This is a genomic window from Sphingomonas hankookensis (assembly GCF_022664465.1).
Lineage (GTDB): Bacteria > Pseudomonadota > Alphaproteobacteria > Sphingomonadales > Sphingomonadaceae > Sphingomonas > Sphingomonas hankookensis.
Window position 1 is genome coordinate 605,532 of record NZ_JAKREV010000002.1, and the last position, 55,077, is coordinate 660,608.

The following is a 55,077-nucleotide window of genomic DNA, read 5'->3' on the forward strand; positions in this document are numbered from 1 at the left end:
CCCAAGGCGCGCCAGACCAAGTCCAAGGCCCGCATCCGTGGGTTCGAGCGCGAACGGCCCGATCCGCTTGCGCCTGGCAAAGGCCAGCGCCGCCGCCTCCGCCCCGTCGTCCAGCGTATCGGCGACCGCCTCGGCATCCTCCTCCCCCACCCCCGCATGGCGCAGCGCGTCGCGTATCCGGCGCGCCCCCAGCCCCCGGCGGGTCATCGACGCCGCGCGCATCTCGGCAAAGGCGCGATCGTCGACATAGCGCAGCTCGGCCATCCGGTCGGCGAGCCCTTCGATATCGACCGGCCCCTCGCTGCCACGTTCGCGCAGCTTGCGGGTCAGATACGCAGCCAGCTTTCCGCGGGTCGTCGCATAGCGTTCAACATAGCGTAAGGCGGCCCGTTCCAGGGCGGGCTGATCGAGCGGCGGGAGCGGACGACGGGGGGCGCGGGACATGCGCCATGTTTGTGCCACACTGCGTCGCGATTTTGAAATGAACTGTGCCGCGCGGCCCTTTGCCGCTATGGCGACACGCTTCGAACGCCGCGTATCGCGCGAACGGGCCTGAGAGTTGGACAAGAATGACGACGAATCTTGAAGGAAGTATTGCAGTTGCCCCGGAAGCGACCCCGACGGTCGACGCGTTGCCGCGTCGGTTCGCCGACTTCGCGACGCTGGGCGAGGCAATGGATTATGCCGCGCAGGGGACGCGTGGCCTGAACTTCCACGATGCGCGCGGTACGCTGAAACGGCCCTACCCCTTTCGCGAGATGCGCGAGGATGCGCTGCAGCAGGCGTATCGCCTGATCGCCAAAGGCGTCCGCCCCAACGACCGGATCGCGCTGATCGCCGAGACTGGGGCCGAGTTCGCCGCGCTGTTCTTCGGCGTGGTCTATGCCGGGGCCTGGCCGGTGCCGCTGCCGCTGCCCACCTCGTTCGGCGGGCGCGAGGCCTATGTCGAACAACTGCGCGTGCAGCTGGCGAGCTGCGACCCGAAGACGCTGTTCTACCCGGCCGAGCTGGAAGCGATGGCGGGGGAGGCCGCGCGGATTTCCGGCGTCGAAGGCATTGACTGGGAAAGCTTTTCCGCCGCCGACGCCCCCGTCGTCGACCTGCCGCAGGCCGCGACCGACGACATCTGCTATCTGCAATATTCCAGCGGCTCGACCCGGTTCCCGCACGGGACCGAGATCACCCATGCCGCGCTGCTCAACAACCTCGCCGCGCACAGCCATGGCATGGAAGTGGGTCCGGACGACCGCTGCATCTCGTGGTTGCCGTGGTATCACGACATGGGGCTGGTCGGCTGCTTCCTGTCGGTCGTCGCCAACCAGGTATCGACCGACTATCTGAAAACAGAGGATTTTGCCCGCCGTCCGCTGGCGTGGCTCGACCTGATCACCCGCAATAGCGGCAATTCGATTTCCTACTCGCCGACGTTCGGATACGATATCTGCGCGCGGCGGATGTCGAGCCAGACCAAGGCGGCGGACCGGTTCGACCTGTCGCGCTGGCGGCTGGCGGGCAATGGTGCCGACATGATCCGGCCCGACGTGATGCAGTCGTTCGTCGACGCGTTCGCCGATGCCGGCTTCAAGGCGTCGGCGTTCCTACCGTCCTATGGCCTTGCCGAGGCGACGTTGGCGGTGGCGATCATGCCACCGGGTGAGGGGATCGTCGTCGAACTGGTTGAAGAAACGGAGCTTTCCGGCCACGCCGGTCGCGCCGACCGGCCGCAACGCTACCGCGCCATCGTGAATTGCGGGAAGCCGGTGCGCGACATGGCGGTCGAGATTCGCGAGGAGGACGGCACCCCCCTGCCCGAGCGCGCGATCGGCAAGCTGTGGTGCAAGGGGCCGTCGCTGATGAGCGGGTATTTCCGCGATCCAGAAGCGACCGAGGCGTGCATGGCCGATGGCTGGCTGGACACCGGGGACATGGGCTATCTGTCTGACGGATATGTCTATATCGTCGGCCGGGCCAAGGACATGATCATCGTCAACGGCAAGAATCACTGGCCGCAGGACATCGAATGGGCGGTGGAACAGCTGCCCGGATTCAAGGCGGGCGATATTGCCGCGTTCGCGATCACGACGCCGGGCGGCGAGGAAACGCCTGCGGTGCTGGTACAATGCCGCGCGTCGGACGAGGCCGAACGGCAGCGGCTGCGCGAGGAAATTCGCGAGCGAGTCCGGTCGGTTACCGGCATGAACTGCGTCATCGAACTGGTCCCGCCGCGGACCTTGCCGCGGACGTCTTCGGGAAAATTGAGCCGGGCGAAGGCGCGGAAATTGTATCTCGACGGGGAGATCAAGCCTTACGCCATTGCGGCGTAGGGGCTTGGGGCGATGCCCCTCCACTGCCGCTTCGCGGCGGTCCCCCTCCCCATGGACGGGGCGGATTTAGGGCTTTCCTACAAGGCCTCGGACGGCTAGGCCAGAAATCGGCCTTGCCCTTCCGGTTCGACCGGGATAGAGGCCGCGTCCGCACACGAGTGTAGCTCAGCTGGTAGAGCATCGGTCTCCAAAACCGAGGGCCGGGGGTTCGAATCCCTCCACTCGTGCCAGCGCGCCGCCGCGCCGATCCCCGAAATAGCAGAACTGGATTCGACGACGATGTTCCGCGCGCTGTACGACTGGACGCTCCGCCTCGCCAATCATCGCCATGCGGTGCGCAGCCTTGCCGTCGTGTCGTTCTGCGAAAGCTCGTTCTTTCCGATCCCGCCCGATGTCGTGCTGGTGCCGGTCATTTTGCAGCACCGCAGCCGCGCGTATCAGATCGCGGCGATCTGCACGATCGCATCGGTGCTGGGCGGCATGGTCGGCTATGCCATCGGATACTTCCTGTGGGACACGGTCGGGGCGTGGGTCATCAACCTGTACGGGTTGCAGGACAAGGCAGCGAAGTTCCAGGCCGGGTTCGCCGAATATGGCGCGGCGATCATCCTGCTCAAAGGGCTGACGCCGATCCCGTTCAAGCTGGTGACGATCGCGTCGGGCCTCGCCAAGTTCAACTTCGGCCTGTTCGTCCTCACCGCGGCGATCACCCGCGCCTTCCGCTTCTTCCTGATCGCGTTCCTGCTCAAGAAATACGGCGCGCCGGTGCAGGAGTTCATCGAGAAGCGACTGACGCTGATCGGCGTCCTGCTGGTCGTGGCGCTGATCGGCGGGTTCGCCGCGGTCAGCCTGCTGTAACCGTTTCGGATACGATCGTCGTGGTTGTAACTACCCCGAAACGATAGTCCCGGCATTGTCCCGGCCAGCGCGATCGTCGCGCACAGGGGGGGCAAGAAGGAAACTGACGGTGGGGGCCGCGGTAGCGGCGATGCGACGTCGGCGCTGGCGCTGGCACAGGGCGCACCGGCGGACAAGCCGTTCGATCCTTATGGCGCGGTCGGTGAAGCGGTCACCTATCGCGATCCGATGACCGGGTTCCGGGTCGAGGTCGCGGGCGGATACGACCGGCTGGAAGTCAATCACGTCGACGACGATCCCAAATATTACGATGGCGCGGACGGCGTCCGCTATGGCGGCGAGATCGGGTACGACTTCGCGATCGGCGGCAAGGTGCTGCTGGGGGCCTATGCCGGCTATGCCGGGGCGCCGACCAGGCGGTGCGACGATGTCGGGATGGTCACCGCATTGTGCCAGCGGGCGAAGGGCGAGCTGTCGGGCGGCGTCCGGCTGCGCGTGCGGGTGGCGGAGCGGGCGCAGCTGTACGGCAAGGTCGGCTATGCATCGATGCCGCTGGAGTTCGCCCTTGGCAACGATCGCACGACCGAAACCTATGCCGGGATGCAGTTCGGGCTGGGCGGCGAAATCGGGCTGGGCAGCCGTACGTTCGTGAAGGCCGAGCTGGTCGCGACGAATTTCCGCACGAAGGACAAGGTCTATGAGGGGCTGAACTTCGACCGGCGCCATGCGGTGGCGGGGTTCGGGTATCGGTTCTGATCTTTTCGTCATCCCGGACCTGGAGCCAGGGTCCCGCTGTTGCGCGGTCGTTGGCGGGAGAAGGAGAGGTGGGACCCCGGCTCAGGGCCGGGGAGACGGTTGGGGTAGGGTTTCGGGCATCACGGCGGGTAGCCGGGCGGGTTCGAGGGCAGCGGTGGGACGGTGCGACGCCCCCTGCCCCCGCCCGCTTGCTTCCGGCTTCCGAGATTGCTAGATACCATGCCCAATCCGACAGCGTGGATGGGCCGCGCCGGTTCGAGCAGAACCGGACGGGGCCTTGTGTCCGCAAGTCGGTCAAACCGTTAACGAAGGTCAGGCACACGTGGCGAAGGTTACCCCAGTCGAATTCATGCGGCAGGTCCGGGCCGAAACCGCCAAGGTGACATGGCCGACGCGCAAGGAAACGGTGATGACCGCGGTGATGGTCGTCATCATGACGACGCTGCTGGCGGTCTTCTTCCTCGGCGTGGATTCGGCGTTCGACGCGATCGTCAAGGCGCTGCTGAAGCTCGCCCAGTAACGCCCGCCGCACCCCCAATAGCTTTAAGGACACCCATGTCGCGCTGGTACATCATTCACGCCTATTCCGGCTTCGAGGGCAAGGTCCGCGATTCGATCCTGACCGAGGCGACGCGCCTGGGCCTCGACCATGCGGTCGAGGCGATCGAGGTGCCGACCGAGAATGTGACCGAAGTCCGTCGCGGCAAGAAGGTGCAGTCCGAGCGCAAGTTCATGCCCGGTTACGTGCTGGCGAAGCTGGACCTGAGCGACCAGGTCTATCACCTTGTCAAGAACACGCCGAAGGTGACGGGCTTCCTGGGCTCGTCGGGCAAGCCACAGGCGATCAGCGAGGCGGAAGCCACGCGGATGCTGAACAGCAAGGAAGAGGCCGCCGCCTCGCCCACCAAGCAGAAGATCAAGGTCGATTTCGAGATCGGCGATTCGGTCAAGGTGCTGGACGGCCCGTTCGCGAGCTTCAACGGCGTGGTCGAGGAACTGGACTTCGACAAGTCGAAGGTGAAGGTCAGCGTGTCGATCTTTGGGCGCGCGACCCCGGTGGAACTGGATTTCGAGCAAGTGGAACGAAGCAAGTAAGGCAAAGCCGAAACTTGCTGTCCGCACACGAATAGCGAACGCTATTCGTGAGACGGCGGACACCGGCCGGCGGGTGCAACCCGACCGACGTTAGCGGCGTAGGGCGAAGGCCCTGCGCCGTTTTTGTAGCTTACAATCGTGCAATTCATTGAGCAGCCAAGAGAATATCTAGCCATGTTGCTTCAATTTAAAAGCGAGTTGAACTCCATCTGCCCCTTCAGGAATGGGAAAACCGCGCTCCCATTTATGAAGATCCCGAGGCGCTATTACACCTTTCTTATGACATTCAAGAAAGCGCAACCCAGATCCGCAGGGGCACTTGCTCGCTGGATTCGTCTCCTGATATCCAATTATCACTACTTCTTCCGGCAAAACATCCTGCGCCATGTAAGGAATCATATAGATCGATTGATTTCTACGATCGCTATTCAACCTTCTATAGCTTGGACGCATAGATTTTAGCATCTCGTGCGCTATTTGACGAATAACATATCGATCTATATTATCCGTTATCGATTTAGCGCTTGTAAAGTTAAAAGCATCCCGTCGCATGGATTCGAAAGCTGCGTCAATTTCGGGGTCGACATGAGCGCCCCCATCCTGATCTGCAACATAGCCGACAATATCGCTGCGTGAGAATTTCTCACCGTTCGACCGGACTATAATTGACGATCGCCACCAATCTTCAAATGGCTCAAAAACCATCGCGCCGGCGTCTAACACGGCTCGCCATGTAGCCGGCTTCTCCGGCACTTTCGGCTGCAAAACCAATTCGACTAGGTTGCATGTACTAAACATGTTCCCCGGATAAATCACTAGATTACTACTTAGAAAATTCCGGTCCTTCATATTAGCCTGAGATAGCAATGAATGCGAAGTTCGCGTATCCCTACATAAACTTCTGATCAGGACAGCGATGTGTCGATACTCTCTAGTATCTTTATTATCAAATCGGTCACAAGCCGCCACCAGACTATCTAGTGTATCATTAAGAAAATTTCCTATCTCGCTGGCGGTACGCGGAATGGTAGGGCGTTTATTTTTGGTCATTGGTTCACGATATGCCAGCTTTATCGTATGTCTAGCGCCAATTACATTAGATTAGATATGCTGTCCCCTCACCTCCCCCGAAGCGCAATCTCCAACGCCACCTCCCAGCCCCCCGGCTCCCACTGCGTCCTGCGCCCACCCCGCCGCCACTCCAGCTGCGCGAACTCGAGCATCCGCATCTCCTCCTCGCTCAGCAGCAACTGCGCCCGATAATCCTCTGCCTTTCGCGCGATAAACGCCGCGTTGCTCTCGCCGCGCCTGGGCGCGAGGGCGGGGCTGGTCAGGCCGCGGGCGCGCTTGTCGTTCCATGCGATCATCTGCATCGCCTGTGCCGCGGTCATTGGCGGGATCGGCGGGGGATCGTTGTGGCGCCAATGGTCGTGGACGTTCGCCTCCGGCAGCGAACTTTCCAGCAGCGCCGCTTCCAGCCGTTCGGAGCCGACCGCCAGCGCGACGCGCATTTCGCGGGCGAAGCCGGGATTGTTGCGCGCGCGGGCATAGAAGCTGGAATGGGCGAAGCCGGCGGCTTGCGCGGAAAGGCGGACGTTCGCGGTGGCGCTCAAGGCGGCGAGGAAGCGTTGTTCGGCGTCGCGGTCGATGGTGCGGGTCTTGCCGACGCGCAGTTGCAGGCGCCCTTTCGAGCGGACGACGCGCGCGGGGCCTTGCGTCCGCTCGGGGTCGGACAGACGGGCGGCGGCGAGGGTCAGGGCAGCTTCCCAACGCTGGGCGAAGTCGGGGTCGGCGTTCCGCCGCTTGGTCAGCATCGAACGGTTGAGGTTGGTCGCGCGGGCGGCGTCTCTGGCATTGCCGGTGCGTTCGAGTTCGGCGAGGAAGGCGGCGTTCTGCAGCGCCTGCTTGCGCGAATAGGGGCGTGGGGCTGAGCTTGGCATGGGCGCTACCCGATCAGGCGGAATCCTACATTGCAAGCGCCGTACGTTTGCGCTAAGCGCGCCGCTTCCCAAACGACAGTTTTGGAAACCATGGCGGGAGGCCGGTCCGACAGGGCCGCGCCGCACGGACCGCTAAACTTGAAAGAGAGTGAACATGGCCAAGAAGATTACCGGCTATATCAAGCTGCAGGTGCCGGCGGGCGAAGCCAAGCCGTCGCCGCCGATCGGCCCAGCGCTGGGTCAGCGCGGCGTGAACATCATGGAATTCTGCAAGGCGTTCAACGCGCAGACCTCCAGCGGTGAGACCGCCAAGGGCACCCCGCTGCCTACGATCATCACCGTCTATGCCGACCGTTCGTTCAGCTTCGAGACGAAGACGCCGCCGGCGACGTACCTCATCAAGCAGGCGATCAACCTGAAGTCGGGTTCGAAGGAACCGGGCAAGGTGAAGGCCGGCAGCATCAAGCGCTCGCAGCTCTCTGAGATCGCCACGATGAAGATGAAGGATCTGAACGCCAACGACATCGACGCGGCGACGAAGATCATCGAAGGTTCGGCCCGCGCGATGGGCCTCGAAGTGGTGGAGGGTTAAGACTGTGGCCAAGCTGACCAAGAAGGCGAAGACCCTCGCCACCGCCGTCGATGCGATGAAGCTGTACGGCGTCGACGAGGCGATCGCACTGGCGAAGACCCATGCGACCGCCAAGTTCGACGAGACGATCGAAGTCGCGCTGAACCTGGGCGTCGATCCGCGTCACGCCGACCAGATGGTCCGCGGCGTGGTGACGCTGCCCAAGGGTACCGGCAAGACCGTGCGCGTCGGCGTGTTCGCGCGCGGCGCGAAGGCCGAGGAAGCCACCGCGGCGGGTGCCGATGTGGTGGGCGCCGAGGACCTGATGGACGCGATCCAGGGCGGCAAGATCGACTTCGATCGCTGCATCGCGACCCCGGACATGATGGGCCTCGTCGGTCGTCTCGGCAAGATCCTGGGTCCGAAGGGCCTGATGCCGAACCCGAAGCTCGGCACCGTCACCATGAACGTTGCGGCTGCGGTCGAAGCGGCCAAGGGCGGCCAGGTGGAATACCGCGTCGAAAAGGCCGGCATCATCCATTCGGGCATCGGCAAGGCGTCGTTCTCGGCCGCCGACCTGCGCGAAAACTTCGACGCACTGGTGGACGCGGTGGTGAAGGCCAAGCCGTCGGGCGCCAAGGGCAAGTATGTCCGCAAGGTTGCGGTCAGCTCGTCGATGGGCCCGGGGATTAAAGTTGATACCACGGAAGTGGCCGGAGCTTAAGCTCCGGGCCGCACCGCTTTAGCGTAAGCTAAAACGGAGACGGCTATCGACCGGCCGGCGGGGGCGTAGCTCCCGACCGACGGCGCGGGATTTACTCCCGTGTCGGCCGACACACAGAACAGGGGGTCGGAGGCTATGCGCTTCCGGCCCCTTTTTCGTGGCGTTGGTGGGAGAAGAAGCGGGACCCCGGGTCAGGCCCGGGGTGACGGTGTGGGTAGCGTGCGGTGGTCGCGAACCGCCGTATATCGGTCGCCCTCACCCTTCCCGTCCTGCGGACGGGCCCCTTCCCTCTCCCCTGAAGGGGCGAGGGAATTAGATATTCCCCTGCTCTTCCTCCGGCACATCGTCGTCCGGGCCGTAGTACAGCGCGGCGCATTCGTCGCGCAGGCATCCGCCCTCGATCGCGATATCGTCGCGGTACGCATCGGCGATGAAGCTGAGCGTATCGATGTGGCGGTCCTCGAAATACATCCGGTGCACATCGTCGCGGCCGGCGCCGTAGACGACGCGGCCGACCTTCGACCAGATCGACGCCATGGTGCACATGCCGCAGGGTTGCAGCGTCGAATAGAGCGTGGCGTCGCGCAGTTCCATGTCGCCTTCGCTTTCGCAGGCGCGGCGGATCGCCATCATCTCGGCATTCGCAGTCGCGTCGGGCAATTCCTGCGTCTGGTTGGGCTCGGCGGACAGCACGCGGTCGCCGCGGACGATGATCGCGCCCAGCGGCGAGCAGGACGGGTCGTCGCCCTTGGTCCGGGCGATGGCGATCGCCTCGCGCATCCAGTGGTCGTCTTGGGCAGTGAGCATCGGCGAAATCCCTTCGCGCTGCCCAACGTGCGAGGGGGGCGAAGGATCAGGCGGCGGCGAGGATATCGTCGCTGGATGCAGCGCGGACGCCCAGCCGGTCGAGCAGGCCCAGCACCGCGTCCCACCAGCGCCAGAAGGCGGCAAGGTCGGCGGCGTCGCGGACATAGGGGGTGTGGCCGGGCACGAGGCTGGGCGAGTGATAGGCGAAGTTGAGGACGCGCACCCCCTCCCCCACGGCCACGCGTACCGCCTCCAGCACGTCGGGCAGCGGCATGTCCTCAGGCGTCAGCGCGACGCGGTGGAGCATACCCGACCGGGCGAGCAGGCCGCGACCGCGGGGCACGCGACCGGCAGCGCGGTAGAGCGGCTGGCCGGCGCGGCGCAGGCGGCCGGTGAAGACGGTGGTCAGCGGCAGTTCGACGATCGCGCCGTCGGGGCCGGTATGGAACGCATCGTTGCCGATGCCGCGGTAATCCGGTCCGCCCTGCGCGCCATAATCGTAGCGGGCACGCATCGAGCTATCGAGGGCATAGCCGCGTGCCGCCAGCAGCCCCAGAGTGTTGGGACCGAGGCCGTAGCGGCCGGCGCGGTAGACGGTGGGCGCGGTGCCGGTGATCGCGGTCAGCGCGGCGGTGAGGCGGTCGAGCTTGGCGGCTTCGAGTGCGGGCGGCAGGTTGCCGGCGAAGCTGCTATAGGATGACAGCGCTTCGTCGAACGGCGGATTGACCCATGGATGGAGCTGCGCGCCGATGGTGGCGTGGCCGTGCGCGGCGACCGCGCGCAGTGCATCGATCGCGGCCGGATCGGTCGCGATCGGATAGTCGACGAGGTAGCAGCTCTCCACCCCCATCGCAGCCATCCGGGCGTGGGCGGCGGGCAGCGCGGCGACGGCACTGACGCCCCAGCCGTCGTGGCGGAAGGGCGCGCGCCAGTCGAACTCTTCTTCGGTGTCGACGAACACGGTGAAGCGGGTGCCGAAACCGTCGCGCCAGACGACCGGCCGGCCATCGGCGGGCCGGAACGGGATCACCGGCGGAGCGCCTGCCCGACTTCCGCCTCGGCCGCAGGCAGGCGCAGCGTCAGCGTGGCGGAGCCGAAGGCGAGCGTGCCGCCCAGTTCGGTGGCGAGGTTGCGTGCAAGGCGCAGCGCGAAGCCGGTGCCGAGCAGCGACTGGTCCTGTTCGTCGTCGTCGACGTCGAACACGCTGTCGCCGGGCCATGCGTCGAGTGCCTGCGGCCGGTCGAGCACGATCGCGACATGGCCATCGCCCTCCAGCCCCATGCGGACATAGATCGATTCCTCGGCCTCCCCCGCCGACACCAACGTCGCGAGCAGGCGGGCGAGCAGTCGTTCGACCGCGCGGCGATCGCCGGTAACCGACAGGTCGGTCGGCTCGATCTCCAGCAGGGTACCACGCAGGGCACAGAGCGAGGTGAGGTCGCCCGCGATGACGTCGAACACCGGGCGCAGCGCCACGCTGTCGGCGCGCAGGTCGAGCGCGTCGCCGTCGATCCGCGCGGCGAGGTCGAGATCGTCGATCACCGCCACCAGATCGCGCGAATGGTTGAGGATCGCGCCGGCACGGTCGCGATAGACCGGCGGTACGGGGCCGAGGAGCTGCGCCTCGATCATCTCGGCGAACCCGGCGATCGCGCCGGCGGGAGTGCGCAGTTCATGGACCAGCTGGCGCAGCTGGGCGACGCCGGCGTCGCGATTGGGCACGGGTTCGGCGCGTTCGTCGCGGCGCGGGCGGCGGGCGGTGCCGCGATAGCCGGTGAAGCGGCCGGTGGCATGATCGAAGGCGGGAACGCCCGACACGCACCATTCGCCCGCCGCATCGCTGTCGCCGCCGATGACCAGCCGGGCGTCGCGGAACGGGCTGCGCTGGCGCAGCGCCCCGGCAGCGACGCCGTCGAAGCGGGCATGGCCGGGCGCGGCGCCGAAATCGAGCGACAGTCCGATCAGCGGCGCACGGCTGACCCCGTCGACCCAGCGCAGGATGCCGGTCGCGTCGGTTTCGAAGCGGAAGCTGTCGTGGGTGGCGAGCGGCGGCGGTGGCGGGGCGACGTCCTGCGTGCGTTCGAACGCCTCGATCCGGGCCATGACGTCGACGATGCTGAACGGGCCGGCGGGGTCGGTGGGTTCGGGCTGGTCGTCCGTCACCGGCGCGGCCGGCGCAGGAGCATCGGCCACTTGCGTCACCCCAGCGAAGGCTGGGGTCTTTGTGGGGCTGGCGTCGTCCGATTGCTGCGGGAGACCCCAGCCTTCGCTGGGGTGACGATCCCGGTTAAGGTCGGTCGGCGTGGGCGTTGCGGCGGGATCGAACAGCGACGCATCGTCCGGCGCGCTCTCCACCGGCGTCACCCCAGCGAAGGCTGGGGTCTCTATAGGGCTGGCGTCGTCCGTCTGCCGCGGGAGACCCCAGCCTTCGCTGGGGTGACGCGGTTGGTCGGAGGGGGCGACGACGTCCTGTTCGACCGGCGCGGGTGCTTCCCGATCGTCGCCCAAGACCAGGTCGGTGCTGCCGAAGCTGTCAAGCGCGCGCTGGACGGCGGGGTCGATGTCGCGGCGGTTGCGCACGATGCCGCGGGCGGCGGGGCCGAGGCGTGGGAGCAGCGCCAGCCATTCGCCGACCGACAGCGTGGCGCTGCGCAGCACCGGCAGTGCCGCCTCGATCACGTCGGTCGCGATCAGGTCGACGAGGACGGCGGGCGGACAGGCATATTCGAGATCACGGGCGCTGGCGACGCGCACCGTGCGCGGTACGCCGTCGCGCATATCGTGAAGCAGCGCGATCACCCGCGGATCGGGGGCGGCGCGCCCGCGACCGATCAGGTCGACCAGCTGACGCCACGCCGATGCGCGTGCCCCCTCCCCCGTCAGATCGGAGGCGAGAACCGTTTCGAGAGTATCATCGAAGCGCACCGCTTACTCACCCAGACGTCACACCATATCGCGACGCGACCGACCCTTAACGCCGCAATCCTTAATACGGAACTGCCCATTTTCGGCACGTCGCAATGTGGGACAATTGCGCTTCCGCGTAATTTTATAATGCTGTAGGCAGTGCTTTCATTCGAACCCAATCACGGACTCCGACACATGGCTTTCGATCGTATCGACCGGCAAATCCTTGCGCTGTTGCAGGAGGACGGGCGGATGACGAACGTCGAACTGGCCGAACGCGTCGGGCTGACCGCGCCGCCCTGTTTGCGCCGGGTTCGGGCGCTGGAAGAGGCCGGGGCGATCCGCGGCTATCACGCGACGCTCGATCCACGACTGCTGGGGTTCACGATCACCGTGTTCGCGCTGGTCAGCCTGAAGAGCCAGGCTGGCAGCGACCTTGCGGCGTTCGAGGCGCATGTCGCGACGATCCCCGAGGTTCGCGAATGCCATATGCTGAACGGCGAGATCGACTTTATTTTGAAGATCGTGGCGGCGGACCTGGAGACGTTCCAGTCGATGTTGACGACGCAGCTGATCACCGCGCCGAACGTGGCGAGCGTGAAGACGTCGCCGACGGTGCGGACGTCGAAGGCGTTGCCGGGGATTCCGGTGGCGACGGGGGAGTAAACGCCTCCGTTTGGTTCGAGTATCGATCGGGCTTGTCGAGAGTGCGTATCGAGAACGGGTTCCGCTGGGGTGACTCATCGAGGTCCGTTTGGGGCAAAGCGTTCTCGACGGACGCTTCTCGACTTCGCTCGAAGCTGCTCGAACCGAACGGTTTGGGTGGGGGTTAGGTTACGCCCTCCCCGCTTGTCCTGAGTAGCTGCTGAGCTTGTCGAAGCGGCGTATCGAAGGACATTGGCCGCGGGTGCTTCGATACGCCGCTTCGATTTCGCTCAGCCCCTACTCAGCATGAACGGGAGGTGTGCTCTCACTCCCCTCCGTTCGGTTCGAGCAGCTTCGAGCCTGTCGAGAAGCGTCCGTCGAGAACGCCCGCCCGGCGGAACCCCGTTCTCGATACGCACTCTCGGACAGGCTCGATCGCTGCCCGAACCAACGGTGTGGGTGGAGGCTAGGTATCACTAAGCATAACCGTTCGTGCTGAGTAGGGGCTGAGCGCAGTCGAAGACCCGTATCGAAGCACTTGGGGCCACGGTCCTTCGATACGCCGCTTCGACAAGCTCAGCGGCTACTCAGGACGAACGGTAAAGTTCCTACCATTCCCGCCCCCTATCTCCTCCCCGTTCGGTTCGAGCAGCTTCGAGCTTGTCGAGAAGCGTCCGTCGAGAACTCCTGCCCGGCGGAACCGCGTTTTCGATACGCGCTCTCGACTTCGCTCGATCGCTACTCGAACCAAACGGCAGGGGTGAGGGCAGCCCCCCACAAACGAAAACGGCCCGGACAGTCGCCTGTCCGGGCCGCTCTTATTCAAAACAACCGCAATCAGTTGTTGCCGACCGCCGGGGTCGACGCGGTGACGCGGGGATTGTCGACGTAGAAGGTCCAGAAGCTGGCGATTTCCGCGCGCGGCCCGGTGGTAACCTTGGCGAAGGCCGCCTTGGCCTCTGCCGACTGGTTGGCACGGGCATGGGCGATGCCGATGCGGGTGTTGGCTTCGTCGGCGTCGATGCCGCCCTTTTGCAGCGCGAGATTGTACAGCTCGATCGCCTTGGCGTTGTTGCCGGTCGCCAGATAGACGTTACCCGCGGCCAGCGCGGCGCGGCCATTGGCGCCCGCCTTGGCGCGGGTTTCGAGCGCGGCGGCCGAACCGTCGTTCTTGATCTGGGTCTGGGCGGTGGTCTTCAACTGGTTGAAGACGGTGGCCGAGGCCGGAATCTTGCCCGCGGCGCGGCCTTCGTCGATCACCGCGACGGTTTCGTACGGCAGGCCGATGTCCTGCGTCGTCTGGACATAGTCGCGATAGTCGTTCTGGTCGGCGAGCGACTTGGTGTCGCGCATCAGGCGCAGCACATCGACGCGGGCCTGGTTGCCGAGCGTCGCGCCGCGATTGTCGGCACGGTCGCGGAACAGCGCCAGCACGGTGCGCCAGTTCGCCTGCGTCGGATATTCGGCCAGCTTGCGGCGCGCCCACTGGCCGGCCTCGACCGGACGGTTCGAACGGTAGAGCTGCGAGATGGCGACGTCGTACCAGTTGGCCGGGACCGGCTGGCCCGATGCCTTGCGCGCGGCCATCACCTTGTCGAGGCTGGCGAGGCCCTGATCGACCTGACCCTTCTGGATCGCGATGCTGGCGAGGCGCAGTTCAAGGTCGGGCTCGTTATAGCCGGCCTGCTTGGCGCGTTCGAAATTCTGCACCGCAACGTCAGTCTGCTTGGTGTCGAGCGCGAGGACGCCGCGGTTGTAATACAGGCCGCCGCGCTCTTCTGGCTTCAGCTTGGGGCTGGCGAGCAGTTCGTCGATCGCGGCGGCGAGCGCCGGGCGGTCGTTCTTCGCCTGCGCGTTCGACACCTTCAGCTGAGCGAGGAAATAGCCTTCATCCTGATTGCCGGCGGTCATCGCCGCCTGCATCGCGGCGATCTGCTGATCTGCGACGGCGAAATTCTTGGCCTTGATCGCGGCGTCGGCGGCCAGCGCTGCGGTGCGGAACGCTTCGCCGACCTGAATCTGCGGCGCGGCGGGGGCGGCCTCTTCCTTCTTCTTGCGCTGGGCATCGGCCGGCGGGGCGACGACCAGGGTTGCACCCAGGCCGAGCATGGCAGCGAGGGCAGCCTTGGAAACGAACGTCATGCCGTGATCTCTCCCGAAAACTGATGCTGGACTTCAACGCCCGGCAGGCGCGGTCCATCTAGGTCCTACCGCGTTGCCGCACAAGACGAGCGCGCGTAACGTTGCGTTGCCGGACGGCGAGTGAACGCGCGTTGAACGTATCGGCTCCCTTTGACGCTGCGATGGCGGGGCGATAGGCGGGCGCGATGATCGCGACCCTCTCCCCCGCCAAGACGCTCGATTACGACAGCGCCCTGCCCGAGCTGACCACCAGTGCGCCGCGCTTCGCCGACGAAACCGGGCAGATCGCACGCGGGGCGGCGCGGCTGGGCGCGCCGAAGCTGGCCAGCCTGATGCGGATCTCGCCGAAACTGGCGCAGTTGAATGCCGGGCGGTATCGCGATTTCGCCGATGCGCCCGAGCGGCCGGCGCTGTGGGCGTTTGCGGGCGACGTCTATACCGGGTTCGAGGTAAAGTCGCTGGAGGCGCCGGCGTTCGACTTCGCACAGGCGCATGTGCGAATCCTGTCGGGGCTGTACGGGCTGTTGCGACCGATGGATGCGATCCGGCCCTATCGGCTGGAGATGGGTACGCGCTGGGCGCCGGGGCGGGCGAAGGATCTGTACGCGTTCTGGGGCGACCGGATCGCGGCGCTGCTGGCGCAGGATGTGGCGGACAGCGGGTCGGACGTGGTGCTGAACCTTGCCAGCCAGGAATATTGGCATGCCGTGGCGGGGAAGCTGCCGGACGGCGTGCGGGTGATCGAGGTCGATTTCCGCGAGGACGGGCCGGAGGGGCCGCGCTTCGTCAGTTTTCACGCCAAGCGGGCGCGGGGGATGATGGCACGGTGGATGTGCGAGCATCGGGTGCGCGAGGTCGATGCGATGCGGGGGTTCGATAGCGATGGCTATCGGTTCGTCGGGGCGGACGGGGATCGGTGGACGTTCGTTCGGTAGTTTTTAAAGGCCTTCCCCTCCGTTTGCTTCGAGCGCAGGTTCGAGCCTGTCGAGAACCGAAGTCGAGAAGTCGGCGCCCCAAACGACCAAGTTCTCGACGGACGCTTCTCGACAGGCTCGAAGCTGCTCGAACCAAACGGGTTTAGGAGGGTGGCCTAGGAAAACAGCGCGATCAGCCCCACGATCACCGACGATCCGGCAAGCGGGCCGATGAACATCACCAGCAGGAACAGGCCGATGCTGCCGAGCATCACCCGCTCCTGCGGCCGGGTGAGCCGCGCGGGCGGACGCGGCGGTTCGTAGCCGTCGGGGGGTGGCGGCCAGGCGCCGGAATCAAGAAACATCGTCGCCTACCCGCGGCGTGCGCGCGGCAACGACGATCGCGGCGCTCGACAACAGGATCGCCGATACCAGCGCGCCGATCGACAGCAGCCCGGCGGGCGTCACGTCGACCTCCGCCTTCACGCGCAGCTTGCGGCCGGCGCGCAACGTCATCGCGGCGTGCTGGGTCGGGCGAAGGGCGGGCGGTGGCATGGCGCTGTAACGCCGGGCGGGCGGCGTTGGCTCCGGTAAGAAACGGCGCCCCCGCTTGCATGGCGGGGGCGCTCCTCTCCTACCTCAGGCCAGCTCGCGCGTTTTCGGCGCGGCGGCGCGGACGCCGGCGTCGACCGCTTCGGCGAACTGCGCGAAATTCTGGTTGAACAGGTCGACCAGCTTGGCGGCGGTGCGGTCATAGGCGGCACCATCGGCCCAGGTGCTGCGCGGGTCGAGGATCGCGGCATCGACGCCCGGCACCGCGACCGGCACTTCGAACCCGAAATTGGGATCGGTGCGGAATTCGCCATCGGACAGCGACCCGTCGAGCGCGGCGGCGAGCAGCGCGCGCGTCGCCTTGATCGGCATCCGGCGCCCTTCGCCATACTGCCCGCCGGTCCACCCGGTGTTGACCAGCCAGCAGTCGACATTGCCCCTGGCGATGCGTTCCTTCAGCAGGTTGCCGTAGACCGACGGGTGACGCGGCATGAACGGCGCACCGAAACAGGTCGAGAAGACCGGCTCGGGCTCGGTCACACCGATCTCGGTCCCCGCCACCTTCGACGTATAGCCCGACAGGAAATGGTACATCGCCTGATCGGGGGTCAGCCGGGCGATCGGCGGCAGGATGCCGAACGCGTCGGCGGTCAGCATCACGACGTTGCGCGGCACCGGCCCCATATTGTCGGCCGAGGCATTGGGGATGAAGTCGATCGGGTAGGCCGCGCGCGAATTTTCGGCGATGCTGGGATCGTCGAGGTCGAGCGCGCGGGTGTCGGGGTCCATCACCACGTTTTCGAGCACGGTGCCGAAGCGCTTGGTGGTGGCAAAGATTTCCGGTTCGGCATCGGCCGACAGGCGGATCATCTTGGCATAGCAGCCGCCTTCGAAATTGAAGACCGCCGTGTCGGACCAGCCATGTTCGTCGTCGCCGATCAGCGTGCGGCTGGCATCCGCCGACAGCGTCGTCTTGCCGGTGCCCGACAGGCCGAAGAACACCGCGGTGTCGCCGTTCGGGCCGATATTGGCCGAACAGTGCATCGGCATCGTGCCGGTTTCGGGCAGCAGGAAGTTCAGCAGGCCGAACACCGACTTCTTCATCTCACCCGCATATTGCGTGCCGCCGATCAGGATCAGCTTTTCGGTCAGGCTGACGGCGATCACCGTCTCGCTGCGGCAGCCATGGCGCGCAGGGTCGGCGCGGAAGTTGGGCAGGTCGATGATCGTGAAGTCGGGGACGAAGCCCGCCAGGTCGTCGTTTTCCGGCCGGACCAGCATCGTGCGGATGAACAGATTGTGCCACGCCAGCGTGTTGATGACGCGCACCTTCACCCGGTGTTCGGGCTGCGATCCGCCGAAGAGGTCCTGTACGAACAGCGTCGGTTCGTTGACGAGCTCGGCAAGGAAATCGGCCTTGAGCGTCGCGAAATGCTCCGGGGTCATCGCGCGGTTGGTCTTGCCCCACCACACGGTATCCTCGGTCACGGCATCGCGGACCATGAACTTGTCCTGCGGGCTGCGGCCGGTGTGGCGACCGGTGGTGACGACCAGCGGGCCGTCCTTGGCCAGCCGCCCCTCGCCGCGCGCGACCGCCGCCTCGACCAGCTGCGGCGTGCGCAGGTTCCAGTGCACGTCGGCAGTGGTTTCGATGCCCATTGCCGACAGGCCATGCTGGGGCGTCACGATCGCCATGCTGTTCTTCTCCCTACATCCGACTCGCCGGCGTGGTTGCGCCCGCGTCTTGGCCGTCGATGTACGGGCCGATCGGGGCGTCGTCAAACACGTTAAACATCATTATCGCTGCGGCGTTTTCGGCAAGCGATCAATGGCTTGGGGCGGGAATTATATGATGATTGGCGGGTGGTCGGGCGCCTGCTTAACGATGCGCGTCACCTCGGACTTGAGCCGGGGTGGCGGCGGGGAGATCGTCCCGCTCGAGGACTGCGGTTGCGCGTCGTGACAGCGTGCATGTCGCCCATTGAGCGGCGGCGTCCTTTCCCGTAACCGTCGGGCGTGATGCACACGGATTTCCGCCCATGACCGCCACGATCGCGCTGGTCGATGACGACCGCAACATCCTTACGTCGGTATCGATCGCACTGCAGACCGAAGGGTTCGTGACGCGGGTCTATTCGGACGGCGAAGTCGCGCTGAAGGCCTTTGCCGAGAACCCGCCCGACCTGGCGGTACTCGATATCAAGATGCCGCGGATGGACGGCCTCGAACTGCTGCGGCGGTTGCGGGAAAAGAGCCGGTTGCCGGTGATCTTCCTGACCAGCAAGGACGACGAGCTGGACGAGGCGCTGGGCCTCGCAATGGGTGCCGACGACTATATCGCCAAGCCGTTTTCGCAGCGGCTGCTGATCGCGCGCATCCGCGCCATCCTGCGCCGCGCCGAACCGGCACAGGCGGGCGAAGCCGGCGGCGGCGAGGCGGGGCCACAGGTCGTGCTGGAGCGCGGACGCCTCGCCATGGACCCGGCGCGGCACAAGGTGACGTGGAACGGCGAGAACGTCGTGCTGACCGTCACCGAATTCCTGATCCTCGAAACGCTGGCCAGCCGCCCCGGCATCGTCAAGACGCGCAACCAGTTGATGGACGCCGCCTATCAGGACGACATCTATGTCGACGACCGCACGATCGACAGCCATATCAAGCGGTTGCGGCGCAAATTCCGGCAGGTCGACAAGGAGTTCGACGCGATCGAGACGCTGTATGGCGCAGGGTATCGGTTCGCGGACGATTAGGGCGGGTTGGCCGCTCGGCGACGGGAGCGACGTGCCCTCCCGCGCCGCCGTGCCCCCGCGCAGGCGGGGGCCCAGGGCCGAGCAGAACTACCCTGTGCGTTTGGGGCTCTGGACCCCCGCCTGCGCGGGGGTACGGTTGCGTTTGGGGGGGAGCGGCTGATGCCCACCGCTGACATCCCGGAAGACCTCCCCCCGGACGAAGGCGCGCTCTCCCTTCGCTGGTCCGGCCGCGTGTCGCTGACGCCGCGCATCCTGTTCGTGAACATCTTCGCCCTCGCGCTGCTGGCGGGCGGGTTCTTCTATCTCGACAGCTATCGTGCGCGGATCGTCGACGGGCGGGTGGCGCAGGCGGAGCGCGAGGTGCGGCTGATCGCCGAGGCGCTGTCGCTGATGGAGCCCGACGACCGCACCGACGAAATGGTCAACTTCGCGCGCAAGTCGGGCTTGCGCCTCCGCATCTACGACCGACGCGGGCGGCTGGTCGCCGACAGCCGGGCGCTGGGGGTGCGCAATTTCCAGCTGATCGATCCCGACAAGGACGGCTGGCAACAGGATGCCGCGCGCGCCTTGGATGCCGGGATCGATACGGTGGTCGGCAACGACCGCGACCCGTTGTACCGCGAACGCGCGCCGGGACGCGGCCTGCGCTGGCCCGACGTGGTGACGGTGCGCACCACCGGCGGCACCGCGGCCAGCGTGTGGCGCGCGCCCGACCGCACGCCGGTGGTCACCGCCGCCGCGCCGCTGCCCGAGGACCGGGTGTTGATGGCGACGGTCAACGCCCGCGACATTACCCAGACGGTGCGGACCGAGCGCGCGCGGCTCAGCCTCGTCCTCGCCGTCGCGTTCCTGCTGTCGGTGCTGCTGTCGCTGTTCCTCGCGCGCACCATCGTCCGGCCGATGCGGATGCTGGCGCGCGCCGCGATCCGGGTGCGGCTGGGCCGCGACCGCGAGGTGGTGGTGCCGCGCCTGCCCAGCCGCCGCGACGAGATCGGGATGCTGGCCCGCGCGCTGTCGGACATGACCGGCGCGCTGCGCAGCCGAATCGACGCGACCGAGGCGTTCGCCGCCGACGTGACGCACGAGCTGAAGAACCCCCTCGCCTCGCTGCGATCCGCGGTCGACGGACTGGGCGCGGTGCAGGACCCCGATCTGCGCGCGCAGCTGCTGGCGATCGTGCAGGACGATGTGCATCGGCTCGACCGGCTGATCACCGATATCTCCGACGCGTCGCGGCTCGATGCGCAGCTGGCGCGGGCGAAGTTCGAGGCCGTCGATCTGGTCGCGCTGATCGCGGCGCTGGTCGGCTATCGCACCGATCGCGGGATCGACCGCGGCATCACCCTCACCTTCGACCCCGACGAGCCGCTGGTGGTGCAAGGCGAGGGCGCGCGGCTGGAGCGGGTGTTCGCCAATCTGATCGACAATGCCATCTCCTTCTCGCCGCCCGGCGGCACGGTGCGGATCGCCGGGGGCAATGACGGCGACCTGGTCGAGATCGAGGTGGTCGACGACGGCCCCGGCGTGCCGCCCGAACAGCGCGAGGCGGTGTTCCGCCGCTTCCATTCGGTGCGACCGGGCGACGAGGCGTTCGGACGACATTCCGGCCTTGGCCTTGCCATCGCGCGGACCATCGTCGAAGGGCATGGCGGTATGATCGCCGCCGAATCACGCAGGGACCACCGCGAAGGCGCGCGCTTCGTCGTGCAGTTGCCGGTGGCGGGCGCATGAGCGACGATCCCCCGCAACCCATCCATGCCTGCTGCATCGCGATCGACGGGCGCGGCGTGCTGATCGCCGGGCCGTCGGGGTCGGGCAAGTCCGACCTGACGCTGCGATTGATCGATGCGGGCGCGGCGCTGGTCAGCGACGATTACACGATCGTCTCGGTGCGGGACGGAGGGCTCTTCGCCACCCCGCCCGACACGATCGCCGGACGGATCGAGGTGCGCGGGATCGGCATCGTCGAACGTCCGTTCGTGCAAGACGTGCCGGTGGCGCTGTGGGTCGAGGCGGGCACCCCCGACCGCCTGCCCGAGCCCGCCACCCGGTCGATCGCCGGCATCGCCCTGCCCGCCTTCACGCTGTCGCTGCTCGAGGCATCGGCGCCGGCGCGTATCCGCCTCATGCTCGACGGGATAGTCTAATGCAGCATGCTTCCATCCTGCTGGTCACCGGCATGTCCGGTGCTGGCAAGTCGACGGTGCTCAAGACGCTGGAGGACAGCGGGTGGGATATCGTCGACAACCTGCCGCTACGCCTGCTCGGCAATCTGATCGCCGCCAGTCCTGCCGATGCCGACCGGCCGCTCGCCCTCGGGATCGGGACGCGCACCCGCGGCTTCGATGCCGAACAGATCGTTGCCGCGATCCGCGCCCGGCCCGACTTTGGCGTCAGCGTGCTGTTCCTCGACAGCAGCCAAGCCGAGCTGGAGCGGCGCTATAACGAGACGCGGCGGCGCCACCCGCTGGCGCTCGATCGCACCGCCGCCGACGGGATCGAGAGCGAGCGCGAGGTGCTGGAGCCACTGCGCGCCTTTGCCAACCGGCTGCTCGACACCACCAATTTCAGCCGCGCCGACCTGGCGCAATGGACGCGCGAGACCTTTGCCGAGCCGGACAGCAGTGCGCCCGTCCTGTCGGTGCTGTCGTTCGGGTTTTCGCGGGGTGTGCCGCGCAACGCCGATATCGTGCTCGACATGCGCTTCCTGCGCAATCCGCATTGGGACCCGGTGCTGCGGCCGGGCACGGGGCTGGACGCCGACGTCGCCGATTATGTGAAGGCCGACCCCGCCTATGATGCGGCGATCGCGTCGTTCGAGACGATGCTGCTGACGCTGCTCCCCCGTTATCAGGCGGAGGGCAAATCCTATGTCACGATCGCGTTCGGCTGTACCGGCGGACGGCACCGGTCGGTCCATGTCGCCGAGCGGATGGGGGCATGGTTGCGTACCCGGGGATTTTCGCCCACGATACACCATCGCGACCTCGGCTCCGCGCCGCAGGATTCGCTCGAAGGCGTGAAACGGGCGCCATGACGGATGTGGGAACGACGACGAACATGATCGGCTTGGTTTTGGTGACGCACGGCCGTCTTGCGCAGGAGTTCGTCGTGGCGATGGAGCATGTCGTCGGCCCGCAGGAGCGGATCGAGACGGTGTGCATCGGTCCCGAGGACGACATGGAGGAACGCCGCGCCGACATCGCCAAGGCGATCGCCGCGGTCGATACCGGACAGGGCGTGATCGTGCTGACCGACCTGTTCGGCGGCACGCCCAGCAACCTCGCCATCTCGCTGATGGAAACCGGCCGGGTGGAGGTGATCGCGGGCATCAACCTGCCGATGCTGATCCGGCTGGGCGGCGCGCGCAAGGCGATGAAGGTCGCCGAAGCCGTCGCCGCCGCGCGCGAGGCGGGGCGCAAGTACATCTCGGTCGCGTCCGAAGTGCTGGGCGAGGCCGCGGCATGACCGTCACCCGCACCGTGCAGATCACCAACCGCCGCGGACTGCACGCACGCGCCTCGGCCAAGTTCGTGACGATGGCCGCCGCGCAGCCGATCGAGGTCAACGTCGAAAAGGACGGATCGCGCGTCACCGGCACGTCGATCATGGGGCTGATGATGCTGGGCGCCGCGAAGGGCGACCATATTACGATCAGCGCGAGCGGCGACGGTGCGGAAGCGGTGGTGGGGCAGTTGGCGCAGCTGGTCGAGGATCGGTTCGGCGAGGATTGAGGGGGGCTCGGCTCTCCCTTCGTCACCCCGGCCCCATACGTCATCCCGGCGAAGGCTGGGATCTCCCCTTGATAGCATGCGGCCGGAGCCGCTTGAGGCCCCAGCCTGCGCTGGGGCGACGCTTGTTTCAGGGGGAGAAAAAGGGCGAACCGTCAGCCACAAATTTTTAGGGGTGGCCGCCCCCTCCCCCCGGCCATAGGCCCGGCGCGATGACCATGCCGAGCAAAGCGGCGCTCGACGCCCTGACCGAAAAGGAAAAGCAGACGCTGCGCCTGATCGTGCGCGGGCATGATGCGAAGTCGGTCGCGGTCACGCTGGGGCTGTCGGTGCACACCATCAACGAGCGATTGCGCGATGCCCGGCGCAAGCTGGCCGTGTCGAGCAGCCGCGAGGCGGCGCGGCTGTTGCTGGATGCCGAGACCCCCGAAAATCTGGGGGACACAAGGATCGGGGACGACGGGCACGCCGCGGCGAACGATGTGGAGCAGGCGCCGGTCGACGGCGCGGGAACGGCGCGTCGCCGCTTGCCCCTTTTGATCGGAGTGATGCTCATGACCTTTGCCCTCGGCCTGCTGGCCCTCGCGCTCGTACCCGGCACGACACAGGCGCCGCCCGCGGCGACGACCGCCCCTGCCACCCCGGCGCCCGATGCCGCGCGCGCATTCCTCGAACTGGTCGATGCCGGCCGGTGGGACGCCAGCTACGCCCGGTTCGGCGCCGCGTTTCGCAAGATCAACAGCGAACAGGTGTGGAGCGAGGTATCGCAGCGCGTCCGTCCGCCGCTGGGCGCATTGGTGTCGCGCACCGTCCTCAGCCGCGAAACGATCCCCGTGCCCCCCGCCGGCGTCGAGATGATCAAGTTCCGCACCCGCTTCACGGTCGGCGGGGACAAGGTGGAGACGGTGACGCTGAACCAGGAAGGTGGCGACTGGAAGGTCGTCGGGGTGACGATCGAGTAGGGCGTGTCGGGATGGCAGGAGCAGCGGCGCGGGTTACCCCCGCAGCCGCCGCTCTTCCTCCACCATGTAATCACGTGTCAGCGGCAGGGTCAGGCGGTTGCGGCTGAGCTGGACCTGATAGTTTACCATGCCGCCATGGCGGAACGCCGCCGCGGCGCCCGCGAGGTAGAAGGTCCACATGCGGTAGAAGGCGTCGTCGTACAGCGCGACGATGGCGTCCTTCGCCGCGACGGTGCGGTCGTACCACTGGTCGATGGTCAGCGCGTAATGGACGCGCAGCACCTCGATATCGGTCGCGATCAGCTTCGTGCCCTCGTACCCACGCACGATTTCCGACAACGCCGGGTTGTAGCCGCCGGGGAAGATGTACTTGGTGGTGAAGGTGTCGGTGACGCCCGGTACGCCCATCCGGCCGATGGTGTGGAGCAGCATCACGCCGTCGTCGCTCAGCAGTTCGCGACACTGGCGGAAGAACGCGCCGTAATGCGCCGGGCCGACATGTTCGAACATGCCGACCGACACGATCCGGTCGAACCGGCCGGTGACGTGGCGATAATCGATCAGTTCGAACTTCACCTTGTCGGCGACGCCTGCTTCCTCCGCGCGGCGGCGGGCGACCTTGATCTGCTCTTCGGACAGGGTGACGCCCAGCACCTCCGCCCCGGTCTTTTCGTGCAGGTACAGCGCCATCCCGCCCCAGCCGCAGCCGATGTCGAGCACGCGCATCCCGGGCTTCAGCGCCAGCTTCGCGGCGATATGCGCCTTCTTGTCCGCCTGCGCTTGTTCGAGGCCGTTGGCGGGATCGGTGAAATAGGCGCAGCTATATTGCAGGTCGGTGTCGAGAAAAAGCGCGTAGAGCCGGTCGGACAGGTCGTAATGGTGCGCGACGTTACGCTTCGACCGGCGCGCCATGTTGACGCGGTCGATGCGGTGGCGGACCGCGTCGAACAGGCGGATCGGCAGCGATGGCTGGAGCGAGCTGCCCCGCCCCCATGGCGTGTTGCCGGTCAGCAGCTCCACCAGATCGCGAATATCGCCGCGGTCGATGACGAGGTCGCCGTCCATAAACGCCTCCGCCGCGCCCAGCGCCGGATGGCGGACGATGCGACCCGCGACGCCGGCTTTGGTGAAGCGGATCGCGACGTCGGGCAAGGCGGGGTCAGGGGTGCCGAAGGTGACGGTGCGTCCATCGGCATGGGTCAGGGAGAGCGTACCGCGGCGGACGGTACGTGCGAGAAACGTGTCGATCAGAGCCATGGCTCGGTCCGATACGGACGGATTGTGGCAAGCGATGGGCGGTTTTCGGTCGAGATCCTCCCCGGCACGGGGAGGATTGCGCCGCTGCGGCGTTTCGCTACACCCCCGGCCCATGCTTTCCCGCCTGCGCGATCGCCCGTGGACCACCGCCCTGCTGATCGCGGGGTTCGCGCAGTTGCTGTTCATGTGGGGTCTGGGGCGGCCGGGGAAGCTGTCGTTCGACGAGGTGCATTACGTGCCCGCCGCGCGGACGCTGCTGGCGCTCGCCTATCCGGTGAATACCGAACATCCGCTGGTCGCGAAGGCATTCATCGCCGCCGGGATTGCGCTGTTTGGCGACAATCCGTGGGGCTGGCGGATCATGGGGACGCTGGCCGGGACTGCGACCGTTCTGGGCGTGTTCGCGTGCCTGCAGCTGCTGTTCCGACGAACGCATGTGTCGGCGTTCGGCGCCGCCATGGTGGTCCTGAACCAGACGCTGCTGATCGAAGCGCGCACCGCGATGCTCGAAGTGTATCTGGGCGCGTTCACCACGCTGGCCATCGCGGCGCTGTTGTGGTCGATGCGCGGGCGACCGGTTCCGCGACTGGCGCTGTCGGCGGTGCTGTTCGGGTTGGCGGTGGGGGTCAAATGGGCTGCGGTGCCCTATGTCGCCGGTGCCGGGCTGTTGCTGATATGGGGCAAGAGCGATGGGCGCGATTACTGGCCGGGGCTGCCGCTGTTCCCCGCGCTGGCGCTGTTCGGGGCGGTCAGCATCGCGACCTATTTCGCGACCTTTGCCCCGGCGTTCTTCTACGCCCAGGACCCGCTGACGCTGGCACGGCTGATCCCGTTCCAGCGCGAGATGTACGAGCGGCAGACGCAGATCCTCGCCCCCCACCCCTATCAGTCGAGCTGGTGGAGCTGGCCGCTGCTGATCCGGCCGATCTGGTATTTTTACGAACCCGATAACGGCGTGCAGCGCGGCGTGCTGCTGCTCGGCAATCCGGCGATCATGTGGGGTGGGTTGGTCGCGGTGTGGGCGTGCCTGTGGGCTGGGTTCCGGCGGCGGGCACCGGCACTGGTCGGGGTCGGGCTGCTGTGGGTTGGGTCGCTGGCGGTGTGGGCGGTGATCCCCAAGTCGCTGGGCTTTTATTATTACTACCACTTGCCCAGCATCTGGCTGTGCATGGCGCTGGCCGGGGCGTTCCATGCGTGGGGGCGCGGACGGTTCGCGCGGGGCGACGAATGGTTTGCGCTGTTGGCGATCGTGCTGTTCGTGTATTTCTACCCGATCATCTCGGCAGCGTCGCTGGACGGGCCGCAGGCGTTCAATCGGTGGATGTGGTTCGATAGCTGGCGGTAAGGTAGGTTCGCGGGAAACCCCTCAAGCCCCCCGCTTCCGACCGTACCGCCCCCACGTAAACCGCGACGACAGCGCAAAATTCCACACCGCGCCGACCACGATCCCCGCCAGTGCCGGCAACGCCCATGCTCCCCCGCGCACGTCGTACAGGAACGCCGCGACGCCGACATTGGCGACCGCGCCGACCGAACACACCGCGCAGAACGACACCCAGCCGTCGACCAGCGCCCTTGCCCCCCGCAGGCGGCGGTCGCGATAGGTCAGCAGGTTGTTGAGGAAGAAGTTGAACGTCATCGCCATCACCGTCGCGACGATCGTCGCCGCGATGAACCCGACACCCAGTTCGAGACACAGCGCCAGCGCCGCCAGATGCACGATCGCCCCCGCGGCACCGATCGCGGAGAACATGACGAAGCGCACCGGCACCACCCGCCCGAACATCCGGTCGTACAGCGCGATCAGATATTCGAGCGCGACGACATGGTCGAGCTTGCTTTCCCCCACCGCACGGGTGCGGAAGACATAGGGGAGTTCGGCGAACTTCAGCGGCTGCGGTGCTGCGGTGAGGATGTCGAGCAGGATCTTGAACCCGATTCCCGACAGGCGCGGCACGACGCTGCGCACCACGCTGCCCCGGATCATGAAGAAGCCGCTCATCGGGTCGGACAGATCAGCCTTCAGCACGCGGCGCGACAGGCGGGTGGCGAGCGCCGACTTGGCCACCCGGTCGGCATCCCATGCCCCGGTCCCGCCGCCGGCGACGAACCGCGATCCGATCACGAGGTCGAGGGCCGGGTCGGCGGTCAGCGCCGCCGCCATGCGCGGCAGCAGCGCCTCGTCATGCTGCAGGTCGCCGTCGATCACCGCGACCAGCGGCGCGGCGGTGGCGCACATCCCCTCGATACAGGCGGTCGACAGGCCGCGCCGGCCAATGCGCTGGATCACGCGGATGCGTGGGTCGTGGCGGGCGATCTCCCGTACCGCGTCGGCGGTCCCGTCGGGGCTGTCGTCATCGACGAAGATCGCTTCCCACGCGATGCCCGCCAGCGCCGCGTCGAGCGCGGCGACGAGCAGCGGTACGTTGCCGCATTCGTTGAAGACGGGGACGACGATGGCGAGGTCGAGGGGGGTCATATCGGCCCTACCGTACCCCCGCGCAGGCGGGGGTCCAGAGCCACAGGCGATGTCGTTCGTGGCACTGTATCCCCGCCTGCGCGGGGATACGGTAGCGTCCGCGGCTCACAACCCCGCCAGCACCGCGTTCGTCATATCCTCGGTCGTCGCCGTCCCGCCCAGATCGGGCGTGCGATACCCCGCGACCAGTGCCGCGGTGACCGACGCCTCGATCCGGTCCGCCGCATCCGCCATCCCCAGCGAATGGCGCAGCATCATCGCCGCCGACAGGATCGTCGCCAGCGGGTTCGCCTTGCCCTGCCCGGCAATGTCGGGCGCGGAACCATGGATCGGTTCGTACAGCCCCTTCTTGTCCTGATTGATCGCGGCCGAGGGCAGCATGCCGATCGATCCGGCGCACATGCTCGCCTGATCCGACAGGATGTCGCCGAACAGATTGCCGGTCACGATCACGTCGAACTGGCCCGGATTGCGCACCAGCTGCATCGCGGCATTGTCGACATACATGTGGGTCAGCGCGACATCGGGATAGTCGGCCGCGACCTCGATCACCACGTCGCGCCACAGCTGCGAGGTTTCGAGGACGTTGGCCTTGTCGACCGAACACAGCTTGTGGTTGCGGGTGCGCGCCGTGTCGAACGCGACGCGGGCGATGCGGGCGACCTCCGCCTCGTCATAGCGCATCAGGTCGTGACCCTCGCGCAGGCCGTCGGCGGTCGTGCCGCGGCCCTTGTCGCCGAAATAGACGTCGCCGGTCAGCTCGCGCACGATCACCATGTCGATCGCGGCGGCGACTTCGGGGCGCAGCGCCGAGGCGTCCTCCAGCCCGGCGAACAGCTTGGCCGGACGGAGATTGGCGAACAGGCCCAATGCCTTGCGCAGGCCGAGGATCGCCTGTTCGGGGCGATGCTCGCGCGCGACATTGTCGAATTCGGGATCGCCGACCGCGCCGAACAGCACCGCATCGGCTTGGCTGGCGAGATCGAGCGTGGCAGGCGGCAGCGGATGGCCGTGCGCCCGATACGCCGCACCGCCGACCGGTGCCTCCTCGAACGTCAGACCCAGATCGAGCGCGTCCAGCACCCGGCGCGCCGCCGCCACCACTTCCGGTCCGATCCCGTCGCCGGGCAATATCGCGATCAAAGGCATCATATCATCCATGGTTCGCGCACGAAGATTGCGCGCGGACGCTCCTGCCCCAAGCCGCCACGGTCACGCAACCGTCCTTTTCAATCGCTCGACCAGCCGGCTGCGCGCCGCCAGTACGTCCTGCCCCTTCAGCCCCAGCAGGTCGCGCGACAGGAAATGGCCCGACAGCGCCAGCCCGTCGAACGCCGCGTCCCAACCGGCCGGCCCGCCCGCGATCAGGAAGGCGGGCAGCGGCAGCAGCCGGTGTTCCAGCCCCACCGCCGCCGTGCGCGACACCGCGCCGCCGCTCTTGGGACTGACATGGGTCAGGTCGTCCGCCGTCCCGGTCGCGACGCATTCGTCGAGCGACAGCCCGAAGCCCAGCTCGGACAGGATCAGCAGCTCGGTCCGCACCAGCCCGCCGACCCAGTCGCGCGCGCCCGGCGCCGCCGCGATCGCCGCGAACAGCCCGTCGAGTGCGGCGTGGATGCGGGGATAGGGCTGCGCCTCGGGCAGCGCATAGGCGGTCAGCGCACACATCCAGTCGATCGCGGCGGCGGCCAAGGGCTCGGCGAACAACGGCGCGCGGCTCTCGACCAGTTCGACGGTCAGCGCCGCCAGCTGCGTATCGGTCCGCGCCCGCCAGTCGCCGCGGATCAGGTTGCCGGGTTGCAGGATCGGCCGGATCGCCCGACTGCGCCCACCGCGGACATAGCCGGGCTGGACGCCGGCGTTCTCGGTCAGCGCCCGCACGATCGCGCCATGCTCGCCGTGCGGACGCGCGGAGAGCAGGATCGCGGTGGTGGTCAGGTGCATGCGGTGGGTTTAGCAGGGGATCGCAGGCGGGCGTAACCGCAATCGATCAGCGATCGGCCGAAACACGTTGGCTGGCGCGGAATACCCGTTCCGATCGCCTTGCATTCCGTAGCGCCGTCATCCGCCGGCCTTCGATCGCCATCGTCGCAATCGCACTCAGCACGACACCCATCAAGACCAATCCGATTGCCCCGTCATAGCCGAACGGCTCCAGCAGGAGCGCTGGCAGGCCGAGCAGGATCAGCGGGATACAGGCCAGCAACCGATGCCGCACGGTTTGCGAACCGATCCATCCGGCCCTGATCCATTCCCGATCGGCCATGCGAACCACGCGTCGGAACATCGACGTCCCCACTGACCAATGCCTGCCTGACAGTTGTACCACGGGTGAGCCAACTTCCAAGCGGGCGATAGGCCTGTCGTCATTCCCGCGCAGGCGGGAATCCATACACGCCGACGTTGGCGATCGGCCCCCAGCGTTGCGGGTAGCGCTTTCCTACACGACCATGGCCATGCCATCGTCCGGGCGACTCTTTCTATCGGGGGAGGTATCCAAGCGGCTGTGGGCACGACCGGCCGGGTTTGATCCCGATTACAGCGCACGTCATCCCAGCCTTCGCCGGGTGACGTTTCGATGGAAGGGATACTGCGTACGCAACGCGCACGAGTGTGAACTTAGTGAACTTTGGCTCGCGCTACCCCCGCCGCACTCGCGCCACCAGCGGCCCGACGACCGGCCAGTCGCGCGCCTGCTTCACCCGCGCCACGCCCCCGTCGAACGCCCGAAGCGCCCCGACTGTCGCCCGGTTGCCCAGTGTCCCGCGCAGCAGCAGCAGGTCGGCGCACGGCGTCCCCCCGGTCGCGAACTGCCGCTTGTGCTGGCCTTCGCCCTCGGTGAAATCGAACCGCTGCGCCGCCGGTTCGGCGAAGAGGGTGCGGAACGCCTCCATATGCAGCACGCTGCCCGGCGACCATTCGCTCCACGCCGGGTCGTGGCCGACATAGTCGTAGCGGACGTCGCCGTCGGTCATCGGGCAATAGAGATAGGCGATCGGCGTGCCCCCGACGAACAACAGCCAGCCAAACGCTTCGCCCGCAGCGCCCTTACCCTGCATCGCGGCGCGGAAGGCCATGGTGTCGGGCAGGCCGGCGCCCAGCAGCTTTTCCTGATAGGTCCGCGCCGCGACCCGGCGGGCCATGCCGTGAAACTCGGCCATTTCGGCCGGGCTGCGATAGATGCGGACGTCGAGGGTACCGTCATTCGCTTCGGCCAGCTTCTTCGTCTTGCGCTTGAGGCCGGAGCGGGCATTGCCCGACAGGCCGGCGAACCACGCGTCGAACCCGGTGGTCAGGTCGGTGTGATAGCGGGTGTAGCGCTGCCGGACGAAGGCGATGGGCGTCGTCGACAGCATCGCATCGACCAGCGGTTCGGGCAGCGAGGTTACCGACCAGCCATCGGCCCCCTTCGGCAGCGGCGGCAGCGTGGGTGCTTGGCCCGACAGCACGTCGCGCAGTTCGAGCGGCACGCGGACCAGCCGGCGGCGGACCGAGAACAGCGTGCGCGCGCCGATCTGAAACTTCAGCGGCCAGCGTTCGGCGACGGTCACGCCGCGCGTTCCTCGACCATGTTCGACCAGAGCTGTTCGACCTGCCGCCAGCGCGTGCGCAGCGGGCTGGCAGGGAGCGGGCGGTCGTCCTGCCCCAGCCGCAGCGCGGGACGGTCGCGGAAATGGGTGGTCGGCAGCGTGTCGGCATGCGCCGCCAGTGTCGCGCACAGCGCCTCGAACCGGCGGACATGGATGCGGTTGGCGCGCGTGCCCTGTCGGTTGGCGAGTTCGAAGCCGTGGCTGACGATCGTCACCGCGGCATGATCGTTGGCGGCGGCATGGGCGAGCGCGGCGCGCATCTCGGTGGCCGACAACGCGCAGATCTGGAAATGCCGCCGCCCGCCGCCGGGAATGGCGATGGTGGTGACCGGCAGTTCGACGAGCCCGCGATGTGCGATCGGCGCGATCAGCTCGGGCGGCAGGGTGATCGCGCTGGGCCACGGATGGTGCGCGCCGTTGTGGCTGCTGTCATAGGCGAAGCCAAGTGCCGCCAACGCGTCGAGCGTGGTGTCGTTGGCGCTGTAGCTGCCCGCGCGGAACGCGACCGGGTCGGGCGCCCCCGCCGCACGCAGCAGGTCGCGGGCCTCGCCCAGCAGGTCCTGTTGTTCCTGTCGCGACAGGTCGACCAGTTCGAACGCCCCATGCGCCTGCCCGCGATCGCCAACCGCCGCGCCGACCCAATTGGGGTGCAGGTGCAGTTGCACCTCCTGCCCCGCCGCCAGGATCGCCCCGACCGTCGGCGCGATCGCGTTCATGCCATAGAGGCGCGCGGGCAGCGGATCGACGAAGAAGCACGCCTTCAATCCATGCGCGCGCAGTCGCTCCAGCTGCCACGTCACCCCGACCCCGGCGGGTTCGAGCGAGCGGGCGACGACCGTATCTGCCGACAGATCGGTGGCATGGTGCCGCCACATCAATTCGGTGTCGATGGTGAGGAAAACCGGCGTCGCCATGGGCACGTCCTGCACGATTGCGCGTAAAAATCCCATGAAGGGCGGGGCGCGACCGGAGAATAATTTGTACGTAGCGGACCAAACTAGCGTTAACCACCGCATCCCGCACGCCGCGCATATCGTTATCATATCGAAACTATCCCACCCCGCAAAATGCGGGAAACCGGGGTTTGCGCAGCGGAACAGGAGTGGCAGACACCTCGTTGGCGGGCGTAACATTATTACCGGAGGGCTGGATGATCGACGACATCGACCGAACCGACGCCATTTTCCTCGTCGCACGGCATGGGCGCGAGGCACCGAAGGTCGCGGGATCGCGCAGCGCCTGCGCGGTCAACCGCGGCGACGCGGGCGAGGCACGCCGCTGGCGCGCGATCCGCAGTTTCATCCAGCGGGGGATCGGGTGACGTCCGTCTCTTGATGGTATAGTCGCCCCAGCGGAGGCTGGGGCCTCCTGCGGCGAGGAGAGTGGCCCTTTTACCGGGGGACCGCAGCCTGCGCTGGGGTGACGCTTGTGGCGAACGAGCAGTGACTTAGCCCGGCGTTCCCGCCCAGTCGTTCCACTCCGCGATCGCCGCCGCCGTCTCCGCACGCAGCCCGGCCTGCGCCGCTTCGTCGATCGCCCGGCGTAGCGCAGCATGACACGTTGCGACGACGTCAATCCCCGCCGCCTGCGCCCGCGCGACCAGATCGGTGTCGAGCGCCACCTCAGCGGGCGTGGAAGAAGTCATAGACCCCCTGCGCCATGGCCTTGCTGACCCCCGGCGCCTTCTGCAGATCCTCAAGACTGGCGTTGCGCACCGCGCGGGCGGTGCCGAAGTGCATCAGCAGCGCCTTCTTCCGCGCCGGACCGACGCCGGGCACGTCGTCGAGCGGACTGGCGCCGATCGCTTTCGACCGCTTGTCGCGGTGCGCGCCGATGACGAAGCGGTGGACCTCGTCACGCAGCCTTTGCAGATAGAACAGCACCGGCGAATTGACCGGCAGCGTCAGTTCGCGCCCGTCCATCAGGTGGAATACCTCGCGCCCGTCGCGGCCATGATGCGGCCCCTTCGCGACGCCGACCATGCACACGTCCTCGATGCCGAGGTTTTCGAGCACCGCCTTGGCCGCGCTCAGCTGCCCCTTGCCGCCGTCAATCAGCACGAGGTCGGGCCAGCCATTGCCGTCGCGGTCGATCTCGCGATCGGGATTCTCCTCCTGCGCGCGGGCGAAGCGGCGGGTCAGCACCTCCTTCATCATCGCGAAGTCGTCGTTGGTCTGCGCCTGCTTGATGTTGAACTTGCGATACTGGCCCTTGCGGAACCCTTCGGGCCCGGCGACGACCATCGCCCCCAGCGCGTTCGTCCCCTGAATATGGCTGTTGTCGTAGACCTCGATCCGGTTCGGCGGCCCTTCCAGTTCGAACAGCTCGGCGACCTCGCGCAGCAACTTTGCCTGCGTGGTGGACTCGGCGTTGCGGCGTTCGAGGGCTTCCTCCGCGTTGCGCTTGGCCTGATCGAGCAGGCGGCGGCGCACCCCGCGCTGCGGCACCGACAGCGCGACCTTGAACCCGGCGCGCTCGGCCATCGCCTCGGCCAGCACCTCGCCCTCGACCAGTTCGCGGTCGACGAAGACGTTGCGCGGCGGCGGGACCTCTTCGTAGAATTGCATCAGGAAGGCGGACATGACCTCGTCCTCGGGCACGTCGTTGGTGTGCGCGGGGAAGAAGCTGCGATGGCCCCAATTCTGGCCGCCGCGGATGAAGAACGCCTGGATGCCGATCGTCCCTTCGCGGCACGCCATAGCGAAGATATCGGCATCGCCGACGCCGTCGGCGTTGATCGCCTGGCTGCCCTGAATAAAGGTGAGCGCCTTCAGCCGATCGCGCAGCACGGCGGCCAGCTCGAAATCCATCGCCTCCGCCGCCGCCTGCATCTGCACGCCCAGCTTCGCCTGCACCTTGGTCGACTTGCCGCCGAGGAAGTCCTTCGCGTCCGAAATCAGTTCGGCATAGGCCGGCGCGTCGATGCGGCCGACGCAGGGGGCCGAACAGCGCTTGATCTGGTACAGCAGGCACGGCCGGTCGCGCGTCTTGAAGAAGCCGTCGGTGCAAGAGCGCAGCAGGAACAGCTTCTGCAGCGCGTTCAGCGTCTGCGTCACCGACCCTGCGCTGGCAAAGGGACCGTAATAATTGCCCTTCGCCCGCCGTGCGCCGCGATGTTTCTGGATACGCGGAAAGTCGTGGTCGGCGCGCAACAGGATGAACGGGAACGACTTATCGTCGCGCAGCAGGACGTTATAGGGCGGGCGGTAGCGCTTGATCAGCTGCGCTTCGAGCAGCAGCGCCTCCGCCTCGTTATTGGTCGTGACGATGGTCATCGACCGCGTCTGTGACACCATGCGCTGCAACCGCTTGGTCAGGCGCGATACCTGGGTGTAATTGGCGACGCGGTTCTTGAGCGCGCGCGCCTTGCCGACATACAGCACCTCGCCGCGCGCATCCTGCATGCGGTACACGCCGGGGCGCGTTGGCAGCGTCGCCAGCACGTTGCGGATCGCGGCGACCCCGGCGTCAAGGTCCGGCGCGTCCGACCCGCGCACGGTGAAGCTGGCCTTGTCCTCGTGGAAGCGATTGGGGGCGTTGGGGGTTTCCGACATCGGGTGCGATTTAGGAGATGGCGGGCGGTTGCGCCAGACGGGGCGCGATCACGCCGCGCCGCGCGCGTCATCCCAGCGCAGGCTGGGATCTCTCGCGACCTCTTGCCGCGTGCTTGCAACGGGGAGGCCCCAGCCTGCGCTGGGGCGACGTACGTGGCGGCGGAACGAGGCCTGTCACCCCGCCCGCGCCGCTGCGATGATCCTGAGCCCGCGGACCGCATCGGCCGGGTCGACCGGCACCTCGCCCTCGCCACGGATCGCATCGCGCATCGCGCGGTAATAGCCACGCCAGTCGCCCGCCTCCGACCGCACCGGGCGCGATGCGCCCTCGCCGTCGGTCAGCACGCCCCATTGCGCGTCGGGCTCGATGCCATAGCCGCTGTCGGTCGGCATGCCGCCGGCGCGCAGCACCGCCTCCTGCGGATCGATGCCGTATTTGACGAAGCTGCCCTTCGTCCCGTGGAGCGCGAAGCGGGGGCGCGGGGCGGCGACCAGCGAGGCCGAACCGATCGTCACGCGGCGCTGGCCATAGCGCAGCACGATCTCGAAATAATCGTCGACGCCGGCGGCGGGACGCTGCGTCAGCACGTCGCCCGCGACCGCGCCGGGCATGCCGAACAGGCGGATCGCCTGATCGATCATATGGGGCCCGAGATCATTCAGCAGCCCGCTGCCCGGCCCACCCTCCTCGCGCCAGCCGGGCTTGATCGCGGGGCGGAACCGGTCCCAGCGGAACTCGGCGAGCAGGACTTCGCCCAATGCCTCCTCGCGCAGCAGGCGCTCGACGGTCAGGAAATCGCTGTCCCAGCGGCGATTGTGGAACACGCTGAGCAACCGCCCGCTGCCGCGCGCCAGCTGGACCAAAGCGACCGCATCGGCATCGTTGGTGGCGAGCGGCTTGTCGACGACCACATGCCGCCCGGCGGCCAGTGCCGCCTGTGCCAGCGGGGCGTGGCTGTCATTGGGGGTTGCGACGACGATCAGGTCGAGGCTGTCGTCGGCGATCAGCGCTTCGGGATCGGCATGGCGCACCGCCTGCGGAAAGCGATCGATCGGGCGCGACGTGGCGATCGCCGCCAGTTCCATGCCCTCGACGCTCGCGACCAGCGGCGCGTGGAACGACGCGCCGGCCAGGCCGAACCCGATCAGGCCGACGCGCACCATGTCAGTTCAGCTTCGCCAGTTCGGCCGAAACCTTTGCGACCTGTTCGTCGGTGATCCGGCCATTGGCATAGGGCTGGACCTGCTTCAGGCTCATACCCTTGAACATCGCATAGGATTCATGCGCGAGCATGCCGGGGAAGGTCGCGTCGAGGATCGCCTTGCCCTTCGGATTCGCGGCGATGGTTTCGATGCTGCTGTCGATGGTCAGCTTGCCGGCAGCGGCGGGGGCCGGCGCAGGGGCCGGTGCGGTTTGGGCAGTGGCCGCGATCGGCATCGCCAGCAGCGCGGCGGTCATCAGGAACTTCATGCAATCCCTCCATGGGCTTGGACGCCCGTGCAGGGACTTAGCGCCCCACCCCGCCGCCGCCAAGCGTGAGGTCGTCAGATGCCAAGACCGCGCCGTATCCCCGCGCAGGCGGGGATACGGGACCAAGACCACGACGCCGGTCCGCTGGGCACTGAACCACCGCCTGCGCGGGGGTACGGGCAGCGTGCCGACAGCCTCACCCTGCGCGCTTCAACCAGCCATGCATCTCCATCCACTTGGCGAAGGCGTCGAACCAGCCGGTGCTGGTCGTCGGCTTCTGATACATGCCGAAGCCGTGCCCGCCCTGTTCGTACAGGTGGAACTCGACCGGCCGCTTCGCCGCCTTCCACGATTCGATCAGGCCGAAACCGCTGTTGGCGAAGAACGGATCGTCGGCGGCGAGGGCGACGAACAGCGGCGGGGCGTCGGCAGGCACGCTGGCGGCGGCAAGCGGGCCATAGACGTCGCCGATGAACGCCGGCTTCGCCTGATTCGACGACAGGGTCGTCGCCATCGTCAGCATCGCGCCCGCCGAAAAGCCGATCATGCCGATACGGTTGGGATCGACCTTCCACTGGGCCGCGCGCGAGCGGATCAGCATGAAGGCGGCGTCGGCGTCGGCGATCTGCGGCGCCAGTGCATTGGCCGCCGCCGCAGGGTTCGGCCGCGGGCGGGCTACGGTGCCAGAGAACATCTCGCGCATCGACCGTTCGAACCCGGCCATGTCGGCTGGCGTCTGGTTCAACCGGTACTTCAGCACGAACGCCGCGACGCCGCGATCGGCCAGCGCCTTGGCGACGTCCCAGCCCTCATTCTGCATCGACAGCGTGCGAAAGCCGCCGCCGGGCGCGACGATGACGGCGGTGCCGTTCGCCTTGGCCGGATCGGGCAGGAACGGGGTCAACGTCGCATCGGTGACGTTGCGGGCGAAGACGCTGCCATATTGCTGGTGCCACGCTTCCTTCGCCTTGGCGGCGGGCAGCGTGCCGGTTTTGAGCGGGATCGCGGTCGGCTGCGCCGGGGTCGCAATCGGCTCCATCCTGTCGCTTTGCGCCACTGCCGGCGTGGCGGTGGCGACGATCGCCGCGCCGATCGCCCAGCCGAACGCACGTCTTCCGTAGATTGCTCGCATGTCCCTCTCCCTGTGTTATCCGGTGAGTATTGGAGCGACCCAGCGCGTTGTCCAACGATTCTTGTTAGCGGTAACGGCGCTATACGCCTGTTACCGTATCCTGCCTGCGCACGGATACGGTTGGGGCGTGATGCTAAGCCTGCGCGAACAGCTTGGTCCCGACGACGCCGACCACGATCAGTACCATGAACCCGGCCTGCACCGGCGCGATCCGTTCGCCGAACAGCATCGCGCCGCCAATGATGACGCCGACCGCACCCAGCCCCGTCCACACCGCATAGGCGGTGCCGGCCGGAATGCCGCGCATCGCCAGCGCCAGCAGCCCCATGTTCACGAACGACAGGGTGATCGGCACAGCGGACGCAGCGAGCGTTCCCTGCCCCGCCGCCCATTTCAGGCTCAATGCCCAGATGATCTCACACACGACCGCAACCGCGAGAATGGCCCATGCCATATCGCTTGTCTCCATTTGCGGGCTCGAAGAGGAAGGGCACGGCCGGAAACCCGAAAGAGGCCGTGCGGCAACTCAGTCCAGCGGCGGACCGAACCGGTTGGGTCCGGGATCGCTCGGCCGGCACAGCTGCACGACCAGGACAATTAGCGCCACCAGATAGGCGATGTTGTTGCCGAACAGCAGCGCGAACGGTGCCATGTCGGGTACGACGCCCGGTTGCCCGATCTGGTCGAACATCAACCCGAACGCTATCATGCCGGTGACCAGAAACGGCAGCGGCAACAGTCCCCACCATCCCCGGCGTCCCGCATCATGCAGTCGCCGGACGACCGACGCCGCGAGGAACAGGACCGACAGCAATCCGACGACCGCAACCAGCGGCACGAACCAGCGCATCGGTTCCATCATCAACTCGGGCGGCACCGGCCCGTCGATCTGCATCGAATAATGGTCCGGTCCCGACGTGACCGTCGTGCGTTCCGGATGCGACTGCGCGAACGCCGCCATGTTGCGGGCGATGCCGACGACCACCGGCACGCCGGCCACCATTCCGGCGATCATGTTGCCGACCATCACGCATGCGACCCACGGCCAGAACAGCCGGCGCGGCTCACGACCGGACCAGCGGGTCAGCCGCGTCAGCTGAAACCGCGGGGTCCGGTGCGGCGGCATCAGTTCAGGCGGCTACCGCCCAGACCGGCAATGGTCCGGTCGACCAGCGCGCGGTCGGCGTCACCCGACAGGTGCGTCGCGATCAGCGTGCTGGCGGCCTTAGCAGCGGCATCGGCGGCGGTCGCGCGGACCTCGGCGATGGCGGCGCGTTCGGCGGCGGCGATCTTGTCGGTCGCCATCTTGGCACGGCGCTGCGTCAGGTCGGCGGCGTCTGCCTCCGCCTTGGCCAGCAGGCCCTGCGCTTCGGCTTCGGCATGGGCGACCATTTCGGCGGCCTGTGCCTCGATCCCGGCGATCTTGGCGGTATATTCGTCGCGCAGCGCTTCGGCCTCGGCGCGCAGCGTGCGCGCTTCGTCGAGACGGGTGCGGATCGCCGCGATCTGTCCGTCGAGCAGGCGACCGATCACGGCGGGAACGCCCTTCACGACCAGCACGATCAGGAAGATCAGCATCGCCGCGCTGACCCATGCCGTGCCGTCGAGGCCCAGCGCGGTCGGATCGGGATGGTTGGCGCCGGTCACGCTGCCATGTTCGCTGCCGACGGCATCGCCACCGGTGCGGGGCAGGCCCTCTTCGTGGATCGCTTCGTTCAAGGTCGGGCTACCGTGTTGGGCGACAGTGGGATTAGCCATGGAGCACCGCCTTCACCGCGCCCTGCGCGTCCTGTTCGCTGACCTGCACGCCCGACACGCGCGCGACGATCGCCTGCGCGGCTTCGGCGGCGACCTGTTCGACCTGCGCCATCGCTGCCGTCCGCTGCGCGGCGATGTCGGCTTCGGCCTGGGCGACGCGCGCCTGTACGTCGGCATTGGCGGCGGCGAGGCGTTCGGCGGTCGCGGCGGCACTCTTGGCACGGGCTTCGGCCAACAGCTTCTGCGCCGCCTCGCGGCTGGCGTTTTCGCGGGTACGCCATGCCGCTTCGGTCGCGTCGGCCTGACTACGCGCCCGATCGGCGGCGGCGAGGTCGGCGGCGATACCCTGGTCGCGCTTGTCGACCGTGCCCTGCACCTTGGGCACCATGCCGAGGCCCACGACGAGGAACACGATGCCGAAGGTCAGCACCAGCCAGAAGACCTGCGACCCCCAGGTCGCGGCGAGCTGCTCGATTTGCGGCATGAAACGTCCCGTATTGGTCTGGTCGACCGGGCGCCATCGCCCGGCCGAAACCGGTCCGTCAGCCGGACCGGCGGTCCGGCGCGGGGCACCCCCCACGCCGGCGTCACGCATGTTACGCGACGAAGATCAGCAGCACTGCGACGACGAACGCCAGCAGGCCGAGAAGTTCGGCGGCGGCGAAGCCGATGAACATGTTGCCCTGCTGGCCGGCAGCGGCCGACGGGTTGCGCAGCGCGCCCTGCAGGAAGGCGGCGAAGACGTTGCCCACGCCGAGTGCGGCGAGGCCGGCACCGATGGCTGCGAGACCGGCGCCGAGGAACTTGATGGCGTCTGCTTCCATGTCGAAAACTCCCTTGGAAAAATCTGTATGTTGGTTGGGATCAGTGATGATCGTGCAGGTGCACGGCATCGTTGATGTAGAGCGAGGTCAGCAGCGCGAAGACATAGGCTTGCACGCCGGCGACCAGCATTTCGAGGGCCGACACGCCGACCATCAGCGCGAAGCTCGGTACGCTGACCAGCACGCCGATGCCCGCACCGGTGGCGGTCGAATTGATGATGAAGCCTGCCAGCACCTTCAGCAGGATGTGGCCCGCGGTCATCGCGACGAACAGTCGCAGCGCGAGGCTGAACGGGCGGACCATGAACGACACGAACTCGATCGGCGCGACCAGCAGCAGCACCGGGATCGGCGTGCCCTTCGGCGCGAACAGGCTGAAAAAGCGGAGGCCATGCTTGAACAGGCCGACGATCAGCACGATCGAGAAGCTGGCGATGGCGAGGACGCCGGTCACCGTGAAGTGGCTGGTGACGGTGAACGGGTGCAGGCCGATCAGGCCGAAGGGCAGCAGGCCGACGACGTTCGCGAACAGGATGAACATGAACAGCGAGAATACGTACGGAAGGTACTTGCGCCCTTCATGCCCGATATTCGCGGCGAGCAGCTTGTCGATGAAGCCGGTGAAGCCCTCGACCGCCATCTGCCAGCGACCCGGGATCGCCTGCTGCTTCATGCCGCCGATCATGAACACGAACAGCGCGACCGCAGCGACGATCATCCACAGCGCCGAATTGGTGAACGGCAGGACGTGATCGCCGAGCGGAATGTTGAAGATCGTCTGCACCTCGAACTGGTGCATCGGATCGATCTTGCCTGCCTGCGCCACGTCGCTTCGCCCCGATATGCCAAGGCGCCCAGGACATTTTAGTCCGGACGCCGGTTCGAAATCCTGATGATATTCCTGAACGCACTGACGATCCCGAGGGAGAGCAGCACCAGCAGGAGCCATGGCGAGGTGCCGAGCAGATAGTCGAGGGTTCCCCCGATCACCGCCCCCCCGACCATTCCACCGATCAGTTCGGCCAGCACGCGATTGCCGAGGCGGTAGTTTTTCTCTCCCGCTTCGTCGCTCGCCTGACCGGTCCGGATCGCCTCGTCCGTCTTCGCCCGTCGCAATCGCTCGTCGAGCGAGGTGATCCGGGCATCTTCGGGCAAGGGGTCTAGTCCGGGCTCGTTCTCCGCCATCATCCCTCCCTATGACCTTTCGGCCGGGCCGGAATCCGCCGGATGGCGAGCCCGCCAAGGCAGGCGCGCTTTAGGAAGGTGACGGTTTCGAGTCAACCATAGCGTTCGCGCGGAAAGCTTTCCGGACGATGAACGGGTAGGCAGTCACTTTACTCGTCGACCCACTTCCTCCTTCCCTGAATCCAGCTAAACCGATTTCGCGGTCGACACATCGGCCGCAAAGGAGGTGAGTAAAACGAGCAATGAATCAGCAATGGTCATTATCGGCATCGTAATGCTGGTGATGGCTTTCACGACCTTGGTGCTAAAAATCATCGAGGTCGCCCGCTCCAAGTAGCGGCGGGAGGGGGCCAGCCTGGCAGCTGGCCTCCGAACGCCAAAGACCCCGACTGCTGGCACAGCCGGGGTCGGAGGTGATTCAACGAACAGATGACTCAGCAGGGATTACATAGCGTGTGGGACGGAATTTTTCAATCCCTCACACGCAGCGGGGGTCGCGCTCCGGCGCGCCGCTGCCACGGGTTTCCCAAGCACCGCCCGGCGTCTTGTACTTTTCGCCCGGCTTGGTCTGGGCGATCAGATTGCAGCCGCTGACGAACGCGAACTGTTCGACGGTCGCGCCGGCCTGCGCGCCGCGGGTATAGGCCGCCTTGCGCTTGATGTTGAGGTCGGCGACCATCGCGCGCAGCTCTGCGCTGCCACCGCCGACGACGCCCAGATAGCCGTCGGGCTGCTCGCCGATCTGCCCGGCGGCGCGTGCCGCCTGATAGGCGGGATCGCGCTGGGCCCATGCGGTGCCGGCAAGCCCGGCGACCGCGACGAAGGCGGCTGCGGCAAGGCCGTATTTGATGTAAGCGTGCATGGTCAGAATATCCCCGGATTGTCCTGGATGAGCGTCTTCGCCTCACCATCGAGGCGATACACCACTTCCTGCGTGATGTTGATGTTCAAGTTGATGACGATCGGCTTGTCGGGCGCCGCCACGTTGACGCACCCGCCAGCGAGACAGGCGGTGGCGCCGATCATAAAGGCTCTGAACATCGTCACGGTGTCGGTCATGGCACAGTCTCGCTTTCGGAGGGCTGAATGGTGGTATCGAGTGGTGCGGGTGGCAAGCCCTGTTCGCGGCGGCGCTGTTCGGCCTGCAGCGCGGGCAGGTTGCGTTCGATCAGCCGCTTGGGATCGTAATAATTCTGTACCGAATCGATCAGCTGGCGGAAGGGTGCCTTGATCCGGACGTTGAAGACCAGCGGCAGCTTGGCGAGGCGGCGGATGAGGAAGTTGCTGTACGTCCCCTTCCCCTGGCTGACCCCGGCAAAACGGATCGCGGTCAGCATTTCGCCCGCCAGCGGCCCGTCCATCTCGATCGACAGGCGGCGATAGTCCATCGACTTGAGCGCCTGGAACGCGAGATTGCCCCAGAAGCCGACATCTTCCTTCGTCACCTCTCCCACATAAGACAAATTGCCCGAACCGCGCGATTGCAGCTTGCCGCCCTCGATCCGGCCGCCATTTGCGTCGAAGATCATCGGCAGCACGCCGTCGAACACGCCGGACGCATTCAAATTGTCGAAGGCGAACTGCTGCAGGAACAGCCCGCCATCGACGCCGGTGACGCGGAAGGTCATGCGCCGTTCCTGATCCTCGGCAAAGTCGAGGATGGTCGGCTCCAGCACCATTTCGCCACCGCCCAAGGGCCAGCGCCCCCCTTCGATCTGGACGCGCAACCCTTCGATCAGGCGGTAGCGGACGACGCCGTCGGTGACGGCGATGCCCGGATTGACCTCCGCTATGGTCGCGACCTGTCCGGGTTCGGTAACCATGCCGAGCAGGTCGGTGAAGCGAATCTCGCCCGCCAACCCGTTGACCGGACCGAAGGCGGCGGCGAGGTCGGCGTCGGCGGTGCGGAAGGTGCCGGTCGAGGTGACGCGCTCGGGGCTCCACGCAATGTCGCCGCGACCGGATACAGTGCCCACAACGTCGGCGACGACGCCCAGCGTCAGGCGGGTCAGGTCGTTGGGCTGGAGCGAATCGCCAAAGGTGATGCCCGGCACCGCCAGCACGGCATTGCCGCGCCCGGTGGCAAGGTCGTGAACGATGGTGACGTCGGTGACCTTCGCGCCCTTGGCCGGGTGCTTCAGCGTGCCACCGGCGCGAATGTCGTTGCCGTTCAGCGTCAGCTTGAAATCGTCGCTGCGCAGCGGTTCGAAGCGCGGTTCGGCATCGGCGTCGCGCACCCCGACATCGCCGTCCAGCGACAGGACGCCGCCCGCCAGCTGCCAGTCGCCCGATGCCTCGCGGATCAGCAGCGGCACGTTGCCGATCTGCCCCTGCCCGTCGGCGAACGTGCCGGCGACGGTACCGCCCGTTACCCGCCCGGTCAGCGTGCCGAGGTCGAGGACGCTGACGCGTTCCGGACTACCGAGCCGGGTCTTCACCTCGCCGAGCGTAAAGCCGAGATCGTTCAGGGCGAAACGCCCGTTCGCCGCCGCCAGCGTCACCGGGGTACCACCTAACGTCCCCTGAAGCTGGGTCGCGCCGATCGCGCCCCCACCACCGATCCGCCCCTTGGCCAGCCGGACCATCGCGCCATCGAGCTCGCACAGCCGGAGCCGCGCCGGATCGAGCGTCAGCGCCGACACGCGCAAGCGGTCGAAGGCGACCGGCACGCAGCCCGTATTCACCAGCAACCGCCCCCCGCCGTCCCAGCGCGCATCGATCGGCAGCGCGAGGCGATCGACCCGCCCGCCGCTGAACGGTCCCGACAGTTCGACGCGGGTCTGGATCGCGGTGGTACCATCGGCGGCGGTACGGAAACGGACCGGGGCGAGCGCGAGGCGGGCGTCGCCTGCGGCATAGGGCTGCATCGTCGCGGTACCGGTGACCGGCTGGCCGGGGGCCTCCTGTGCCAGCCGGACGCTAGCCGAGGGCAGTCCGCCGCCGCCCATCGCCAGCGTACCGTTCAGCGCCACGCCCTTGCCCGAAACCCAGCGCACCGGACCGTCGCGCAACGTCGCGCGGGCACCGCTGGCGGCGACGAAGGCCAACCGATCGATGCGCGCGGCGAGCGGCCGGGCGACGACTTCCGCGGTGACATCGAACCGCCGCGCCGCGCGTGCCGCCGCCTGCGCCGCCGCGGTGGCAAGCGGCGCGACGGGGGTGCCGGCAGCGCCCTGCCCGACCTGGAGAATCTGCGCGAGCGTGGTGGTGCCGAGGCGGGCGCCACGCGTGCCGACGCGTCCGTCGAACGCTGGCAAGCCACCGACCGCATAGCGTCCGGCGATCGCCAGCCCGTCGCCCGCCAGTTGCGGCAGAGCGAACGCCTGCGAGGCGAGGTCGAGCATGCCGGTGGTGCCCTGCGGGCTGCCGTCGAAGCCGATCGTACCGACCAGCCCGGCGACCTGCGTCTGCGGTGCGGCGATCCGCTCCGCCTGCACCCGCGCCTGTCCACGCCAGCGATCGAAACCGGGCGACAGCGTGGCATCGGCGTCGATCACCGGTGCCGCCAGCCGTACCTCGCTGCATGCCGCCGCCCGTGCGCGGATCGGGCCGGCCAGCGTCGGACCGGTGGTCGCAGTGCGCAGTGAGAGGTTCGCCGCCAGCCGTTCGATGCCGCAGCCGTTCAGCGACAAACGCTCGGACACCGCCGCCAGCTGTCCGGTGAAACCGTTGGCAAGGTTGCCCTTGCCCGCCAGCTTGGCGCCAATCAGGCCATAGGGGGTGGCAAGGCGGATGCGTCCGTCGTCGACCGCGACGTCGAAATCGGGGAGCGCGAAGGGCTTACCCGACGGCGGTGGCAACAAACGGTCGATCTGCCCGAACGAGATCGTACCGTCGGGCCGCAGCGTGGCGCGCAGCCGCGCCTGTCCGACGCGTGCGCCGGTGACCTTCGCCCCGTTCAGCGAGATGCTGGTATCGACATCGATCCAGTCGGCGATCAGGTCGGGCGCGCGCGGATCGCCGAGCACGACATCGACCAGTCGCTGCCGCCCCAGCCCGATCTCGGCCACGCGGTAGCGCGCGGCAACTCCGCTCTTTTCGAGCTCGCGACGGACGATGTTGTCGGCGATCGGCCGCCGCTGCGTCCACAGCAGCGCGGCAAGCAGCAGGACGATGCCGCAGACGACCAGCAGCACCTGCGCAAAGCGCCGACGCTTGCGGCCATGGCGAGGCGGTGACGCTACGGCCTCCACCGCCTCCTCGTCGTCACCGCCCAGACCACCTACTCCGCTGTTGCGCCCCGTTCGTCGCGGCTCCAGCCGCCCGGGTCAAGCGCGAGAGGCACGAAACGGTTCCGGCAGCGCAACGGAAGTTTGCGGCGGATCGGCACTGGAACGGCAGGCGGGACCTGCCGGCTTGGTGCGATCGATAGGTCGTATCGTTCAGCAAAACTTTCTCACAAACCAAAAATGATATGTAATAACATTACTATCATATAGGTCGCCGATGGTGGCGACGGCACACCGTCCCGACACGATCCGAACCAAGAGCGAGGCAGACAGAATGTTTACGGACGACATGGTGCATCGGGCGCTGCAGACGTGGTGCGACAATGTGGTGGCGGTCGGCAAGGTGCATGCCGAGGGTGGCGACGTCCACGCCTTCGCGACCAGGGTGCTGAGCGACAACTACGACTATGACAAGGGCAAGGTCCTGTTCAAGCCGACGTTGACCTACGGCGCACAGACGTTCCGTGGCACGAAGGAAGGGGCGCTGTCCTATTTCGTCGGCGGCAACGAAGGCTTTCCCGATGACAAGGGGTTCAAGCTGAAACCCTGGGTCAAGGTCTGGTACAGCAAGCTCGACTATATCCTGCACGGTGATCTGGCCATCGTGCATTGCAATGTGCATTTCATCGGCGAGGACGACAGCCATATCTTCGTGAACAAGAGCTTCGTGTTCAAGGAATGCAGCGATGGCCGGGTGCGGATCGTCCTGCACCAATCGTCCCTGCCCTACCAGCCGTAAGCAGCGATCCGCAGCGGCGGCAACCGGGTCGATCGCCCGACTGCCGCCGCGGACCGGCGTACGATCGACAATCCCTGTCGGATGATGCCTGTGAGAATTGAACGGCTGCTCACGATCGATGGCGACCGGGCGTCGCTGGACCGTATCGCCCACCGGGATGCGGCGCTGGCGATCTGGTGGCGTCCCCTGCCCGAACCACTGCGCCTCGCGCTCGGACGGCTGGACCTGTCGACCATCGACGACGTGTCGGAAACGATCGACGCGTTCGGATCGGTCGTGGCCGCGTTGCGCATCGCGGGATACCCTGTCGGCGTTCGCGACCTGCTCGCCGCGGATATCGACCTGCTGCTGCGTCGGCATGCCGCATTGACCGGTGACGATCGCCTTGCGGTTCGCTTGCAGACTACGACCGCCGCCCCCGACGACCGCTTCCGTGCCGATCGGGGCGGGCTGCGGCTGGTCTGCACCTATGTCGGGCCGGGTACGGAGTGGTGCTGCGTCGATGGGCAGGACGCGATCTGCGAAGTGCCGACCGGAGCGGTCGGGGTATTCAAGGGACGTGCCCTGCTTGATCCGCCGGCCATTCTCCACCGGTCGCCGCCCTGCGGCGGGCGGCACGACTATCGGCTGCGGCTCACCATCGATCCGCCGCAGGGGTGTGGTATCGACGCCCCACGCGACAGGGCGCCGGGGCACGACCGATACCGGACCCTGCGCCGGTCGTAACACGATCGAGACGCCCCCTCGCCCCGCCGCCCGCGATCCGCTAGGCAGGCGGCCATGACGAGCCCCGAGACCGACGGCACCGGCCATCGTGCGCGCCTGCGCGGGCGGTTGCTGGAGCATGGCGGGGAGGCGCTGCTCGACCATGAACTGATCGAGTATCTGTTGGCGCTGACCATTCCGCGGCGGGACACCAAGCCGCTGGCCAAGACGTTGTTGCATGAATTCGGCGGGATCGGCGGGTTGCTGACCGCGCAGCCGATGGCGTTGGGCAAGGTGTCGGGCATGGGCGATAGCGCGGTGGCGGCGATCCGCATCGCGCAGGAGGCGGCGACGCGGATGTTGCAGGCGCAGGTGATCGCGCGGCCGGTCCTGTCGAACTGGCAGGCGCTGCTCGACTATCTCCACGCCGACATGGCGCATCAGGCGGTCGAGCGGATTCGCGTGCTCCATCTCAACAGCCGCAATCTGCTGATCCGCGACGAGCTGGTGGCGGAGGGGACGATCGACGAAGCGCCGATCTATACCCGCGAGGTGATCCGCCGCGCGCTCGACCTCGGATCGGCGGCGCTGATCCTCGTCCACAACCATCCGAGCGGTGACCATAGTCCCAGCCGGGCGGACATCGACCTGACCCGCACCATCGCCGCGGCGGGCAAGCCGCTGGGCATCGCCGTCCACGACCACCTCATCATCGGCGCGAAGGGGCATACCAGCCTCCGCGCCCAGGGAATGTTCTGATGCGTACCGAAAAGGAAAAGATGATCGCCGGCGAGCTGTACCATGCCGGCGATGCCGAACTCGTCGCCGACGTGGCGCGGGCGGCGGCTTGGATGGACCGCTACAACGCGTCGATCGCGATGGCGGCCGATGCGCGCGCGAGACTGCTGCGTGAAGGGCTCGGCACGGTCGGCAGCAGCGTGACGATCCGCCCGCCGTTCCACGTCGATTACGGCTACAACATCACCGTCGGCGACGACGTGTTCCTGAACTATGGCTGCGTGATCCTCGACGTGTGTGCCGTCACCATCGGCGACAAGACGCAAATCGGGCCAGGCGTACAGATCCTCGCTGCCGACCATCCGCGCGATCCGGCGGTACGGGCGCAGATGCTGGAGTTTGGGCGGCCGGTGACGATCGGGAAGAATGTGTGGATCGGCGGCGGCGCGATCCTGTTGCCCGGCGTGACCGTGGGCGACGATGCGCTGATCGGCGCGGGCGCGGTGGTGACGCGCGACGTGCCGGCGGGAGCTACGGTCGCGGGAAATCCTGCGCGGATGCTGGCGGCGAAGAAATAGAAAATTTGTTCGGGCGGAGGCGCGGAGGAGATTCGCCCCGGGTGAGGCTTTTGCGATCGGTAGACGCGCTGTTTCGGTGCATAGGTCGGGGCTGCGGGCGAACCTCCTCCGCGCCTTCGCGCCTTCGCGTGAACCAGCTTTCTTCATTATCTACGAGGCGACCGTTTCGATGGAGCCGCGGGAGACCCCAGCCTGCGCTGAGGTGACGTTCTGGTAATTGGCGAGATAGGTGCCGCCGGGCACCGCCACACACAGAAAACGACCGCCGGGATCGCTCCCGGCGGTCGCATCGATATCAGCTCAGAGCCCCGATTCAGGCGCTCTTACTCAGGAAGGTTGTCAGTTCGGCCTTCGTCACCGCCTTCGACTTATCCGTATCGGCCTGGGCAAAGGCCTGCTTGACCCAGCTCTTTACCTCGGGCTTGTCGGCGGTCACGCCCGGCTCGCTCGCCGAACGCAGCGCGACCATCCATTCGCCGAACTGCTTTTCGGTCAGTTCGCCCTTCCCGGCCTTGTCGTATTTCGGGAATTCCGCCTCGACGATCTGTGCGATCTGCGTGCCGCTGGCGGGCTGGCCGGCCTCGGCAGTGGTCTGCGCGGTCTGCGTCGCGGGATCTGGCTGGGTTTCCGGCGCCGCCTGAGTCGCGGCGATCGACGGATCAGCCGGCGCCGCCTGCGGAGTTGCTGGCGCGGTCTGCGTGGTCGGGGCAGTCGTCTGCGCGGGCGCCGCGTCCTGGGCGAATGCCGGAGCAGCAACAACCATGGCACTGGCGAGAAGAATACGCTTCATCATCGAATTTCTCCTTTCGGATTGGTTCGGAACTTCATGCCGCCGCCCTAGAAGAACTCGAAAGCGACGATGCGATGACCCAACCAACCTAGGTCGTTTCGGTTTCGATTGAACCCCTGCCGCACTCTCTTCTATCGCACGACAGGCTCGATTCGTCCGCGACTTGTTGCTAGGGCGCGGCAAACCGTTCGTCCGTTTCCGAAAGGCATTCCATGATTCCGCGCTATTCCCGTCCCGACATGGCCGCCCTGTGGCAACCGCAGGCCCGATTCCGCATCTGGTTCGAGATCGAGGCGCACGCGACCGACGCACTGGCCGAGCTGGGCGTGGTGCCGAAGGACGCGGCCGAAAAAATCTGGGCGATGAACGACGCCGAGTTCGACGTGGACCGGATCGACGTGATCGAGGCGGAGACCAAGCATGACGTCATCGCGTTCCTGACGCATGTGTCGGAGCGGACCGGACCGGAAGCGCGCTTCCTGCATCAGGGGATGACCAGCTCGGACGTGCTCGACACCTGCCTGGCGGTACAGCTGGCGCGGGCGTCGGACATATTGCTCGCCGATCTCGACAAGCTGCTGGAGGTTATCGAACGCCGCGCGCGCGAGCATAAGCTGACCCCGACGATCGGGCGTAGCCACGGCATTCATGCCGAGCCGGTAACGTTCGGGCTGAAGCTGGCGCAGGCCTATGCCGAGTTTGACCGCTGTCGCACCCGCCTGCGCAACGCCCGTGCCGAAGTGGCGACCTGCGCGATTTCGGGTGCGGTCGGCACCTTCGCCAACATCGATCCGCGCGTCGAAGAGCATGTCGCGGAGAAGATGGGGCTGACCGTCGAGCCCGTGTCGACCCAGGTCATCCCGCGTGATCGCCACGCGATGTATTTCGCGACGCTGGGCGTGATCGCCGGCTCGATCGAGCGGCTGGCGACCGAGATCCGCCATCTGCAGCGCACCGAGGTGCTGGAAGCCGAGGAGTATTTCTCGCCGGGGCAGAAGGGTTCGTCGGCGATGCCGCACAAGCGCAACCCGGTGCTGACCGAGAACCTGACCGGCCTTGCCCGGATGGTGCGCGGCTATGTCACCCCGGCGCTGGAGAATGTCGCGCTGTGGCATGAGCGCGACATCAGCCACTCGTCGGTCGAGCGCTATATCGGACCCGACGCGACGATCACGCTCGACTTCGCGCTTGCCCGGCTGACCGGGGTGATCGACAAGCTGGTCGTCTATCCGGCGCGGATGGATAAGAACCTCAACAAGATGGGCGGCCTGGTCCATTCGCAGCGCGTGCTGCTGGCGCTGACCCAAGCCGGGGTCAGCCGCGAGGATTCGTACCGCTGGGTCCAGCGCAACGCGATGAAGGTGTGGGAGTCGGACGGAGAGCTGTCGCTGCTCGAACTGCTCAAGGCTGATCCGGACGTCGCCGCCGCGCTGTCGGCCGAGGAGATCGAGAGCCGGTTCGACCTCGGCTATCACTACAAGCACGTCGACACGATCTTTGCGCGGGTGTTCGGGCAGGCGTGACATGGGCGTCCCGCCAGCGGGTCTGGCGGGGCATCCACCGTTCTTAACAGGATACGACAGTGCCACGCTTCCGGTTGGTCTTACCGCTGCTGCTCATCGCCAGCGCTGCCTGTGGTCAGGCGAGCAGAACCGATACTCCACCTGCACCGGTGGAAGTGCCCAAGGTAGAGCACGAGGGCGTATGGCAGCCGACACCGGGCGGCACGCAGATACCCCTGTGGGCGGCCGACGTACCGCTGTCCAAGCCCGATACGGGCGACCATCCCGAAGCGACTGGCAACGGTTCGCCACTGGTTGGCGGGCGCAAGTGGCATTGGGCCAGCTACGTCACCCGGCCAACCATGACGCTTTACAAGCCGCAGGGGCGAAATAGCGGTACGACGATGCTGGTCCTGCCCGGTGGCGGCTTCTACGCGGTCGCGACCGATCTGGAAGGCACGGAAATCTGCGACTGGGTGGTCCGGCAGGGCATGACCTGCGCCATGCTCAAATACCGGACGCCGCAGGTCTGGCCGAAGGTCAACGGCAGGCAGCAGCGCCCGGACGTCCTGATGGGGCTGGAAGATGCGCAACGCGCGATGGGCCTGTTGCGTGTGCGCGCAAAGACCTACGGCATCGATCCGCACAAGGTCGGCGTCATCGGCTTTTCAGCCGGCGCGTATCTCGTGGCGAACATGAGCAATACCGAAGCGCGGACCTATCCGGTCAGGGACGCAGCCGACCGGCAATCACCACGACCGGACTTCGCGATCGTGGTATATACCGCGCGGATGCTCGACAGCAGCAAGGGCAAGAACAGCCTTGAACTGAAACCATGGGTGCAGATCAGTCCCAAGGCACCGCCGACCCTCATCATCCATGCGATGAACGATCCGGTCGACGATATCCGGGAGCCGATGGCCTATGCCCTGGCATTGAACGACGCGGGCGTGCCGGTCGATCTGAGGCTGTACGCGAAGGGCGGCCATGCGTTCGGGATGCGACCGACCGCCGATCCGATCACCCGCGAATGGCCGGGACAGGTCGCGCAGTGGTTGCGCAATCTCGGCATGTTGTAAGGACCTAGGAACGGTAGCATCGGTCAGCCGACCGCCCGCTCCATATACACCGCGTCCGGGCCGAACCCGACCGCGCCGCCATCGGCCGCGACGAAGCCCTGCCGTGCCCAGTACGCATCGGCGCCGCCGACCGCGATCAGCGCGAGGACGGCGATGCCGTGCGCAGCGGCGGTGGTGGCGAGGATGGGGAGCAGGCGTTCGACTGCCTTCGTCCCCCGCCCGGCGGGGGCGACGACGACGTCGTGCAGGTACCAGCAATCGACTCCTGCGGGGATCGAACCCAGTCGGGTATGCATCGTCGGCGGGGCAAGCCGGCGCCATGGATGGCTGATGCAGTGGCCGATCAGGTTGCCGCCGTCCGTCAGCACCCAGCAGCCTTCGGGTGCCAGCGCGATGCGTTCGGCGTAGAGGTCGGCTGCCTCGCCATAGGCACCGAGTTCGGCGTGGGCGAGAGTCGCGATTTGTGGGGCGTCGGAGGGGGTGGCTGGGCGCCAGCGGGTAGGCATGGGAGGCTCCCGGATGCTCGGACAGATGGCCTTTCGTCATCCCGGCGCAGGCCGGGATGACGAAAGGAGTTGGTGCGCCCTATCCGCCCAGCGCGGTCTTCAACCGGCCAAAAAAGCCACTCGATTCCGGACATTCCTCGCCGGTTTCGGTTTCGCGGAACGCCTCGAGCAGTTCCTTCTGCCGCGCCGACAGGCGGGTCGGGGTCTCGACCTCGATATGGATGACCATGTCGCCATGCCCCCGCCCCTGCAGCACCGGCATGCCCGCGCCGCGCTGGCGGAGTTCCTTGCCGGACTGGATGCCGGCGGGCACGCGGATGCTGTGCTTCTGCCCGTCGAGGCCGGGGATTTCGATCACCCCGCCCAGCGCCGCCGTCGTGAAGCTGATCGGTGCGCGGGCGTGGAGCGCGGTGCCTTCGCGTTCGAACAGCGCGTGGCGCTTCACATGCAGGAAGATGTAGAGGTCGCCCGCAGGAGCTCCCCGCGCGCCCGCCTCGCCCTCACCGGTCAGGCGGATGCGCGTGCCCTCGTCGACGCCGGGGGGCACGTTGACCTGCAACGTCTTGGTCTGGTCGACGCGGCCTTCGCCGTTGCACACCGGGCACGGGTCACTGATGACCTGTCCCGCGCCGTGGCAGGTCGGGCAGGCGCGTTCGACGACGAAGAAGCCCTGCTGCGCGCGCACCTTTCCGTGGCCGGCACAGGTATGGCAGGTGCGCGCCTTGGTACCCGGCGACGCGCCGCTGCCGCCACACGGGCCGCAGCTGGTCGAGACATCGACGGTGATCTCCGTCTGGTGGCCGTGATAGGCCTCCTCTAGCGACACTTCCATGTCGTAGCGCAGGTCGGCACCGCGACGCGGCCCGGCGCGGCCACCCTGCCGTCCGCCGCCCATGAATTCGCCGAACACGCTTTCAAAGATATCGGAAAAGCCGCCGAAATCCTGTGCCCCGGCCCCGGCACCGCCCGCGCCCTGGCGGAAGGCGGCATGGCCGTAGCGGTCATAGGCCGCGCGCTTTTGCGGGTCTTTCAGGCAGTCATAGGCTTCGTTGATCGCCTTGAACTTCGCCTCGGAATCCTTGCAGCCGGCATTCTTGTCGGGGTGATATTTGATCGCGAGCTTGCGGTACGACGACTTGATCGTCCCCGCATCCGCGGTGCGATCGCATTGGAGCAGTTCGTAGAAATCGACTTCGGTGGTCATCAAAAAGCCCTCTCCCCTTCGGGGGAGAGGGTTTGGGAGAGGGGCGGTCCACAACGAACCGCCCGCCACTCGCCCTCTCCCCGGCCCTCTCCCCAAGGGGAGAGGGAGGGGCGTCCGTTTTACGCCTTGCGGCTGTCGTCGACTTCCGAGAATTCGGCATCGACCACATCGTCGTCGGCCTTCTTCGCTTCGCCGGTATCGGCAGCAGGCGAGGCTTCGGCCTGCTGCTGCTTTTCGTAGATCGCCTGGCCGAGCTTCATCGCGACCTGCGCAAGTGCGGTGCTCTTTTCAGTCATGCGATCGGCGTCGCCGCTTTCGACCGCCGACTTGGTCTCGGCGACCGCCGCCTCGATCTCTGCCTTCAGCGACGCGTCGACCTTGTCGCCATTGTCGGCGAGTTGGCGCTCGGTGGTGTGGATCAGCGATTCGGCGTTGTTCTTCGCCTCGGCGCCGGCACGACGCTTCTTGTCCTCTTCGGCGAACTGTTCGGCGTCGCGGACCATCTGGTCGATGTCGCCGTCCGACAGACCACCCGAGGCCTGGATGCGGATCTGCTGTTCCTTGCCGGTGCCCTTGTCCTTGGCCGACACGTTGACGATGCCGTTGGCGTCGATGTCGAACGTGACCTCGATCTGCGGCACGCCGCGCGGCGCGGGCGGGATACCGACCAAGTCGAACTGGCCGAGCATCTTGTTGTCGCTCGCCATTTCGCGTTCACCCTGGAACACGCGGATCGTCACCGCCCCCTGGTTGTCGTCGGCGGTCGAATAGACCTGCGACTTCTTGGTCGGGATGGTGGTGTTGCGGTCGATCATGCGGGTCATGATGCCGCCCAGCGTCTCGATGCCCAGCGACAGCGGGGTCACGTCGAGCAGCAGCACGTCCTTCACGTCGCCCTGCAGCACGCCCGCCTGAATCGCGGCACCGATCGCCACGACTTCATCGGGGTTCACGCCGGTGTGCGGTTCCTTGCCGAAGAACTGCTTCACGACTTCGCGGACGCGCGGCATGCGGGTCATGCCGCCGACCAGCACCACTTCGTCGATCGCGCTCGCCTGCACGCCGGCATCGGCCAGCGCCTTCTTGCACGGCTCGAGCGTGCGCTTGACGAGGTCCTCGACCAAACGCTCCAGATCGGCGCGGGTGATCGACTTGACGAGGTGCTTCGGGCCGGTCGCGTCGGCAGTGATGAACGGCAGGTTCACTTCGGTGGTCTGCGCCGACGACAGCTCGATCTTCGCCTTTTCGGCGGCTTCCTTCAGCCGCTGGAGCGCCAGCTTGTCCTTGGTCAGGTCGATGCCTTCGACCTTCTTAAACTCGTCCGCGAGGAACTGCACGATCTTCGCGTCGAAATCTTCGCCGCCAAGGAAGGTGTCGCCGTTGGTCGCCTTCACCTCGAACACGCCGTCGCCGATTTCCAGCACGGAAATGTCGAACGTGCCACCGCCAAGGTCATAGACCGCGATGGTCTTGTTGTTGTCCTTGTCGAGGCCGTAGGCCAGCGCCGCCGCCGTAGGTTCGTTGATGATGCGCAGTACTTCGAGGCCGGCGATCTTGCCGGCGTCCTTGGTCGCCTGACGCTGGGCATCGTTGAAGTATGCCGGAACGGTGATGACCGCCTGGGTCACGGTTTCGCCGAGATACGACTCCGCCGTTTCCTTCATCTTCTGCAAGATGAACGCGCTGATCTGCGACGGCGAATATTCCTCGCCGCCCGCCTTCACCCACGCGTCGCCGTTGGGGCCGCGCGCGATGGTGTAGGGAACCAGTTCGGTATCCTTCTTGGTGACCGGATCGTCGAAGCGGCGGCCGATCAGGCGCTTCACCGCGAAAATCGTGTTGTCGCCGTTGGTCACCGCCTGCCGCTTGGCAGGCTGACCGATCAGCCGCTCGCCATCCTTGGCGAACGCGACGATCGATGGCGTGGTGCGTGCGCCTTCCGCATTTTCGATGACCTTGGGGCTACCGCCCTCCATCACCGCGACGCAGCTGTTGGTCGTGCCCAGATCGATACCGATAACTTTAGCCATGGTCCCTCATTGGCCCCCGGGTTGAAATAAAGCCTGGACCCATCGGCAC

The 55,077-nt window shown here is 66.8% G+C and carries 60 protein-coding genes and 1 tRNA gene; 25 read left to right on the forward strand and 36 right to left on the reverse strand.

Annotated features, from left to right (window positions below; genetic code table 11):
* On the reverse strand, window positions 1-444 hold a 444-nt coding region (locus tag MF610_RS08270; RefSeq protein ID WP_242194760.1), incomplete at its 3' end, for a regulatory protein RecX.
* Window positions 445-569: 125 nt separating this feature from the next.
* Between MF610_RS08270 and MF610_RS08275 the strand changes: the two genes are divergently transcribed.
* The 6 genes from MF610_RS08275 to nusG all read left to right on the forward strand — a co-directional run bounded on the left by MF610_RS08275 (window position 570) and on the right by nusG (window position 5,033).
* On the forward strand, window positions 570-2,324 hold the full coding sequence (locus MF610_RS08275) for a fatty acyl-AMP ligase (protein WP_242194762.1): 1,755 nt from the start codon (window positions 570-572) through the stop codon (window positions 2,322-2,324).
* A 154-nt stretch (window positions 2,325-2,478) separates the two neighbouring features.
* A tRNA-Trp gene (locus MF610_RS08280) sits at window positions 2,479-2,554 on the forward strand.
* Between the two features lie 49 nt (window positions 2,555-2,603).
* Complete coding sequence (locus MF610_RS08285) at window positions 2,604-3,182, forward strand: YqaA family protein (protein WP_242194764.1); 579 nt, start codon at window positions 2,604-2,606, stop codon at window positions 3,180-3,182.
* A gap of 228 nt (window positions 3,183-3,410) precedes the next feature.
* The gene (locus tag MF610_RS08290; RefSeq protein ID WP_242194766.1) at window positions 3,411-3,938 is read left to right on the forward strand and encodes an outer membrane beta-barrel protein; all 528 of its coding nucleotides are present in this window, start codon (window positions 3,411-3,413) and stop codon (window positions 3,936-3,938) included.
* Window positions 3,939-4,260: 322 nt separating this feature from the next.
* On the forward strand, window positions 4,261-4,458 hold the full coding sequence (gene secE / locus MF610_RS08295; RefSeq protein ID WP_242194768.1) for a preprotein translocase subunit SecE: 198 nt from the start codon (window positions 4,261-4,263) through the stop codon (window positions 4,456-4,458).
* A 35-nt stretch (window positions 4,459-4,493) separates the two neighbouring features.
* A complete protein-coding gene (gene nusG, locus MF610_RS08300; protein WP_055789753.1) occupies window positions 4,494-5,033 on the forward strand; it encodes a transcription termination/antitermination protein NusG in 540 nt (179 codons plus the stop codon).
* Between the two features lie 168 nt (window positions 5,034-5,201).
* Here the strand turns inward: nusG and MF610_RS08305 are convergent, their stop codons facing one another.
* Window positions 5,202-6,083, reverse strand: a complete 882-nt coding sequence (locus MF610_RS08305; RefSeq protein WP_242194770.1) for a hypothetical protein — start codon at window positions 6,081-6,083, stop codon at window positions 5,202-5,204.
* A 68-nt stretch (window positions 6,084-6,151) separates the two neighbouring features.
* Window positions 6,152-6,973, reverse strand: a complete 822-nt coding sequence (locus MF610_RS08310; protein WP_242194772.1) for a hypothetical protein — start codon at window positions 6,971-6,973, stop codon at window positions 6,152-6,154.
* A gap of 154 nt (window positions 6,974-7,127) precedes the next feature.
* Here MF610_RS08310 and rplK point away from each other — a divergent pair, with 154 nt between their 5' ends.
* Both rplK and rplA read left to right on the forward strand, forming a co-directional pair.
* A complete protein-coding gene (rplK, locus tag MF610_RS08315) occupies window positions 7,128-7,565 on the forward strand; it encodes a 50S ribosomal protein L11 (protein WP_242194774.1) in 438 nt (145 codons plus the stop codon).
* 4 nt (window positions 7,566-7,569) lie between these two features.
* Window positions 7,570-8,268 carry a 50S ribosomal protein L1 gene (gene rplA, locus MF610_RS08320; protein ID WP_242194776.1) on the forward strand — a complete coding sequence of 233 codons (699 nt, stop codon included), beginning with the start codon at window positions 7,570-7,572 and terminating at the stop codon, window positions 8,266-8,268.
* Between the two features lie 312 nt (window positions 8,269-8,580).
* On the opposite strand, the gene MF610_RS08325 is transcribed toward rplA, so the two are convergent.
* From MF610_RS08325 to MF610_RS08335, 3 genes are read right to left on the reverse strand one after another with little or no spacing between them, the layout of a single operon-like run.
* Window positions 8,581-9,075, reverse strand: a complete 495-nt coding sequence (locus tag MF610_RS08325) for a nucleoside deaminase (protein WP_242194778.1) — start codon at window positions 9,073-9,075, stop codon at window positions 8,581-8,583.
* 46 nt (window positions 9,076-9,121) lie between these two features.
* Entirely contained in the window at window positions 9,122-10,105 is a 984-nt protein-coding gene (locus MF610_RS08330; RefSeq protein ID WP_242194779.1) for a polysaccharide deacetylase family protein, read from the reverse strand.
* Window positions 10,102-12,000, reverse strand: coding sequence for a sensor histidine kinase (locus MF610_RS08335; RefSeq protein ID WP_242194781.1), 1,899 nt, complete (start codon window positions 11,998-12,000; stop codon window positions 10,102-10,104). The genes MF610_RS08330 and MF610_RS08335 overlap by 4 nt, the downstream gene beginning before the upstream one ends.
* Window positions 12,001-12,177: 177 nt before the next feature.
* Between MF610_RS08335 and MF610_RS08340 the strand changes: the two genes are divergently transcribed.
* Window positions 12,178-12,648 (forward strand): Lrp/AsnC family transcriptional regulator, encoded by a 471-nt coding sequence (locus MF610_RS08340; protein WP_242194783.1) that lies wholly within the window; start codon window positions 12,178-12,180, stop codon window positions 12,646-12,648.
* Window positions 12,649-13,464: 816 nt separating this feature from the next.
* Here the strand turns inward: MF610_RS08340 and MF610_RS08345 are convergent.
* The gene (locus MF610_RS08345; protein ID WP_242194785.1) at window positions 13,465-14,769 is read right to left on the reverse strand and encodes a tetratricopeptide repeat protein; all 1,305 of its coding nucleotides are present in this window, start codon (window positions 14,767-14,769) and stop codon (window positions 13,465-13,467) included.
* Window positions 14,770-14,954: 185 nt separating this feature from the next.
* Between MF610_RS08345 and MF610_RS08350 the strand changes: the two genes are divergently transcribed.
* Window positions 14,955-15,704: a YaaA family protein gene (locus tag MF610_RS08350; RefSeq protein WP_242194787.1), complete on the forward strand. Its 750-nt coding sequence runs from the start codon at window positions 14,955-14,957 to the stop codon at window positions 15,702-15,704.
* Window positions 15,705-15,859: 155 nt separating this feature from the next.
* On the opposite strand, the gene MF610_RS08355 is transcribed toward MF610_RS08350, so the two are convergent.
* The 3 genes from MF610_RS08355 to MF610_RS08365 all read right to left on the reverse strand — a co-directional run bounded on the left by MF610_RS08355 (window position 15,860) and on the right by MF610_RS08365 (window position 17,930).
* Complete coding sequence (locus MF610_RS08355) at window positions 15,860-16,048, reverse strand: hypothetical protein (RefSeq protein ID WP_242194790.1); 189 nt, start codon at window positions 16,046-16,048, stop codon at window positions 15,860-15,862.
* Window positions 16,038-16,238: a hypothetical protein gene (locus tag MF610_RS08360; RefSeq protein ID WP_242194792.1), complete on the reverse strand. Its 201-nt coding sequence runs from the start codon at window positions 16,236-16,238 to the stop codon at window positions 16,038-16,040. The genes MF610_RS08355 and MF610_RS08360 overlap by 11 nt, the downstream gene beginning before the upstream one ends.
* 84 nt (window positions 16,239-16,322) lie before the next feature.
* On the reverse strand, window positions 16,323-17,930 hold the full coding sequence (locus MF610_RS08365; RefSeq protein WP_242194795.1) for a phosphoenolpyruvate carboxykinase: 1,608 nt from the start codon (window positions 17,928-17,930) through the stop codon (window positions 16,323-16,325).
* Window positions 17,931-18,274: 344 nt separating this feature from the next.
* On the opposite strand from MF610_RS08365, the gene MF610_RS08370 reads away from it, so the two are divergent.
* From MF610_RS08370 to MF610_RS08400, 7 genes are all read left to right on the forward strand, one after another.
* On the forward strand, window positions 18,275-18,985 hold the full coding sequence (locus tag MF610_RS08370) for a response regulator transcription factor (protein ID WP_242194797.1): 711 nt from the start codon (window positions 18,275-18,277) through the stop codon (window positions 18,983-18,985).
* 159 nt (window positions 18,986-19,144) lie between these two features.
* Window positions 19,145-20,716 (forward strand): stimulus-sensing domain-containing protein, encoded by a 1,572-nt coding sequence (locus tag MF610_RS08375; protein ID WP_242194799.1) that lies wholly within the window; start codon window positions 19,145-19,147, stop codon window positions 20,714-20,716.
* Window positions 20,713-21,132, forward strand: a complete 420-nt coding sequence (locus tag MF610_RS08380; protein ID WP_242194800.1) for an HPr kinase/phosphorylase — start codon at window positions 20,713-20,715, stop codon at window positions 21,130-21,132. Before MF610_RS08375 ends, MF610_RS08380 begins: the two co-directional genes overlap by 4 nt.
* Window positions 21,132-22,022, forward strand: coding sequence for an RNase adapter RapZ (gene rapZ, locus MF610_RS08385; protein ID WP_242194802.1), 891 nt, complete (start codon window positions 21,132-21,134; stop codon window positions 22,020-22,022). The genes MF610_RS08380 and rapZ overlap by 1 nt, the downstream gene beginning before the upstream one ends.
* Window positions 22,023-22,045: 23 nt before the next feature.
* On the forward strand, window positions 22,046-22,453 hold the full coding sequence (locus MF610_RS08390; protein WP_242194804.1) for a PTS sugar transporter subunit IIA: 408 nt from the start codon (window positions 22,046-22,048) through the stop codon (window positions 22,451-22,453).
* Window positions 22,450-22,719 (forward strand): HPr family phosphocarrier protein, encoded by a 270-nt coding sequence (locus MF610_RS08395; protein ID WP_242194805.1) that lies wholly within the window; start codon window positions 22,450-22,452, stop codon window positions 22,717-22,719. The genes MF610_RS08390 and MF610_RS08395 overlap by 4 nt, the downstream gene beginning before the upstream one ends.
* A 209-nt stretch (window positions 22,720-22,928) precedes the next feature.
* A complete protein-coding gene (locus tag MF610_RS08400; protein WP_242194808.1) occupies window positions 22,929-23,678 on the forward strand; it encodes a helix-turn-helix domain-containing protein in 750 nt (249 codons plus the stop codon).
* 33 nt (window positions 23,679-23,711) lie between these two features.
* Here the strand turns inward: MF610_RS08400 and MF610_RS08405 are convergent, their stop codons facing one another.
* Window positions 23,712-24,935, reverse strand: a complete 1,224-nt coding sequence (locus MF610_RS08405) for an SAM-dependent methyltransferase (protein WP_242194811.1) — start codon at window positions 24,933-24,935, stop codon at window positions 23,712-23,714.
* Between the two features lie 112 nt (window positions 24,936-25,047).
* Here MF610_RS08405 and MF610_RS08410 point away from each other — a divergent pair, with 112 nt between their 5' ends.
* Window positions 25,048-26,280: a phospholipid carrier-dependent glycosyltransferase gene (locus MF610_RS08410; protein ID WP_242194814.1), complete on the forward strand. Its 1,233-nt coding sequence runs from the start codon at window positions 25,048-25,050 to the stop codon at window positions 26,278-26,280.
* A gap of 21 nt (window positions 26,281-26,301) precedes the next feature.
* Here MF610_RS08410 and MF610_RS08415 read toward each other — a convergent pair whose 3' ends face one another.
* The 6 genes from MF610_RS08415 to MF610_RS08440 all read right to left on the reverse strand — a co-directional run bounded on the left by MF610_RS08415 (window position 26,302) and on the right by MF610_RS08440 (window position 31,918).
* Window positions 26,302-27,414 carry a glycosyltransferase family 2 protein gene (locus MF610_RS08415; protein WP_242194816.1) on the reverse strand — a complete coding sequence of 371 codons (1,113 nt, stop codon included), beginning with the start codon at window positions 27,412-27,414 and terminating at the stop codon, window positions 26,302-26,304.
* A gap of 105 nt (window positions 27,415-27,519) precedes the next feature.
* Complete coding sequence (gene leuB, locus MF610_RS08420) at window positions 27,520-28,563, reverse strand: 3-isopropylmalate dehydrogenase (protein WP_242195326.1); 1,044 nt, start codon at window positions 28,561-28,563, stop codon at window positions 27,520-27,522.
* A gap of 63 nt (window positions 28,564-28,626) precedes the next feature.
* Window positions 28,627-29,358, reverse strand: coding sequence for a DNA repair protein RecO (recO, locus tag MF610_RS08425; RefSeq protein ID WP_242194819.1), 732 nt, complete (start codon window positions 29,356-29,358; stop codon window positions 28,627-28,629).
* Between the two features lie 46 nt (window positions 29,359-29,404).
* Complete coding sequence (locus MF610_RS08430) at window positions 29,405-29,680, reverse strand: hypothetical protein (protein WP_242194822.1); 276 nt, start codon at window positions 29,678-29,680, stop codon at window positions 29,405-29,407.
* 373 nt (window positions 29,681-30,053) lie between these two features.
* A complete protein-coding gene (locus tag MF610_RS08435; protein WP_242194824.1) occupies window positions 30,054-30,965 on the reverse strand; it encodes a GNAT family N-acetyltransferase in 912 nt (303 codons plus the stop codon).
* Entirely contained in the window at window positions 30,962-31,918 is a 957-nt protein-coding gene (locus MF610_RS08440; RefSeq protein ID WP_242194825.1) for a polysaccharide deacetylase family protein, read from the reverse strand. Before MF610_RS08440 ends, MF610_RS08435 begins: the two co-directional genes overlap by 4 nt.
* Before the next feature lie 236 nt (window positions 31,919-32,154).
* On the opposite strand from MF610_RS08440, the gene MF610_RS08445 reads away from it, so the two are divergent.
* Window positions 32,155-32,325, forward strand: coding sequence for a hypothetical protein (locus MF610_RS08445; RefSeq protein WP_242194827.1), 171 nt, complete (start codon window positions 32,155-32,157; stop codon window positions 32,323-32,325).
* Between the two features lie 126 nt (window positions 32,326-32,451).
* Here MF610_RS08445 and MF610_RS08450 read toward each other — a convergent pair whose 3' ends face one another.
* From MF610_RS08450 to MF610_RS08520, 15 genes are all read right to left on the reverse strand, one after another.
* A complete protein-coding gene (locus MF610_RS08450; protein ID WP_242194829.1) occupies window positions 32,452-32,649 on the reverse strand; it encodes a type II toxin-antitoxin system CcdA family antitoxin in 198 nt (65 codons plus the stop codon).
* Window positions 32,627-34,558 carry an excinuclease ABC subunit UvrC gene (uvrC, locus tag MF610_RS08455; protein ID WP_242194831.1) on the reverse strand — a complete coding sequence of 644 codons (1,932 nt, stop codon included), beginning with the start codon at window positions 34,556-34,558 and terminating at the stop codon, window positions 32,627-32,629. The genes MF610_RS08450 and uvrC overlap by 23 nt, the downstream gene beginning before the upstream one ends.
* A 174-nt stretch (window positions 34,559-34,732) precedes the next feature.
* Window positions 34,733-35,722, reverse strand: coding sequence for an oxidoreductase (locus MF610_RS08460; RefSeq protein ID WP_242194833.1), 990 nt, complete (start codon window positions 35,720-35,722; stop codon window positions 34,733-34,735).
* A gap of 1 nt (window position 35,723) precedes the next feature.
* Window positions 35,724-36,029, reverse strand: coding sequence for a hypothetical protein (locus MF610_RS08465; RefSeq protein WP_242194834.1), 306 nt, complete (start codon window positions 36,027-36,029; stop codon window positions 35,724-35,726).
* A 196-nt stretch (window positions 36,030-36,225) separates the two neighbouring features.
* Entirely contained in the window at window positions 36,226-37,161 is a 936-nt protein-coding gene (locus MF610_RS08470) for an alpha/beta hydrolase (protein WP_242194836.1), read from the reverse strand.
* 133 nt (window positions 37,162-37,294) lie between these two features.
* Window positions 37,295-37,615 carry a DMT family transporter gene (locus tag MF610_RS08475; RefSeq protein ID WP_242194838.1) on the reverse strand — a complete coding sequence of 107 codons (321 nt, stop codon included), beginning with the start codon at window positions 37,613-37,615 and terminating at the stop codon, window positions 37,295-37,297.
* Between the two features lie 72 nt (window positions 37,616-37,687).
* Window positions 37,688-38,287, reverse strand: a complete 600-nt coding sequence (locus MF610_RS08480; RefSeq protein WP_242194841.1) for a DUF805 domain-containing protein — start codon at window positions 38,285-38,287, stop codon at window positions 37,688-37,690.
* On the reverse strand, window positions 38,287-38,919 hold the full coding sequence (locus MF610_RS08485) for a F0F1 ATP synthase subunit B family protein (protein WP_242194844.1): 633 nt from the start codon (window positions 38,917-38,919) through the stop codon (window positions 38,287-38,289). The genes MF610_RS08480 and MF610_RS08485 overlap by 1 nt, the downstream gene beginning before the upstream one ends.
* Entirely contained in the window at window positions 38,912-39,403 is a 492-nt protein-coding gene (locus tag MF610_RS08490) for a F0F1 ATP synthase subunit B family protein (protein WP_242194846.1), read from the reverse strand. Before MF610_RS08490 ends, MF610_RS08485 begins: the two co-directional genes overlap by 8 nt.
* Before the next feature lie 112 nt (window positions 39,404-39,515).
* A complete protein-coding gene (locus MF610_RS08495) occupies window positions 39,516-39,743 on the reverse strand; it encodes a F0F1 ATP synthase subunit C (RefSeq protein ID WP_055759731.1) in 228 nt (75 codons plus the stop codon).
* A 40-nt stretch (window positions 39,744-39,783) separates the two neighbouring features.
* Complete coding sequence (locus MF610_RS08500; protein WP_242194848.1) at window positions 39,784-40,569, reverse strand: F0F1 ATP synthase subunit A; 786 nt, start codon at window positions 40,567-40,569, stop codon at window positions 39,784-39,786.
* Between the two features lie 38 nt (window positions 40,570-40,607).
* On the reverse strand, window positions 40,608-40,928 hold the full coding sequence (locus MF610_RS08505; protein WP_242194850.1) for an AtpZ/AtpI family protein: 321 nt from the start codon (window positions 40,926-40,928) through the stop codon (window positions 40,608-40,610).
* A gap of 478 nt (window positions 40,929-41,406) precedes the next feature.
* Window positions 41,407-41,790, reverse strand: a complete 384-nt coding sequence (locus MF610_RS08510; protein WP_242194852.1) for a YdbL family probable chaperone protein — start codon at window positions 41,788-41,790, stop codon at window positions 41,407-41,409.
* A 2-nt stretch (window positions 41,791-41,792) separates the two neighbouring features.
* On the reverse strand, window positions 41,793-41,987 hold the full coding sequence (locus tag MF610_RS08515; protein WP_242194854.1) for a YnbE family lipoprotein: 195 nt from the start codon (window positions 41,985-41,987) through the stop codon (window positions 41,793-41,795).
* On the reverse strand, window positions 41,984-45,121 hold the full coding sequence (locus tag MF610_RS08520) for an intermembrane phospholipid transport YdbH family protein (RefSeq protein ID WP_242194856.1): 3,138 nt from the start codon (window positions 45,119-45,121) through the stop codon (window positions 41,984-41,986). Before MF610_RS08520 ends, MF610_RS08515 begins: the two co-directional genes overlap by 4 nt.
* A gap of 310 nt (window positions 45,122-45,431) precedes the next feature.
* Between MF610_RS08520 and MF610_RS08525 the strand changes: the two genes are divergently transcribed.
* From MF610_RS08525 to MF610_RS08540, 4 genes are all read left to right on the forward strand, one after another.
* The gene (locus MF610_RS08525; RefSeq protein ID WP_242194861.1) at window positions 45,432-45,896 is read left to right on the forward strand and encodes a hypothetical protein; all 465 of its coding nucleotides are present in this window, start codon (window positions 45,432-45,434) and stop codon (window positions 45,894-45,896) included.
* 81 nt (window positions 45,897-45,977) lie between these two features.
* Entirely contained in the window at window positions 45,978-46,622 is a 645-nt protein-coding gene (locus MF610_RS08530) for a DUF1826 domain-containing protein (RefSeq protein WP_242194863.1), read from the forward strand.
* Window positions 46,623-46,676: 54 nt separating this feature from the next.
* Window positions 46,677-47,360 (forward strand): RadC family protein, encoded by a 684-nt coding sequence (radC, locus tag MF610_RS08535; RefSeq protein ID WP_242194865.1) that lies wholly within the window; start codon window positions 46,677-46,679, stop codon window positions 47,358-47,360.
* Complete coding sequence (locus MF610_RS08540) at window positions 47,360-47,917, forward strand: sugar O-acetyltransferase (RefSeq protein WP_242194867.1); 558 nt, start codon at window positions 47,360-47,362, stop codon at window positions 47,915-47,917. The genes radC and MF610_RS08540 overlap by 1 nt, the downstream gene beginning before the upstream one ends.
* A gap of 313 nt (window positions 47,918-48,230) precedes the next feature.
* On the opposite strand, the gene MF610_RS08545 is transcribed toward MF610_RS08540, so the two are convergent.
* Complete coding sequence (locus MF610_RS08545) at window positions 48,231-48,710, reverse strand: EF-hand domain-containing protein (RefSeq protein WP_242194870.1); 480 nt, start codon at window positions 48,708-48,710, stop codon at window positions 48,231-48,233.
* Window positions 48,711-48,919: 209 nt separating this feature from the next.
* Here MF610_RS08545 and purB point away from each other — a divergent pair, with 209 nt between their 5' ends.
* Entirely contained in the window at window positions 48,920-50,230 is a 1,311-nt protein-coding gene (gene purB, locus MF610_RS08550; RefSeq protein WP_242194872.1) for an adenylosuccinate lyase, read from the forward strand.
* Window positions 50,231-50,379: 149 nt separating this feature from the next.
* Window positions 50,380-51,288, forward strand: coding sequence for an alpha/beta hydrolase (locus tag MF610_RS08555; protein WP_242194874.1), 909 nt, complete (start codon window positions 50,380-50,382; stop codon window positions 51,286-51,288).
* A gap of 23 nt (window positions 51,289-51,311) precedes the next feature.
* Here MF610_RS08555 and MF610_RS08560 read toward each other — a convergent pair whose 3' ends face one another.
* The 3 genes from MF610_RS08560 to dnaK form a co-directional block, all read right to left on the reverse strand.
* Window positions 51,312-51,794, reverse strand: a complete 483-nt coding sequence (locus MF610_RS08560; protein ID WP_242194876.1) for a GNAT family N-acetyltransferase — start codon at window positions 51,792-51,794, stop codon at window positions 51,312-51,314.
* Window positions 51,795-51,873: 79 nt separating this feature from the next.
* Entirely contained in the window at window positions 51,874-52,998 is a 1,125-nt protein-coding gene (dnaJ, locus tag MF610_RS08565; RefSeq protein ID WP_242194878.1) for a molecular chaperone DnaJ, read from the reverse strand.
* Window positions 52,999-53,117: 119 nt separating this feature from the next.
* Window positions 53,118-55,028, reverse strand: coding sequence for a molecular chaperone DnaK (gene dnaK / locus MF610_RS08570; RefSeq protein ID WP_242194879.1), 1,911 nt, complete (start codon window positions 55,026-55,028; stop codon window positions 53,118-53,120).
* Window positions 55,029-55,077 lie beyond the last annotated feature (49 nt).

Bases quoted from the DNA above. Each gene is read 5' to 3' on its own strand.
- MF610_RS08275 (WP_242194762.1), top strand. From the start codon at position 570: ATGACGACGAATCTTGAAGGAAGTATTGCAGTTGCCCCGGAAGCGACC.
- MF610_RS08285 (WP_242194764.1), top strand. From the start codon at position 2,604: ATGTTCCGCGCGCTGTACGACTGGACGCTCCGCCTCGCCAATCATCGC.
- MF610_RS08290 (WP_242194766.1), top strand. From the start codon at position 3,411: ATGACCGGGTTCCGGGTCGAGGTCGCGGGCGGATACGACCGGCTGGAA.
- nusG (WP_055789753.1), top strand. From the start codon at position 4,494: ATGTCGCGCTGGTACATCATTCACGCCTATTCCGGCTTCGAGGGCAAG.
- MF610_RS08305 (WP_242194770.1), bottom strand. From the start codon at position 6,083: ATGACCAAAAATAAACGCCCTACCATTCCGCGTACCGCCAGCGAGATA.
- MF610_RS08310 (WP_242194772.1), bottom strand. From the start codon at position 6,973: ATGCCAAGCTCAGCCCCACGCCCCTATTCGCGCAAGCAGGCGCTGCAG.
- rplK (WP_242194774.1), top strand. From the start codon at position 7,128: ATGGCCAAGAAGATTACCGGCTATATCAAGCTGCAGGTGCCGGCGGGC.
- MF610_RS08325 (WP_242194778.1), bottom strand. From the start codon at position 9,075: ATGCTCACTGCCCAAGACGACCACTGGATGCGCGAGGCGATCGCCATC.
- MF610_RS08340 (WP_242194783.1), top strand. From the start codon at position 12,178: ATGGCTTTCGATCGTATCGACCGGCAAATCCTTGCGCTGTTGCAGGAG.
- MF610_RS08345 (WP_242194785.1), bottom strand. From the start codon at position 14,769: ATGACGTTCGTTTCCAAGGCTGCCCTCGCTGCCATGCTCGGCCTGGGT.
- MF610_RS08350 (WP_242194787.1), top strand. From the start codon at position 14,955: ATGATCGCGACCCTCTCCCCCGCCAAGACGCTCGATTACGACAGCGCC.
- MF610_RS08355 (WP_242194790.1), bottom strand. From the start codon at position 16,048: ATGTTTCTTGATTCCGGCGCCTGGCCGCCACCCCCCGACGGCTACGAA.
- MF610_RS08360 (WP_242194792.1), bottom strand. From the start codon at position 16,238: ATGCCACCGCCCGCCCTTCGCCCGACCCAGCACGCCGCGATGACGTTG.
- MF610_RS08365 (WP_242194795.1), bottom strand. From the start codon at position 17,930: ATGGCGATCGTGACGCCCCAGCATGGCCTGTCGGCAATGGGCATCGAA.
- MF610_RS08370 (WP_242194797.1), top strand. From the start codon at position 18,275: ATGACCGCCACGATCGCGCTGGTCGATGACGACCGCAACATCCTTACG.
- MF610_RS08375 (WP_242194799.1), top strand. From the start codon at position 19,145: ATGCCCACCGCTGACATCCCGGAAGACCTCCCCCCGGACGAAGGCGCG.
- MF610_RS08380 (WP_242194800.1), top strand. From the start codon at position 20,713: ATGAGCGACGATCCCCCGCAACCCATCCATGCCTGCTGCATCGCGATC.
- rapZ (WP_242194802.1), top strand. From the start codon at position 21,132: ATGCAGCATGCTTCCATCCTGCTGGTCACCGGCATGTCCGGTGCTGGC.
- MF610_RS08390 (WP_242194804.1), top strand. From the start codon at position 22,046: ATGATCGGCTTGGTTTTGGTGACGCACGGCCGTCTTGCGCAGGAGTTC.
- MF610_RS08395 (WP_242194805.1), top strand. From the start codon at position 22,450: ATGACCGTCACCCGCACCGTGCAGATCACCAACCGCCGCGGACTGCAC.
- MF610_RS08400 (WP_242194808.1), top strand. From the start codon at position 22,929: ATGACCATGCCGAGCAAAGCGGCGCTCGACGCCCTGACCGAAAAGGAA.
- MF610_RS08405 (WP_242194811.1), bottom strand. From the start codon at position 24,935: ATGGCTCTGATCGACACGTTTCTCGCACGTACCGTCCGCCGCGGTACG.
- MF610_RS08410 (WP_242194814.1), top strand. From the start codon at position 25,048: ATGCTTTCCCGCCTGCGCGATCGCCCGTGGACCACCGCCCTGCTGATC.
- MF610_RS08415 (WP_242194816.1), bottom strand. From the start codon at position 27,414: ATGACCCCCCTCGACCTCGCCATCGTCGTCCCCGTCTTCAACGAATGC.
- leuB (WP_242195326.1), bottom strand. From the start codon at position 28,563: ATGCCTTTGATCGCGATATTGCCCGGCGACGGGATCGGACCGGAAGTG.
- recO (WP_242194819.1), bottom strand. From the start codon at position 29,358: ATGCACCTGACCACCACCGCGATCCTGCTCTCCGCGCGTCCGCACGGC.
- MF610_RS08430 (WP_242194822.1), bottom strand. From the start codon at position 29,680: ATGGCCGATCGGGAATGGATCAGGGCCGGATGGATCGGTTCGCAAACC.
- MF610_RS08440 (WP_242194825.1), bottom strand. From the start codon at position 31,918: ATGGCGACGCCGGTTTTCCTCACCATCGACACCGAATTGATGTGGCGG.
- MF610_RS08445 (WP_242194827.1), top strand. From the start codon at position 32,155: ATGATCGACGACATCGACCGAACCGACGCCATTTTCCTCGTCGCACGG.
- MF610_RS08450 (WP_242194829.1), bottom strand. From the start codon at position 32,649: ATGACTTCTTCCACGCCCGCTGAGGTGGCGCTCGACACCGATCTGGTC.
- uvrC (WP_242194831.1), bottom strand. From the start codon at position 34,558: ATGTCGGAAACCCCCAACGCCCCCAATCGCTTCCACGAGGACAAGGCC.
- MF610_RS08460 (WP_242194833.1), bottom strand. From the start codon at position 35,722: ATGGTGCGCGTCGGCCTGATCGGGTTCGGCCTGGCCGGCGCGTCGTTC.
- MF610_RS08465 (WP_242194834.1), bottom strand. From the start codon at position 36,029: ATGAAGTTCCTGATGACCGCCGCGCTGCTGGCGATGCCGATCGCGGCC.
- MF610_RS08470 (WP_242194836.1), bottom strand. From the start codon at position 37,161: ATGCGAGCAATCTACGGAAGACGTGCGTTCGGCTGGGCGATCGGCGCG.
- MF610_RS08475 (WP_242194838.1), bottom strand. From the start codon at position 37,615: ATGGCATGGGCCATTCTCGCGGTTGCGGTCGTGTGTGAGATCATCTGG.
- MF610_RS08480 (WP_242194841.1), bottom strand. From the start codon at position 38,287: ATGCCGCCGCACCGGACCCCGCGGTTTCAGCTGACGCGGCTGACCCGC.
- MF610_RS08485 (WP_242194844.1), bottom strand. From the start codon at position 38,919: ATGGCTAATCCCACTGTCGCCCAACACGGTAGCCCGACCTTGAACGAA.
- MF610_RS08490 (WP_242194846.1), bottom strand. From the start codon at position 39,403: ATGCCGCAAATCGAGCAGCTCGCCGCGACCTGGGGGTCGCAGGTCTTC.
- MF610_RS08495 (WP_055759731.1), bottom strand. From the start codon at position 39,743: ATGGAAGCAGACGCCATCAAGTTCCTCGGCGCCGGTCTCGCAGCCATC.
- MF610_RS08505 (WP_242194850.1), bottom strand. From the start codon at position 40,928: ATGGCGGAGAACGAGCCCGGACTAGACCCCTTGCCCGAAGATGCCCGG.
- MF610_RS08510 (WP_242194852.1), bottom strand. From the start codon at position 41,790: ATGCACGCTTACATCAAATACGGCCTTGCCGCAGCCGCCTTCGTCGCG.
- MF610_RS08515 (WP_242194854.1), bottom strand. From the start codon at position 41,987: ATGACCGACACCGTGACGATGTTCAGAGCCTTTATGATCGGCGCCACC.
- MF610_RS08525 (WP_242194861.1), top strand. From the start codon at position 45,432: ATGTTTACGGACGACATGGTGCATCGGGCGCTGCAGACGTGGTGCGAC.
- MF610_RS08530 (WP_242194863.1), top strand. From the start codon at position 45,978: ATGATGCCTGTGAGAATTGAACGGCTGCTCACGATCGATGGCGACCGG.
- radC (WP_242194865.1), top strand. From the start codon at position 46,677: ATGACGAGCCCCGAGACCGACGGCACCGGCCATCGTGCGCGCCTGCGC.
- MF610_RS08540 (WP_242194867.1), top strand. From the start codon at position 47,360: ATGCGTACCGAAAAGGAAAAGATGATCGCCGGCGAGCTGTACCATGCC.
- MF610_RS08545 (WP_242194870.1), bottom strand. From the start codon at position 48,710: ATGATGAAGCGTATTCTTCTCGCCAGTGCCATGGTTGTTGCTGCTCCG.
- purB (WP_242194872.1), top strand. From the start codon at position 48,920: ATGATTCCGCGCTATTCCCGTCCCGACATGGCCGCCCTGTGGCAACCG.
- MF610_RS08560 (WP_242194876.1), bottom strand. From the start codon at position 51,794: ATGCCTACCCGCTGGCGCCCAGCCACCCCCTCCGACGCCCCACAAATC.
- dnaJ (WP_242194878.1), bottom strand. From the start codon at position 52,998: ATGACCACCGAAGTCGATTTCTACGAACTGCTCCAATGCGATCGCACC.
- dnaK (WP_242194879.1), bottom strand. From the start codon at position 55,028: ATGGCTAAAGTTATCGGTATCGATCTGGGCACGACCAACAGCTGCGTC.